The following is a 55,766-nucleotide window of genomic DNA, read 5'->3' as shown; positions in this document are numbered from 1 at the left end:
AATGAGGGCCGCGCTCATCGAAGCCCCCGGCAAGGTCACCGTCACCACCGTGCCCGACCCCGCCCCGGGGCCGCGCGAGGTCGTCGTGGACGTGGCCTCGTGCGGGCTGTGCGGCACCGATCTGCACATCCTGCAGGGCGAGTTCGCCCCCACCCTTCCGGTCGTCCCCGGACACGAGTTCGCCGGGGAGATCGTGGGCGTGGGTAGGGAGGTCACGGAGCTGGCCGTCGGCGACCGCGTGGCCGTGGACCCGTCCCTGTACTGCCACGAGTGCCGCTACTGCCGTACGGGCCACAACAACCTCTGCGACCGCTGGGCCGCCATCGGCGTGACCGTCTCGGGCGGCGCCGCGGAGTACGCCGTCGCGCCCGTGGCGAACTGCGTCCGCCTGCCCGATCACGTGGACGTGCGGGACGCCGCCCTCATCGAACCGCTCTCCTGCGCGGTCCGGGGCTACGACGTCCTGGGCTCCCGCCTGGGCGCCGAGGTGCTGATCTACGGCTCGGGGACCATGGGCCTGATGATGCTGGAGCTGGCCAAGCGCACGGGCGCCGCCCGGGTCGACATCGTCGACATCAATCCCGAACGGCTCGCCACCGCGCACAAGCTGGGCGTCTCGGCCGCCGCGCTGTCGGCCGACGAGCTGGACCGGCCGCGCGGCTGGGACGTGGTCGTCGACGCCACGGGCAACGCGGCGGCGATCCAGGACGGTCTGGGGCGCGTGGCGAAGGCCGGCACCTTCCTCCAGTTCGGTGTCTCGGACTACGCGACGACCGCCACCATCGAGCCGTACAAGATCTACAACCAGGAGATCACCATCACCGGCTCCATGGCCGTCCTGCACAGCTACGAGCGGGCCGCCGACCTGTTCGCGAACGGTGTCCTCGACCCGGCGCTGTTCATCAGCGACCGGCTGCCGCTGGAGCAGTACCCGCAGGCGCTGGACCGGTTCAAGGCCGGGCAGGGCCGCAAGATCGTGGTCGAGCCGTAGACGGACGGCCCCGGGAGAGGCCGGTGCCCGCCCATGGGGGGCGGGTGCCGGCCTCACGCCCGTGGAGGGGCGGCGGTCACGGCCGTGAGGTCTCCGGGAGGTCGGCGGGGCGGATGCGGTACACGTTCAGCCGCATGCCGTAGTACTTCGAGGTCTCGCCGACCCACTCCATGCCCATACGGCGGGCCGTCGCCGCGGCCTTCCGGTTGTTGGGACGGGCGACGGCGAACAACTCGTCCACGCCCTGCCGGAACGCCCACCGGGAGAGGGCGATCCCGGACTCGGTCGCATAGCCCTGCCCCCACGCGTCCGGGCTGAGCTGGAAGCCGATCTCCAGGTCCTCCTCGAACGGCGGCAGCATCCGGATCACCAGGCCGCCCACCACCCGGCCGTCCTCCAGGCGCTCCAGCGCCCACCGGCCGGACGGCACGACCAGATTGTGCTGGGCCTCCTCCCACGCCTGGAGCACCGCGCGCATCGCACCGACGTCCTCGACGCGGTGCATGGCGGGGGTGAGCCAGTGCGCGACCTCTTCGGCGCCGTAGATCCGCAGCGCCGCCTCGGCATCGGAGACAGCCCAGTCGCGCACCAGAAGGCGTTCCGTACGCAGGGGCGGTTGCATGCCCTTCACGCTAACCGCGCTCCCCCGGCGCGGCTCGTCGGCGAGTGACCCGATTCCACTCTTATCGGGGGTTTCACCAATTCGGCACATATTGCGTAACCCCTGTGATACTCGCGCGTTCTCGATGGCGTCACCGTCCGCAACCGGACGGGATGAGACTTCCTGCAGAAGGAGACGACTACATGTCGCGCATCACGAAGGCCGCCGCCGTCACCATCGCGGCCGGCGCGGTCCTCGCCGGTTCGGCCGGTATCGCCGCCGCCGACTCGGAGGCCAAGGGCGCCGCCATCGGTTCGCCCGGATTCCTCTCGGGCAACGTGCTCCAGGCCCCGATCCACATCCCGGTGAACCTCTGCGGCAACACGATCGACCTCGGTGCCGGCGCCCTCAACCCGGCGTTCGGCAACACCTGCGTCAACTCCAGCGAGGACACGCACGTCCACAAGCACGACAAGAAGAAGCACAAGCACGACAAGAAGAAGGACCACAAGAAGAAGGAGAAGAAGTCCGCCAAGAGCTGGTAATCACGCCGGTTCGCAGGACTTCTCCGTGGCCTCCCGGGCAACCCGGGAGGCCACGGTCATGCTCCGGGCCAGGGCCGCGATCGGGGGCCATGACCACTGCCCGCGCCGCGCGACCAGGAAGCTGCGGCGGACCCCCGCCACCGCGTCCAGCCGCCGGAACGACACGTCCTCGCGCCCGCGCTCGATACCCGACTCGGCGAGCATCGCGACCCCGAGGCCGGCCCCCACGAGCGTGTTGATGAAGTGCAGGCTGTCCAGGCGGTGGGCGATGCGCGGGGTGAAGCCGGCCAGTGCGCAGACCCGGCGCGCCAGTTCGTCGTCGTCCGTGCCGCGCGAGTTGGCGATCCACCCCGCCCCGGCCAGCCGGGCGATGTCCGCGAGGCCCGCCGTGGAGGCGCCTCCCGCGTCCGCGGCCGGGGTCACCAGATAGAGCGGCTCCTCGCCGATCCGGCGGGCGCTGAGTCCTTCGGGCACCTCGCGGGGTACGAGGCTGTAGTCGTAGACGACGCCGAGGTCGATCTCCCCCGCGAGCAGCAGCTCCAGGGTCTCCTGCGGCTCGTGCTCGTACAGCCGGACCTCGACGCGCGGCGCGTCGGCGCGCAGCCGCGTCAGGGCCGGCAGGACGACCGTGCCGGCGACCGTGAAGTAGCTCGCCATGCGGACCCGGCCCTCCGGCTCCGACTGTCCGCGGAGTTCCGCGCGAGCCTCCTCCACCGACGCGAGGATGGCGACGGCGTGCTCCACCAGACGCTCCCCCGCCGGGGTGAGCCGGACCCTCCGGCCCGCCGGGCGCAGCAACTTCACGCCCATCTCCTCCTCCAGGACGGCGAGGTGCTTGGAGACGGCCGAGGTGCCGTAGCCGGTGCGCTCGGCGACCGCGGCCATGGTGCCGAGCCTGCTCAGCTCGACCAGGAGCCGCAGCCGTCCGAGGTCGGGCAGCCGGTCGTCGATCATCCACTCATCGTAAACAATGTGTCCGCCATCGGCCCGTGGACAGCAAGGAAGACGGAGCGGTGCAATGGGGCGGTGATCTCCTCCGCACCGTTCTCCCTGTTCCGCCGTGCCCGTACGCACCAGGTCCCCGGTGCCGTACTCGTGCTGGTGGCGATGACACTGCTGCACACCGGCAGCGCTCTCGCGACCGAGGTGTTCGACACCGTCGGGCCTGCGGGGACGACCTGGCTGCGGCTGAGCTTCGCGGCACTGGTGCTGCTCGCCTGCACCGGCCGCCCGCTGTGGCGGGTCGTACGGACCGCGCCGCGCGCCGACCTCGCCGCGACCGCGCTGCTCGGTGCGGTGAGCGCGGGGATGATGCTGCTCTTCTCCGAGGCGGCCGCCCGGCTGCCGCTCGGTACGGCGGTCGCGCTGGAGTTCTTGGGGCCGCTGACCGTGGCAGTCGTCTCCCTCCGGCACCGCACGGAGCTGGCCTGGCTGATCCTCGCCGCGGGCGGTGTGCTGATGCTGACCTCGCCGTGGAGCGGCGGAGCGGACGCGGTGGGCGTGCTGTTCGGCCTCGGCTCCGGCGCGTGCTGGGGCCTGTACGTCATCGGGACGCGGCACGTGGGCAGCCGCTTCCCGGCCCACCTCGGGCTGGCGCTCTCCCTGGCCGTGGCCGCGGTCGTCACGGCGCCGTTCGGGGTGCCCGGTGTTCTGGCGGAGCCACGGTGGGAGGTGTTCGCGGCGGTCGCCGGGATCGCGCTGCTGATGCCGCTCGTGCCGTTCCTGCTGGAGATGACGGCGCTGCAGCGGATGGGGACGACTGCGTACGGGACGCTGGTGGGGCTGGAGCCGGCGGTCGGTCTGCTGGCGGGTCTGGTGCTGATCTCCCAGACGCCGACGGTCCTTCAGGCGGCCGGTACGGCCCTGGTGGTGGTCGCGGGGATCGGGGCGGCGCGCGCGGAGAGCCGTGGCCGGAGCGACCGCGTCGTCGCCCGCGGGACGGAAGGGGCCGCTTCTGCCGGGCGGCCGACGGAGGACGGCGGAGCCGCGTATCCGGGGAGCACCGGGCCGGGCCTGTCGGGGAGCCCGGCTTCGGAGGGGCTGGGCGGGCAGGCGCCCGTCAGCTCTCCTCCGGCCGGTCGGCCCGGGGCGCCGTGACGGTGAACAGCCCGCCGTGCGGGTCGCGCAGGGTCGCCTCCCGCCCGATCCGGGAATCGGCCGGCCGGGAGGTGACCGTGCCTCCCGCGACGACCGCCGCATCGGTGGCGGCGTCGACGTCCTCCACGACGAAGTAGACGTGCCAGCGGGGCCGCACCTGCGGGTCGGGATCCGCCTCGACGCCTCCGCCGCGCAGGAAGGCGACGGTGTGGCCGCCGGCCTTGACCCGTACCGCGTCCTGCTCGTACTCGACCTCGGGGGCGCCGGGCCGATCGGAGGCCCAGTCGAAGACCTGGCCGTAGAAGATGGCTGCGGCGAACGCGTCGCGGGTGCGCAGTTCCAGCCAGGCCGGTGCCTTGCCGCGTCCCACCTCCCAACCAGGGACGCCGCCGCCCTCCCAGAAGCCGAAGACCGCCCCGCCGGGGTCGGCCGCCAGCGCGGCCCGGCCCTTGCCGATGCTGAGGGGGCCGACCGCGACGGTGGCGCTGCGCTCCCGGATCCGGGAGGCGGTGAGGTCGGCGGACTCGACGGCGAAGTACGCGGTCCAGGAGACCGGGACGCCCATGGTGTGCGCGAGGGCGCCGATGCCCGCGACGGGTACGCCGTCGGCGACCGCCACGGAGAACTCCGACCCGAGCGACGTCTCGCGGAACGACCAGCCCAGCACCGCCCCATAGAAGCTCTGCGCGGCCTCCAGGTCGCGCGTCATCAAGCTCACCCAGCACGGCGCGCCGGGCACCGTGTGTGTAGAGGCCGGCATGTTCGCCACTGTGCCACCGCCGGAGCGACGCCGCCCGCCGCGCACGACCGTATGGCGGCCCGCGGCGCACGACCGTATGGCGGGGCGGCGGCGGGGCCGCGGCGCGACGCGACGCGACGCGGGCGAACGGTGGCGCGGCCGCGATGGTAGGTCCCCGCTCGCCGTGGCATAGATGGGAACGTGCCAGGACTCGCGCAGCAAGTCGCCGACGTCGCCCGGAAAGCCCGGCGGCGGAGCGATGATCCGGTCGTGGTCCAGACCGTCCGGTGCACGGTCGGCGCGACCCTCGCCTACGCGGCCGCCGAGTGGATCATCCAGGGCGGTCCGCCGCCGCTGCTGGCCCCGCTGACCGCGCTGCTGGTCGTCCAGGTCAGCTTGTACGCGACCCTCACCATGGGCTTCCGGCGGGTCAACAGCGTCATCGCGGGCGTGCTCGTCGCCTCCGCGTTCAGCGCCGTGGTGGGCCTGAGCTGGTGGAGCCTGGGCCTGCTCATCCTCGCCTCGCTCGTCACCGGACACCTCGTACGGGTCCATGAGTTCGTGCCCGAGGTGGCGATCAGCGCCATGCTCGTCCTCGGCGTCAGCCACACGGCCCAGATGGCGTGGAGCAGGGTGGCCGAGACCCTCATCGGCGCCGCGTGCGGGATTCTGCTCAACGCGCTGATCGCCCCTCCGGTGTACGTGGAGCCCGCGGGCCAGGCCATCGCCGATCTGGCCCGCCGGATGCGGTCGTTGCTGCTGCGGATGAGCCGGGCCCTGGAGCGCGGGGCGACCGGAGAGGACGCGGTGGCCTGGCTGCACGAGGCGCGCCAGGTCGACAACGGGATCTCCGACGTCGACGCCCAGCTCAACCGCGCCGACGAGAGCATGCGGTTCAACCCGCGGGTGCGCGAGGGCCTGCTCGCCCGTCTCGTCCTGCGCAGCGGCCTGGACACCCTGGAGATCTGCGCCGTGGTGCTGCGCACCCTGTCCCGGTCGCTTGCGGACCTCACCCGCGAGCGCCGCTCGGAGCTCGTCTACGAGGGCGAGGTGGCCGGTGTCATGAGCGAGCTGTTCGCGCACATCGCGGACGCCGTGGACAGCTTCGGCCGCCTCATCACCGCCCAGGTCAGCTCCAACGCCGAGATGGCGGAGGAGCAGCTCGGCGAGGCGCTGGCCGAGGGGCGGCGCACCCGTCGCCGCATCGACGACCTGCTGTGGGCCGAGATGAAGAAGGAGCCCGCCAAGTGGGAGCTGCACGGGGCGCTGCTGGCCAATGTCGACCGGCTGCTCAACGAGCTCGACGTCGAGCGGCGCTCCCAGTGGCTCGCCGAGGAGCTCGACCGCCACCGCCAGGAACCCAGCCACCCCACGACGGGCTACCGGATGCGCCGTTCGCTCCGCCGGCTGCACCGGAAGCTGCAGAATCTCCTGTCGCGCGGCTGATCACCCATGACGGGAGCCGGTACGCCCCGGGCCCCTCATCCGTACGGGAGCCGCAGCGCGACGGACTCGCCGGGGGCGACCATGACGGACCGGCCCGCGAGCACCACCCGGATCGGGGGCTCGGGCGATGCCGGGACCTCGATGCGCAGCCGCCCGTGGCGCAGCCGCAGGTCCACGCCCCAGTGCCCGCGGTAGCGCAGCGAGAAGCCGTACTCGGAGAGCTCCGGGAGGGGTACGGGGTCGAGCCACAGCGCGTCGTCCCGGGTCTCCAGGCCGGTGAGGCCGCGCTGCACCAGGTCGAGCGTCCCGGCCATGGCACCGAGGTGGATGCCCTCGCCGGTCGTACCGCCCTGCAGGTCGGCGACGTCGCCCTCCAGCGCCTCCCGGCAGAAGCGCCATGCCTCGGCGCGGCGGACGCGGGCCAGCACCAGGCCGTGGACGAGGCCGCTGAGGGTGGAGCCGTGCGAGGTGCGGTGCAGGTAGTAGTCGACGGTGCGGCGCCACAGCTCGTCGCCGAACTCGTAGCCCAGCCGGCGGAAGAGACCGGTCAGTTCGGCCGGTGAGAAGAGGTAGCCGAGCATGAGGACGTCGGCCTGTTTGGAGGCCTGGTAGCGGTTGACCGTGTCGTTCTCGGCCTCCAGGATCCGGTCGAGCCGCCGGATGTCGCCGTACCGCTCGCGGTAGCCCTCCCAGTCGAGCTCCTCCAGCTCGCCGAAGCCGTCGAACTGGCTGATGACGTCGCGGTGGAAGGGCACCCGCAGGCGACGCGAGACGTCCTCCCAGCGCTCGATTTCCCCCTCGCCCAGGCCGATGTGCTCGTACAGCTCCCGCCGCCGCGGCTCGGGCAGGTCGCGGACGAGGTCGAGGGCGCGGCCGAGCACCCAGGCGGCGGTGACGTTGGTGTACGCGTTGTCGTCCAGCCCGGGCTCGACCGCGTCCGGGTACGCGTCGTGGTACTCGTCCGGGCCGACCACTCCGCGGATGCGGTAGCGCCCGGACTCCGGGTCGTGGACCGCGCTGTCCGCCCAGAAGCGCGCGATCTGCAGCATCATCTCGGCGCCCTTGGTCTGCAGGAAGTGGGTGTCGCCGGTCGCCTCGCAGTACTGCCACACGTTGTAGGCGACGGCCGAGCCGACGTGGTGCTGGAGGCGGGAGTGGTCGGGCAGCCAGCGCCCCGAGCGGGGGTTGAGGTGCAGGACCTGGGTCTCCTCGCGGCCGTCGCTGCCGCTCTGCCACGGGTACATGGCGCCGGTCCTGCCCACGTCGGCCGCCATCTTGCAGGCTTGCGGCAGCCGCCGGTGCCGGTAGTCGAGGAGAGCGTGGGAGACGCCGGGGAAGTGCAGGTTGAGGTAGGGCAGGACGAACAGCTCGTCCCAGAAGACGTGTCCCCGGTACGACTCGCCGTGCAGACCGCGGGCCGGCACCCCCACGTCGAGGTCGGCGGTGTGCGGCGACAGCGTCTGCAGCACATGGAAGAGGTGGAGCCGCAGGATGGCCCCCGCCTCGCCGGGGACGTCCAACTCGGCGCGTCGCCAGAGCTGTTCCCACGCCGCGCGCTGGGAGTCGCGGAGTTCGGCGAAGCCCTGGGCCGCGGCGACGTCGCCCAGGGCGGCGTCCAGCGGATCGCTGATCGCCGGGTCGTGGGAGGTGTGCAGGGCGACGACCTTGTCCACGGTGGCGGATTCACCGGGGGCGACGGGGACGTGCAGCAGGTGCGCGACGTGGCGGGGGGCGATGTGCAGCCGGGAGGCGGCGGGTGCGGTCCCCGTGACGGTGGTACGCGCCGCCATGCCGATCCCGATGTCGGAGGCGGAGGTGTGGCATCGCAGCCAGACGGTGTCGGGCTCGACGGCGCCGGTGTGCAGATGAGCCAGATGGTGCGAGGCGAGGTCCCGGTACCGGTGCACGCCCGCGTTCGTCACGTCGCCGTCGAGGGACGACTCCACCTCTACCTCGCCCGACCAGCCCTCGGGGGTGAACTCGGTGCGCAGCGCGGCCAGATGGGGGTCTCCCATGTGGACGAGGCGGCACTGGTCGACGCGCATCCGCCGGCCCTCCGCGTCCTCGTAGCGCAGGTGCCGGGTGAGGTTTCCTGCCCGGAGGTCGAGGACGAGCCGGTGGTCGAGCAGGGTGTCGGCGTCGGTCGAGAACCAGGCGGCGGAACCGTCCTCGGTGCGGACGCGGAAGCGCAGCGGCAGCCAGTTGGGCAGATTGACCATGTCCTCGTTCTCGATGTGCCGGCCCGACACCCGCGAGACGAGGCGGTTGTAGCAGCCCGCCGCATACGTGCCCGGGTAGTGCACGTCGTCGGCGACGCTCTCGGGGGCGGCTCCGCGGGTGGCGAAGTAGCCGTTCCCGAGGGTCAGCAGGGACTCCCGGAGCCGCTCCTCCGTGGGAACGTAACCGGCGTACTCCCAGGTCCACTCCGGCATCGTCCTCCCTCCGCGGAACGGCACGGAGCCTCACCCCTCTCCACTGCACCACGGGTGGGCGGAACCGGGCCACCGGGGCGTACGGGCGGGAAGGGGCCCGGTGTGGGCCGGGAGCGGCGCCGGGCAGTGCCGCCGGGCGGTGGTGCGGGGCGGGTCCCCGGCCGTGGCGGTGGTGCGCGGTCGCCGTCGCGGGAGAGCGAGAGCGGTCACGGCCGTGCCGCTCCGGTTCCGGTGCGTGCGGCGGCCGCGCCCGTCCGCCCGCCCCGAAGGACCGTCAGGAGCAGCAGCGCGCCGAGGAAGGCCAGGCCCGCGGTGCCGCGGAGCACGGCCTCGATCGCCGGGCCGTCCGCCGCCGCTGTCGCGGCCGAGCCACTGACGGCCTCCAGCACCGATGCGGACACGTCGACCCCGACGGCCGCCATCAGGACGAGCGCGGTCAGGACGAGTCCGGAGGCCGCACCGCTGCGGCCCTCGGGGACGTACGACTGTGTGGCGACGTTCGTCAGCGCCCATCCGAGCCCGACGCCCACGCCCAGGACGGCGAAGACCACCGCGTACCAGCCGAGCGGGGTCACCCAGGTGAGCACGAGCAGCGCCGCTCCGCTGGTGACCATGCCCGCGGCCATGAGCCGCTCCGCCGGCCATCTCTGTGCGAGGTGCCCAGCCCGGTAACTGGCCGAGGCCGAACCCGCGGAGAGCGCGAGGAAGACCACGCCGGAGAGCAGCGGGGACAGCCCGCGGGCCTCCTGGAGGTAGAGCGCGGACAACACGGCGACCAGGGCGTAGACGACGTTGGACAGCGACCCGGCGACCGTGACGACGTCGAACCGCGCATCGCGGAAGAGCGAGAGGTCCAGCAACGGCTCCCGGGCCCGCCGCTCCACGGCCACGAACAGCGCCAGCAGCGCCACCCCGGCGCCCAGCAGCCCGAGGACACCCGCCGACGTCCAGCCCCAGCTTCCGCCCCGGTCGGTGGCGAGCATGACGCACACCAGCCCGCCGGCGACGGTGAGGATGCCGGGGATGTCGATGCCGCGCGACGCCCGGGTGTCCCGGGTCTCGGGGACGAAGCGCAGCAGCAGCGCGATGGCGATCAGACAGAGCGGGACGTTGATGAGGAACACCGCGCGCCAGCTGACGTGTTCGGCGAAGGCGCCGCCGACGAACGGGCCCAGTGCCGTACCGACCGCGCTGAAGGCCAGGACCGTGCTGACGGCGCGCCCCTGGCGGCTGTCCCGGAAGTGGGCGGAGACCAGGGCCACGGCGACGGGGAAGATCAGCGCGGCGGCGGTGCCCTGGACCACGCGCGCGGTCACGAGCCAGGGCGTGTTCTGCGCCGCACCGCACACCACGGAGACGGCGGCGAATCCGGCGAGGCCGGTGACGATGACCCGGCGTCTGCCGTGCAGGTCGGCGAAGCGGCCGCCGGCGATCATCAGCGCGCCCAGGGCGAGCATGTAGCCGCTGACCAGCCACTGCAGATCGGTCGACGAGGTGCCGAAGTCGCGGGCGATGACGGGGATCGTGAGATTGAGGGCGAACCAGTCCATCTGCACGATGAGCATCGAGATCGCGGCCGCGGCGATGACCGCCCGCTCGCGCGGCGAGAAACCGCTCGGAGCGGACTCGCCCGCCCCCGACCCGGCCTGCGATGGCATGCGCACACCGCCCTCCGTCGGCTCGTTCCAGCGTGGCACGGAGGGAGTGCACCGGCGATTCCGGACAGCCGGGGCGCGGCAACGAGCGTCTGCCCGGCTCGGGGGGAGCGGGCGAACGGGTCCGCGGGGCGGAGAGGGCGTGCGCGATCGGCGCGGGAGCGGGTGCGAGCGCGGGAGCGGGTGCGAGCGCGGGAGCGGTGCGGGTGCGGGTGCGAGCGCGGGAGTCGGCGCGGTGCCCCGGTCCGGTACGCGCGGGCCGTCCGCGGAGCGGTCGGTCGCGCTACTCAGGCGGGGCGGCACCCCTCCTTGAGTAGTTTACGTTTCACCTTTCCTCGCCCCACACTCTTGTCGTGACCGCGCCCGGTGTGGTTCAGTGGCTCATCCACTCAGCCACGAAGGTCAGCTGCGAGAGGCGAACCCGTGACGACGCTGCCACGCGAGACGATCGTCGACGTACTGGAGAATCGATTGCGCGAGGACATCTTCTCCGGACGTCACCCCACCGGGACCCTTCTCCCACCGGAGCGGCAGCTCGCCGAGGGATACGGCGTCACGCGCACCACCCTCAAGCACGCCTTCGGCCGCCTCGTGCAGGCCGGGCTCCTGGAGACCCGGCACGGAGTCGGCACCCGCGTCCGCGACTTCGCCCGCTTCGGCGGCGCGGACCTGCTGCCGATGCTGGTCCGCCACAGCCCGGACTGGCTCGACGAGGTCTTCGAGGTCCGCCGCACCGTCGGAACGCTCATCGCGGAACGCGCCGCGCAGACGGTCACCCCCGACCAGCGCATCGAACTCACCGATCTGCTGGCCGAGATCGCGGACGCCGAGGACGGGGACGCGGCCCAGCTCGCCGACGTCGAGGTGCACCGGGCGCTGGCCCGAGCGACGGGCAACCGGGTCTACAGCCTGCTGACCAACACGCTCTTCAACGCGTATCTGCCGGTCCGCTCCCACCTCGTCGCCCCCTTCCTGGACGTGGCCGTCGCCCATGCCCGCCTCGCCCCGGTCGTGCAAGCGGTGCTGGAGGGCGACGCCCCGGCCGCGAGAACCGCGGCGGAGGAGTACCTCGAAGAAACGGAACAGATCATGCTCGAGAACCTGGGGGTGAACGCATGAGCCGCGGCACCACGTTCGCGGAGACGATGCTCGGCACGGTGCGGCTGGTGGGCGAAAGCGCGCCGCGCCCGATGCGCATGGACCTCGACGTGCGCGCCGACGAGCTGATGCTCCTTCACCGGACCACGGACGCACGGGTGACGGGGCGGATGCGCATCACGGGCATCGCCGACGACCCTTACGCGACCGGCGAGTTGGAGATCTCTCCGCTGGCCCGGCGGCGCATCCGCTATCACATACGCTTCACCGCCGACGGCCGCAAGTACACCCTCGACGGGTGGAAGTCCATCACGCCGTCACGGCCGTTGAAGTCGATGACCGTGCTGCCGTTCACGCTCTTCGCGGACGGGGAGGAGGCCGGGCACGGCACGCTGCGCTTCCCGGTCACCACCGGGATGCTGCCGTTCCTCGGCAGCTTCCGCTTCCCGAAGCCGGAGAAGGCCGACCGCCATCTCGCTCCGCGCTGGGACGGCTCACCGGGCCGCACCGAGGTCTGGTACACCACGATCACCGACCCCGAGACCCGTACCGGCGTCTGGCTGCACCACGAACTCGTGGCTCCCAGCGACGGATCCGCGGCGTACGCGCACGGGTGGGTCGCGCTCTACCCGCCGGACGGACCGGTCCGGCACGCCCGCTTCGGGCCCGAGCCGTGGGAGCCGAACACCCGCGGCTTCGCCGCCGACGGCATCACGGCGGGACCGGGTGAACTCAACGGCAGCGCGGGCGAGTTCGCCTGGAAGCTGACCGAGCGTCATGAGGACCGCACGACGCTCTACACCTTCCCCCGCTGGTCATGGCGGCGCGAACTGCTGCCCGCCGCGCAGATGCTGCCCGCCCCCCGCTCGTCGTACTCCGGCACCCTCGCGTACGACGGCGGGGAGTTGACGCTGGACGGCGCGCCCGGTGCGACCGCGCGCATCTACGGGCACGGCAACGCGCGCCGCTGGTCCTGGCTCCACGCCGACCTCGGTGACGGCGACGTCCTCGAAGTGGTGGCCGCCGTCTCGACCCGCCCCGGTCTGCGGCGTCTGCCCCCGCTGGTCTTCCTCCGGCTGCGCAAGGACGGCCGGACCTGGCCGCGGCGTGCGGAGCGCGGCGCGATCGGCTGGGCGGGCCTCGGCCGGTTCCGCGCCGACATCGCTCTGCCCGAGTGGACGGTGACGGGCACGGCCGGGGGACGCCGCATCCGCGTCACCGTCACCCAGCCCGAGGACCGCACCCTCGCCCTCGACTACACCGACCCCGACGGGAGTCCCGCCGTGTGCCGCAACAGCGAGTCGGCCGACGCGCACATCGTCCTGGAACGCCGGCAGCAAGGGCGCTGGCAGACGGAAGCGGAATGGTCCCTGGCGGGCACCGCGCACGCGGAAGTGGGCACCCGGTGAGCCGCCGGCTCGGCGGCCTGGTCGCCGCCCTGCTCGCGGACGACGGGAGTGCGCCCTGGGTGGGCGCGGTCACGCAGCGACTGGAGGACGTTCTCGCGTCGATGCCGGGCCCCGCCGCGGCCGGTGTCCGCAGCGCGGCCACGGCCCTGGACACGTACGCCCGCGTGCGCACCGGGCACGGGCTGCACACCCTGAGCCCGGAGCGCCGTGAGGAACTGCTCACCTCGCTGGCCGGCAACAAGGCACTGCTGCAACTGCTCGACGTGGTGAAGGTGCCGGTGATCCTCGCGGCGGGCACCGAACGGATGCTCCACACCGAGCCGATGCCCCTGACCCGGAACGCGGCCGCCGACCGGCCGCTGGACTGCGTCCCCTCGACCGAGTGGCCGGACCGTGCGACCGTCGACGCGGTCGTCATCGGCTCGGGTGCGGGCGGCGCGACGGCGGCCCGCACCCTGGCGCGCGCCGGGATGAGCGTCGTCGTACTGGAGCAGGGACGGCACCACACGACCGAGGAGTTCGGGCGGCGGGTGCCGCTGGACCGGTTCGCCGAGATGTACCGGGACGGCGGGGCGACCGTGGCGCTCGGCAATCCGCCCGTGGTCATCCCGACCGGCCGGGCCGTCGGCGGCACCACGATCGTCAACTCCGGTACGTGCTACCGCACTCCTGACCATGTCCTGTCCCGCTGGCGCGACGAGTTCGGCCTGGCGATGGCCGACGACGCCACCTTCGGGACCCACATGGACGAGGTCGAACGCACCCTTCAGGTCGGCACGCAGCCACTGGACGTCCTCGGCAACAACGGCCGCACCGCCCTCCTCGGCGCCGAGAAGCTGGGCTGGGAGGCCGGCCCGCTGCGCCGCAACGCGAGCGGCTGCAAGGGCTCGTGCCAGTGCATCGTCGGCTGCCCCACGGGAGCCAAGCAGAGCGTCCAGCTCTCGGTCCTGCCCGACGCGTGCGCGGCGGGGGCCAGGATCGTCACCGGAGCCTCCGTGCAGCGCATTCTGGTCGAGCGGGACCGCCCGGGCGGGCCGCGGGCGGGCGGTGTGGCCGTACGGCGGCCGGACGGCTCGACGTTCGAGATCCTCAGCCCGCTCGTCGTCGTCGCGGCGGGGGCCCTTCAGTCCCCGCAGCTGCTGCGGCGCTCCGGACTCGGCCGGCACCCCCGGCTCGGGAAGAACCTCGCCGTCCATCCGGCGATCAGCGCCGCCGGACGGTTCTCCGAGCCGGTCACGATGTGGCGCGGAGTGCTGCAGAGCGTCGGCGTGGAGAAGTTCCACGACGACGGCATCCTCATCGAGGCCACGTCCGGGCCGCCCGGTATGACCTCGTTCGTGCTGCCCGGCGTGGGCCGGGCCCTGCGGGCGGAACTGGAGGACGTGGGCTCGCTCGCCACGGTGGGCGCCATGATCGCCGACCGGCCCTCCGGCCAGGTCCTCGGATCGGGCCGCGGCGTACTCCGCTACGACCTGCACCGCGACGACGCCCGCAAGCTGCTGCGCGCCCTGGAGGCGGAGGGCAGGATCCTGTTCGCCGCGGGCGCCGAGGAGGTCCTCACCGGTATCGCGACCGCCCCGAGGGCGCGCTCGATGGCGGAACTGGAGGAGCTGTTGAGCGGCGTGTCGGCCAGTCAGCTGCATGTGACCGCCTTCCACCCGACCGGGACGGTCGCCATGGGCACGGACCCGGAGGTCAGCCCGGCGGACACGGAGGGCCGGCTGCGGGGCGTGGACGGCGTACTGATCGCGGACGGCTCGCTGCTGCCGAGCTGTCCTGAGGTGAACCCCCAGGTCACCATCATGGCGGCCGTTCTGGCGGTGACCGAAGCCGCCACCTGACGTCGGCGTCGCCCCTCGGGCGACGGCCGGCGGCGCCCCGTGAGGGCGGGCACCATTTCGCGAGAGGGGCGGGGTGGGTGCTCGCCCTCCGGGGCTTCGTCCGTGTCAGGGGCGGGTTCACGTTCCGCGCGGATGCTCTCCGGTCAACACCGGTGCGGATCACGGTGGTTGGAGGATCCACTGCTCATGAGGGCCCGTACGAGGGTGAGTTGCGGTCCGCACATGGAAGACGCGGTGCCCGTACACGGACGGCGTGCGCGTGAGGGCGCGGGCATCGCCAGGCACCGGGATGCGGCCCCGCAGCCGCACCGGCCGGACCCACGGCCACCGACGGGTCCGAACCCCCGCAGAGCCACGCGTTCCGCACCGGCGGGTCACCCGGGCGGCGGGCATCGCCGAAATCCGGCGGCGTCCGACGGAGACGACGCTCAACCTGCACAGAGGCACCCTCCGCCGCGGAGCCGCGTCCTCCATCGGAGTGACCCCAACCCTCCGCCCCCCATCGCGACATGAGTGCTTCGCGTGCTTAATCCAAGTACGCCGGAATTCCCTCGAAGCGGCTGGGCCAAAGGCCGCGCCGGCGCAGGAGATCCGACATGCGAGCTGGACGAATATTCGCCGTTGCCCTCGTGACAGGTGCCACCCTCGGCCTCGGGGCCCCGGCCGCCCTCGCCGAGCCCTCCCCCGGGCACGAGAACTCGAGGCCGACCCACCGCCCGACGCACCACCCGACGTCGAAGCCGACCGAGCGCCCCACCGAGCGCCCGACGCACCGGCCCACCGAGCGCCCCACCGAACGCCCCACGGCGCGGCCCAGCACGCCCAGCAAGGGCACTGAGGGCGGCGTCGGCGGCAGCATCGACCAGACGACCTCCCTGCAGATCGCCGGTGGCACCGCGCTGCTGGCCCTCGCGGGCGCGGGGACCGTGGTCACGCTGCGCCGCCGCGCGAACCGGTAGGCCGGTCTCCCCAAGAGATCCCTGAGCTGCTGACGAGTGTGCTTCCGGCGCACTCGTCAGCGCCTTTCCGGGTCTCCCGGGCTCGCTCCGGTGCCGTACGAAGCCCGGCCCCCGTTCCGTCGCCTCTGCCCCTCCGGGAGCCCCGCCCGCCCCCGTCACCGCCCGGGGGCGGGCGCGGACGCCCGGGGGCCGCCCCCATCGGGTCCTGCCACTGCGGTTGTGGAGGCCTTGATCAGGATCGAAGCTGTAGGTAATGAACCCGGGCTGGGTCTGATGCCATGAGCATGTGGAACACGTCCAACAGCGCCGATGACTTCCGTGGTCCCCTGGACGTCACGAGGGCGGCCACCGCGGTGCTGGACGCCGAGGACGTGATCATCGGCTGGTCCCCCGCCGCCGAGGAGCTGCTCGGATACACCGCCGAGGAGATCATCGGGCACCGTGTGGACACCCTGCTCGTGGGCCGCCCGACCCCCGAGCCGGCGTTCCCCGGGTTCGTCGAGCCCCCCGCCGGGCCCCTGCCGCCCAGCGAGCCCCGTATCGCGCGCCACCGCGACGGCCACGTGCTGCAGGTGGCGACGACCGTGTGCGAGCTGGAGAACGGCGGATCCGGCCCCGCCCGCGTCCTCGTCGCCGCCGAGCTGGAGGTGCTGCGGCGCTGGGAGTCCCATCAGGCGATGCGCCAGGGTCTGGCCACCCAGTCGCCCATCGCCCTGTGCATCTACGACCGCGACCTCCATGTGGCGTGGGCCAACGCCAAGTACGAGGAGGAGATCGGGGTCCCGCTCGAAGACTTCACCGGCCGGCACATCGAAGAGCTCTATCCGGCCGGGGAGTTCCTCACAGAGACGTACCCGGTCACGCTGGCCGAGGTCATGCGCTACGTGCTCGCGACCGGCGAACCCGTCGTCGACCTGCACTTCCACGGCCGTCCCCCGGTCGACCCGCACAACGACCACTTCTGGTCCTGCTCGTACTACCGGCTCCAGGACGCACGCGGCCATGTGCTCGGCGTCTGCGAGGACGCCTTCGACATCACCGACCGGTACCGGACGCAGCAGCGGCTGGAACTCCTGGTCCGGGCCGGCGGCAACATCGGGACGACGCTGGACATGGAGCTGCTGGCGCGGGAGATCACGGACGTGGTCGTCCCGCGGTTCGCCGACACCGTCACCGTCGACGTCATGGAAGCGGTCCTGGAAGGGGAGGAGCCGGACCCGGCCCGGGAATCCCCGGCTCCGCTCCTACGGATGGCGCGCCGCTCCGGCCGCAAGGACGGGGAACACGCGGTCGGTACGGCGGGCGGCGACCCGGTGGCCACCAGGGAGGCGGAGGACAGGAAACCCACGGAGGACGCCGAGGACTTGAGGGCACCGGACGAGCCCGGGACCTCGGGGGCGGGCGACGGGAGCGGCGACGAGGAGCGGACTCCGCACCCCATCAGCTACCCCCCGGCCTCGCCGCAGGGCCGCGGCCTGTCCTCGGGCCGGACCATCCTCGAAGAGGGCACGCTCGTCGTCCCGTTGCGGGCGCGCGGAACCACGATGGGCCTGGTGACGTTCCTGCGCACACGCAACCCCACGCCCTTCGACAGCGGCGAACTGGCCCTCGCCGACGAGCTGGTGGCGCGTACGGCCGTGAGCCTGGACAACGCCCGCCGCTACACCCGAGAACGCACCGCCGCCCTCACCCTCCAGCGCAGCCTGCTCCCCCAGCATCTGCCGCCGCAGACCGCCCTCGACGTGGCCCACCGCTATCTGCCGACGGACAGCAGGGCGGGCGTCGGCGGCGACTGGTTCGACGTCATCGCCCTCTCGGGCACGCGCGTCGGGCTCGTCGTCGGCGATGTCGTGGGGCACGGCCTCAACGCCGCGGCGACCATGGGGCGTCTGCGCACGACCGTACGCGCACTGGCCCGCCTCGACCTCGCGCCGGACGAGCTGCTCTTCCGCCTGGACGACCTGGTGGGGCAGTCGGCGGAGGAAGGCGCGGCGGCGTCCGCCGGGGGCCGCCCCGCACCCGAGGACGACGTGGCCACCGGGGTGACGTGCCTGTACGCCGTGTACGACCCGGTGTCGCGGCTGTGCACCATGGCACGGGCCGGCCATCTGCCCCCGGTGATCGTCGAGCCCGACGGGGCCCTGTCCTTCCCCGAACTCCCGCCGGGCCCGCCGCTGGGCCTCGGCGGCCTGCCCTTCGAGTCCCTGGAGATCGAACTCCCCGAGGGGAGCCTGCTCGCCCTCTTCACGGACGGGCTCGTCGGTTCGCGCACCCGGGATCTCGACGCGGGTCTGGAGAAGCTGGGCCGCGTGCTCACCGAGCCCGGTCGGTCCCTGGAGGACACCTGCGACCAGGCTCTCGCCGAGCTGCTGCCCGGCGGACCGGCCGCCGACGACGCCGCCCTGCTGCTCGTCCGTACCCGCCGGATGGGGGCCGACCAGGTCGCGGTCTGGGAGCTGCCGCCGGAGCCCGCCGGGGTGGCGAAGGCGCGCGAGCTGGCGTCCGCGCGGCTGCGCGAATGGGGCCTGGAGGAGCTGGCGTTCACGACCGAACTCGTCGTCAGCGAGCTGGTGACGAACGCGATCCGGCACGCGGCACCGCCCGTACTGCTCCGGCTCATCCGCGACCGGACACTGCTGTGCGAGGTGTCGGACGGCGGGCACACCTCGCCCCACCTGCGGCACAGCGCGAGCGACGACGAGGGCGGGCGCGGGCTGTTCATCGTCGCGCAGATGGTCCGGAGGTGGGGCACGCGCTACACCCCGTCGGGCAAGACGATCTGGACGGAGCAGGTGTTCCCGGACGGGGACGCGCCGCTCCCGTACACCGTGCCCTGACCGCGGTCCCGGCCGCGGCCGGGACCTGGCGATTCGGCTCGGATCCACCGGTGCGGCTCGGGCCGTGCGGCTCAGACCTTCCGGTGCGGTTCGACGACCGTGACGCCGCGACCCGTCGCCGTCCCCATCGCGGCCAGCGCCGCGGGCGCCTCGTCCAGACCGATGGCGGCGGTGACGAGCCGGTCCGGGCGGAGGATCCCGGAGCCGACCATGTCCATCATGGCCGGGTAGGCGTGCGCGGCCATGCCGTGGCTGCCCAGCACTTCGAGTTCCAGGCCAACGACGCGCGACATCGGCAGCGCCGGATCGCCCGTCACCGCGGGCAGCAGTCCCACCTGCACATGGCGGCCACGGCGGCGCAGGCCCGCGATGGAGGCGGCGCACGTCTGCGGGCTGCCGAGTGCGTCGAGCGAGAGGTGGGCGCCGCCGCCCGTGGTCTCCAGCACGGCGTCCGCCGCGGAGCCGGGACCGGAGCCCGGCCGCGCCGAAGCGTCGACGCACACGGCGGCGCCGCAGCTCTCCGCCAGCTCCAGCGCTTCGGCCGAGACGTCGACCGCGACGACGCGCGCCCCGCACGCGGCCGCGATCATGACGGCGGACAAGCCCACCCCGCCGCACCCGTGCACCGCGACCCACTCCCCCGGCGCCACCCGCCCCTGGGCCACGACGGCACGGAACGCCGTGGCGAAGCGGCAGCCGAGGCCGGCCGCCGTGCCGAACGCGAGGTCGTCCGGCAGCCCGACGAGATTGACGTCCGCGTGCTCGACACGGACGTACTCGGCGAAGGATCCCCAGTGGGTGAAGCCCGGCTGGGTCTGGCGCTCGCACACCTGCTGGTCGCCCGCGGCGCACGAAGGGCAGCGGCCGCAGGCGCAGACGAACGGGACGGTGACGCGGTCACCCGCCCGCCAGTTGGCGACCCGGGGCCCCACCGCCTCGACGATCCCGGCCAGTTCGTGCCCGGGCACGTGCGGCAGCCGTACGTCGGGATCATGGCCCATCCAGCCGTGCCAGTCGCTCCGGCACAGCCCGGTCGCCTCGACCCGGATCACGGCACCGTCCTCGGAGGCCGCCGGCTCCGGCACCTCCCGCACCTCCGGCACCCGGCCGAACTCCTCGAACACCACAGCGCGCATCGGTCGGCTCCTCCCTCGCTTCCCCCGTGCTTCTCGTTCTCCCCGCAGTCTCGTCCTCTCGTCCTCATGCTCGGCGCACCCGGCCGGGCGATCAAGGGCGCCCCCGCGGCCGTCGAGCCGCTTCCGGCCGTCGCGCCGTTTCCGGCCGCCCCACCCCGCTTCCGCCCGCTCCGGACGCGCGGCCCGCGCCGATGCCCGCGCGCGTCGGCCGGTGCGAGAAGCCGGGGTCCTGCGGCACCATGACCCCATGGGTGATCGGATGGCGTGGGAACGGGTTCATGGGCGTGCCGGGCCCGGAACGGCGCCGGGCGCGACCCGTCGCCCGGAGGAGCCGTCATGCGCGTAGCCCTCTTCGTGACCTGCCTCAACGACACGCTCTTTCCACGGACGGGCCGGGCCGTCGTCACCCTGCTCGAGCGCCTGGGCGTCGAGGTGGACTTCCCCGCCGCCCAGAGCTGCTGCGGCCAGCCGCAGTTCAACACCGGCTACCGCCACGAGACCGAGCCGCTGGTCCTCCGCTACGCCGCCGCCTTCCGCGACCACGACTACGTCGTCACCCCGTCCGGTTCGTGCGCGGCGATGGTGCGCGACAACTACCCGCGGATCGCCGCGCGTGCGGCCGCGGAAGGCCGGGGCGACGCGCTCGCCGAGGCCGCCGCCGTCGCGGTGCCCCGGACGTACGAGCTGACGGAGTTCCTGGTGGACGTGTTGAAGGTGACGGACGTCGGGGCGTCCTACCCGCACACCGTCACGTACCACCCCACCTGCCACGGGCTGCGCGTTCTCGGTCTTGGCGACCGGCCGCGCCGGCTGCTGGAACGGGTGAAGGGGCTCGACCTGCGCGAGCTGCCGGGGGCGGAGGAGTGCTGCGGCTTCGGCGGCACGTTCGCCGTCAAGAACGCGGCGGTGTCGGCCGCGATGGGCGCCGACAAGGCTCGCGCCGTCACGGAGACCGGAGCCGGGACCGTGTGCGCGGCGGACAACTCCTGCCTGATGCACATCGGCGGCACGCTGACCCGGCTCGGCTCACCGGTCCGCCCGGTCCACATCGCCGAGATCCTGGCGAGCACGGAAGGGGACCCGCGATGAGCGGCACCTACCTGGGCATGCCCTCCTTCCCGCAGGCCGCCGCCCGTTCCACGCAGGACGGGACGCTGCGCGGCAATCTGCGCCACGCCACGCACACCATCCGCGACAAGCGCGCCGGGGCGGTCGGCGAACTGGAGGACTGGGCGCGGCTGCGGGCCGCGGGAGCCGCGATCAAGAACCGTACGCTGCGCCATCTCGACCACTACCTGGAGCAGGCCGAAGCCGCGGTGACGGCCGCCGGCGGTCAGGTGCACTGGGCGGCGGACGCGGACGAGGCCAACCGGATCGTCACGGATCTCGTACGCGCCACGGGCGAGACCGAGGTCGTGAAGGTCAAGTCGATGGCCACCCAGGAGACCGGGCTCAACGACGCCCTGGCGCACGCGGGGATCACGGCCTGCGAGACCGATCTGGCCGAGCTCATCGTGCAGTTGGGCGACGACCTGCCCTCCCACATCCTCGTCCCGGCGATCCACCGCAACCGCTCGGAGATCCGCGACATCTTCCGGGAGCGGATGGGCGCGTGGGGCCGTCCCGCGCCCGACGGTCTCACCGACGAGCCCGCGGCGCTGGCCGAGGCCGCCCGGCTGCATCTGCGGGAGAAGTTCCTCCGCGCCAAGGTCGGTGTCTCCGGGGCGAACTTCGTCGTGGCCGAGACCGGGACCCTGGTCGTGGTGGAGTCCGAGGGCAACGGCCGGATGTGCCTGACCCTCCCCGAGACGCTCATCTCGGTCGTCGGCATCGAGAAGCTCGTGCCGACCTGGCGCGACCTGGAGGTCTTCCTCCAGCTGCTGCCCCGCTCCTCCACGGCGGAGCGCATGAACCCGTACACCTCGATGTGGACCGGGACGCGGGAGGACGACGGACCGCACACCTTCCACCTCGTCCTGCTCGACAACGGCCGCACCGACACCCTGGCCGACACGGTGGGGCGTCAGGCGCTGCGCTGCATCCGCTGCTCGGCGTGCCTCAATGTGTGCCCGGTGTACGAGCGGGCGGGCGGGCACGCGTACGGCTCTCCGTACCCTGGCCCGATCGGCGCGATCCTCACCCCCCAACTCCGCGGGATGGCAGGCCCGTTGGAGCAGTCCCTGCCGTACGCCTCGTCGCTGTGCGGCGCCTGCTACGAGGTGTGCCCGGTCGCCATCGACATCCCCGAGGTGCTGGTGCACCTGCGGGAACGGGTCGTCGAGGGCGGCGAGGTGACCCGGCAGGGCACTCGGGTGACGATCAGGCCGGCGAAGGGCCACGCGGCCGAGCGGGCGGCGATGCGTGCGGCGCGCTGGACGCTGGACCACCCGGCGGTACTGCGCGCGGGACAGCGCCTGGCGTCCCGTACGCGGCGGCTGCATCCGAGGCGGCTGCCGGGCCCGGGACGCGCCTGGACGCGCACGCGCGACCTGCCCGAGGTGCCGTCCGAGCCCTTCCGCGACTGGTGGGACCGCACGCGCGGTGAGGCACGGCAACAGGGCGGCGACGGGAGCGGGAAACGGGACGGCGGCGGGGAGCGGACGCGCGGCGAGGGAGGGGACGGCCGGTGAGCAGCAGGGAACGCGTCCTGGGGCGGGTGCGCCGCGCCCTGGCAGACGTGCCGCGCGAGGAACGGCCCGAGGACGTCCCGGTCGCGCGGGACTATCTGCGGGTGCACGGCGAACGGACGCCCGCACAGACGGCGGACCTGCTCGCCGGGAACCTCACCGACTACCGCGCCGTGGTGCACCGCGCCACCGCCGGCGAACTGCCCCTGCTCATCGCCCGCCTGCTGGCGGAGCGCGGCGCCGGCTCCGTCCTCGTACCGCCGGGGCTGCCGCCGGAGTGGACGGACGCCGCGGGCCCGGCCCGGATCCCGGACCGGCAGGCGAGCACCCCGCATCAACTCGACGCGGTCGACAGCGTCGTCACGGGGTGCGCGGTGGCCGTCGCCGAGACGGGCACGATCGTCCTCGACGGGGGACCGGGCCAAGGGCGGCGCCGGATCACCCTGGTGCCCGACCATCACATCTGCGTCGTACGGGTCCCCGGGCAGGTGGTGGACTCGGTGCCGGAAGCGCTGGAACGGCTGGATCCGGCACGCCCGTTGACCTGGATCAGCGGCCCGTCGGCGACGAGCGACATCGAACTCGACCGGGTGGAGGGCGTCCACGGCCCGCGCGCTCTCGAGGTCGTCCTGCTGGAGGACTGAGACCGGGCCCGGATGGCCTGGCCCGGATGGGCGGGCACGATCGCCGGAGCCGGACGGGCAGGCCTGAGGCGCGGGGCCGGGTCGGGCCGGATTGTCGGACCCTGCTGCCAGACTGCGCCCATGATGGATCACGTGGCGATTCAGGTCGGGGACGTACCGGCGGCAGCGGCCTTCTACGACACGGTGCTGACCCCGCTCGGGGGCCGGCGGCTGATGGATTTCGGAGCGGTGATCGGGTACGGCACGGACCGGCCCGACTTCTGGCTCGGACCGGTGGCGACGGGCGGCGAGGCACGCGAGGCGCACCTCGCGTTCGCGGCCCCCGACCGCGCGGCCGTGCGCGCCTTCCATGAGGCGGCGACGGGGGCGGGCGCGGAGAGCTTGCACGAACCGCGGGTGTTCCCGGAGTACCACGAGCACTACTTCGGCGCCTTCGTCCGTGACCCGGACGGGAACAACGTGGAGGCGGTCTGCCACCGGCCGGAGTGAGACGGCGCGGGAATCGTGGCCCCTCGGGAGGCGGGGAGGCCCGTCGGCGGGGAGACCCGCGGCGGACGGCCCTCTCCCGTCCACCGCGGGCCGCGCAACGGGTACGGCTCCCTCTCGCTCCCCCGCGTCAGCCGATGTTCACGTCGATGCACGCGTAGAAGGCATTGGCCGTGTCCGCGATGTTCCAGACCGCGAGCACCTTCTGCTTGCCGCTCAGTCCGCCGAAGTCGACCTGGTGGGTGACCGTTTCGCCTGGCTGCGCACCCCCGTCGTCGAATTCGGCGATCTTCGAGCCGCCGACGAAGTACTGCCAGGTGCTCGTGGAGTGACGTGCCGTCAGCTTCCAGCTGAAGCCGGTCGTGCGGCCGACGGGCGTGACCGTCCAGCCCTTGCTGTCGTCGTCGAGCTCGGCGAACGGCTCGTTGCCGCCACTGCAGCTCGTCAGGCCCTTCGGGCCCTCCACGCTCTGCGGTTCGTACGTGATGGGACCGCACGGAAGGGTCCCGGCGGCGCACTGGGCCTGGCGGCTGGGCGGCGACGAGACGTAGCCGTGGGCCTGGGCGCTGCCGGCCGGGAGGCTCAGCGCGAGAAGCGGGGCGACTCCCGCGCCGATCACGACGGCCAGCTTTCTTTTCTTGTGCATGTCAACTCCTTCTCGGCCGGGAGTCGCCGCCAGGGAAGGACGGAGGGGCGCCGGCCGATAGTGGGGGGACGTCGCGACGGAGCGGTCCGCCGCCGGGCCGGTGGGTACGGCTGCCCGCGCGGCGCGCGGCAACTGCCAACGGGGCGGCCCGAGTTCACGCCCTGAGTATTGGTCTGGACTTTACCGCTCACCGGATCGCGGTCAAGAGTGCTGTCGTACATCGCCGCACTCGCACCGGCGTGCATCGCCGCACTCGTACCCGCCGGACCCCCTCCACGCCGCTGGACCTCCGCCCCCGACGGGCCATCGGCGCCCGCCAACCTCCAGGGCGCGCAGAAACCTTCCTGCCTCAGACTGGTCCCCATGGAGCTCCAGATCACCGCGACCTCGCCCGAGCATCCGGCGGCCCTGCTCGACCTGCCCTGGAGCATCCCGCTGGAGGAGTGGCCGGACGAGTGCCTCGTCGCACTGCCCCGCGGCATCTCCCGCCACATCGTCCGGTTCGCCCGCGCCGGGGACGAGGTCGTCGCGGTGAAGGAGGTCGGCGAGTGGGCCGCCACCCGCGAGTACGGACTGCTGCGCGACCTCGACCGCCTCGCCGTCCCCGCCGTCGACGCCGTCGCCGTGGTGACAGGACGCACGGACGAGCACGGCGACCCCCTCGAACCCGCCCTGGTGACCCGCCACCTCAAGGGCTCCCTGCCGTACCGCTCGATGTTCGAGACGACGATGCGACCGAGCACCATCAAGCGGCTCCTCGACGCCCTCGCCGTCCTGCTCGTACGCCTGCACCTGATCGGCTTCGCCTGGGGCGACTGCTCCCTCTCCAACACCCTCTTCCGCCGCGACGCCGGCGCGTACGCCGCCTACCTCGTGGACGCGGAGACAGGGCAGATCCAGCCCCGCCTCACCGACGGGCAGCGGGAGTACGACGTCGAGGTGGCGCGGGTGAACATCGCCGGCGAGCTGATGGACCTCGAAGCGGGCGGATCACTGCACCCGTCCGTCGACCCCGTGCTCTTCGGCCAGGCCATCGCCGAGCGCTACGGCGAGCTGTGGCACGAACTGACCCGCCAGTCGGTCTACCCGCTCACCAAGCGCCACTACATCGACCGCCGCATCCGGCGCCTCAACGACCTCGGCTTCGACGTGGCGGAGATGCAGATCCAGCGCTCCCCGGACGGCGACGCCGTCACCTTCCTCCCCAAGGTCGTCGACGCCGGGCACCACCAGCGCCAGCTCCTGCGGCTCACCGGCATGGACGCGGAGGAGAACCAGGCGCGCAGCCTGCTCAACGACCTGGAGACCTGGATGGTCTCGCAGGAGGACTACGCCCCCGGCGACCCTCTCGGCGCCCGCCCCGAGGTCCTGGCCCACCGCTGGGTCCGCGACGTCTTCCGCCCGGCCGTGCGCGCCGTCCCGCAGGAGCTGCGCGGCGCGGCAGACGTGGCGCAGATCTACCACGAACTGCTCGAGCACCGCTGGCAGTTGTCCGAGCAGGCGCAGCGCGACGTCGGCATGGAGGCCGCGGTGGAGGACTACGTGCGGACGGTCCTCCCGCCCCGCCCGCCCGCGTGAACACGCCGCGCCACGAGGGCCGTTGAGCAGAGCAGCTACGGGTTACGGGTTACGGGTTACGGTTCAGCGTCGTACGGCGAACACCGCGCCCGCGTCGTTGCCCACATAGACGGCCGAATCCGCCACGGCCGGGGAGGACTTGACGTCGGCGCCGGTCGCGTACCGCCACCTGCGGGCGCCCGTCCCCGCGTCCAGGGCGTACAGGCTTCCGTCCTTCGCCCCCACGTAGACGATCCCGCCCGCGACCACGGGCGAGGAGTAGACGACGTTGCCGACGGTGAACGTCCACCGCGGCGAGCCGGACCGGGCGTCCAGCGCGTACACGCGGCCGTCGTCGCTGCCCACGTAGACCATGCCGCCCGAGACGGCCGGGGACGAACCCACCCCGCCGTCGGTGGCGAACGACCAGCGCCGCTCGCCGTTGTCGCAATCCACGGCGTACAGCGTGCCGTCGTAGGAGCCCGCGTACACGATGCGGTCCGCGATCGCGGGTGACGACTTCACCTCGCCACCGGTCCCGAATCTCCAGCGCTGCGCGCCCGTTCGGGCCTCCACGGCGTACAGGCTGCCGTCCCTGCTGCCCACGTAGACCGCGCCCCAGGCGACGACCGGGGAGGAGCGGATCCAGCCGTCGGCGCGGAACGCCCACCGCCGTGCGTGGGTCCGTGCGTCCACGGCGTACAGATGGTGGTCGTCGCTGCCGACGTACACGACACCGCCCGCGACCGTGGGAGAGGAGTTGACCTCGTCGCCGGTGGGAACTCCCAGCGTTTGGCACCGGTCGCGGCGTCCAGGGCGTAGAGGTTGTAGTCGGCGCTGCCGACGTAGACCACTCCCCCGGCCACGGCCGGTCCCGAGTAGACGCCGTTCCCCGCGGTGAACTGCCAGCGCTGCGCGCCGGTCCGGGCATCCAGGGCGTACAAACTCCGGTCCTTGCTGCCCGCGAAGACCGTGCCGCCCGTCGCGGTCAGCGCCCCGGTCACCGGGCCCCCGGTCGCGAACTCCCAGCGCCTGCGCGACGTCCGCCGTCCGCGGGAGGAGGGGGAACCCGACGGGTGGTCCTCGCGGAACAGGAACAGGCCGCCGCCGCCGAGGGCCGTCGCGGCCCCCGCCCCCGCGAGCACCGTGAGCACGCGGCGTCTGCCCGGACCGGTAGTGGTCCGGGCGGTCGGGCGCGCCGCCCCGTTCCCGGGCGCCGAGCCCTGCCCCGCAAGCACCGGCCCGTGCCCCGTCGGCACCGTGCTGACGCCCGTACGCCCGGGACGCGCCGCGTCCTCAGCCGTACGATCCGTGAGCCCCGAGCCCTCAACCGTACGATCCGTACGCCCCGAGCCCTCAACCGCACGATCCGTACGCGCCACGTCCTCAGCTGTACGCCCCGTACGCGCCGCGTCCTCAGGCGCACGATCCATGACCTCGTCCGTCGTCCCCACCCGGTCGACGGCGCGGGCCAGCGGCGCGGGGAGCCACTGGCTGCCCCTGAGGCCCAGTGTCACCGTGTCCGTGCCCCCGGCCGCCGCGCGGCCCGTCGCCGGCGCGAGCCTCCCCGCCAGTTCATCCAGCAGATCGGGGACCGCGGGCCGCGCCGCCGGGTCCTTGGCCAGACAGCGCGCCACGAGCGGCCGCAACCCCGGCGGTACGGCGTCGAGACCGGGCTCCTCGTACACGACGCGATAGCCGAGCGCGTGCAACGACCCTGAGCCGAAAGGCCCTTGGCCGGTCGCGGCGAAGGCCAGCACCGCGCCGAGCGCGAAGACGTCCGAGAGGGGGCCCGCCCGACCGCCGGTCACCTGCTCGGGCGCCATGTAGCCGGGCGTACCCAGGACGACGCCGCTGCGCGTGAGCGCACTGGACTCCGCCGCGACGGCGATGCCGAAGTCGATCACCTTCGGGCCGTCGGACGCCAGCAGGACATTCGACGGCTTGAGGTCACGATGCACCAGACCCGCCGCGTGGATCGCCTGCACCGCCTCGGCCAGCCCCGCACCGAGCGCGAGCAACGACGGTTCCGGGAGAACGCCGTGGCGCGCGACCGCGTCCGTCAGGGAGACGCCCGGCACGTGGACCGTGGCCAGCCACGGAGGCTCTCCGTACGGGTCGGCCCCGACGACCGCGGCCGTGAACGCTCCGCTCACCGCACCCGCCGCCTCCGCCTCGCGCGCGAATCGGGTCCGGAACTGCGGATCCGCCGCCAGGTCCGGCCTGATGACCTTCACGGCGACGGCACGGCCGCCCGGGGAGCGCCCCAGGTACACGCGGCCCATGCCGCCGGAGCCGAGCCGCGCCACGATGTCGTACGGCCCCACCCGGCGTGGATCGCCGCTCTCCAGCACCCCGCTCATCGCAAGCTCCCCCCGCCCCTGGTGCGCGACCCCCCACGGACGCGTACTGAGCCTCATCATGGCGGCAATCCCGACCCCGGCACAGCGGCGGTTCGCAACCGTGGCGAAGCCGTGGCCGGGGCCGCCGCGGCAGGCCCCGTCCCGTGCCACGCCGGGCACGGGGCTCTGGGCCAGGGCCGGGCTCCGCGCCGAGTGGCGGGGGCGGCCGGACTCCGGGAGTGTGGGCCGTAGGCGGGGGTGTTCGCCGGCCCCGCGGCCGGACAGCGGCCCGGGGGCGTGATTCGTGTCAGCGGGAGGCAGCCCATGCCCGAGATCACCACTCCGTACGCGCCCGGGACTCCGTGCTGGATCGATCTCAGCGCTCCCGACCAGCAGGCCGCACTGGACTTCTACCGCGATCTGTTCGGCTGGCAGGGCGAGATCGGACCGCCCGAGTTCGGCGGCTACGCGAATTGCGAACTGCACGGCAAGTCGGTCGCCGGCATCATGTCCGCTCAGCCGATGGGCGACCAACCGCCGCCCCCGACGGCCTGGACGACCTACTTCGCGACCCCGGACGCCGACGCCACGGCGCGGGCGATCACGGAGAACGGCGGCACCGTGCTGTTCCCGCCGGACGACGTCGCCACCCTCGGCCGTATGGCGATCGCCGCCGACCCCGACGGTGCCGTCTTCGGCATCTGGCAGGCGAAGGACTTCCCCGGTGCCGGGATCGCCAACGAGCACGGGGCCTTGATCTGGAGCGAGTTGGCCACACGGGACCCCGCCCGCGCCCGCGCCTTCTACCCGGCGGCCCTGCGCATCGACATCGCCCCGATGGAGATCGAGGGTGTCGAGGGCATGGACGACTACTACGGGATCAACGCGGGCGGCCGTACGGTCGGCGGCATGTCCGTCCAGGGCGAGGACACCCCCAAGGAGGTCCCCGCACACTGGCTCACCTACTTCGCCGCCGACGACACCGACTCCACGGTGGACGCCCTGATCAAGGCCGGAGGCAATGTGATCCAGCCGCCGTTCGACATGCCGGCGGGGCGCATGTCTGTGGTCCAGGATCCGCAGGGCGCGGTCTTCGCCGTGATCACCCCGCGGCCCGTGTAGGAGAGCGGGCGGCCACCGCGCGGCCCGTGCAGGAGCGGACCGGGTACCGGCATCACCAATTCTCCGCGGCGGGCGATGAGTTCTGCACCGCCGAGGGAGCCTGCGGAGGGTGCGGGGTGGGCGGCGGCCGAAGCCACCGCGAGACGGTCAGGCGGCGGGCTGCCGGTTCTGGTTGTCGAGGTGGCAGCGGACGGTCAGGCGTCAGGGTCGACTTCGGGGTGCGTGAACCGCACGGGCTTGCCCAGCGACCGGGCGTAGGCGATCTCGGCTCGGGTGCTGTCTCCGATGTAGTCGCCGACCACGAGCACTTCATCAGCGAGCCGGATCTTCGCCCTGTGCAGATCGTCGAGTCGAACCTTCAGCGCCTCGGCCTCGACAGGATCGGACCAGAGTTGGTGCGGCGACTTCAGGTCACAGCCCGGTTTGACGACGATCCTTCCGGCTTTGGTCTCCCGCAGATCGGCCTCGTTCATCTCAGCCATGAAGCGGGTGGAGCCGCAGATCACGACGATACGCGGGAGGCTCAACAGCTTCTTCGCGGCGGCGAGCTTCCCCTCGGGGGTGAGCAGGTGCGGGTACGACACTGGTTCCTCCTGGTGGTGCGGTCCAAGGGGTGCTGGACGAACCCCGGCCCGACGCGCCCGGCCACAACCGGCCGGCTCACCTCGTACGACTCGCACCCGGCGACGGCTCAGGCGCGGGCCGCGTCGAAGGTCTCGCGCGCCTGGAGCACGTCCGCCAGGTGCTGCTCGGTCCACCGGGCCAGCGCCCACACCTGACGAGCCGCCTCCTCGCCGAGCGGCGTGAGGGAGTAGTCGACGCGGGGCGGGATGACGGGATGCGCGTCGCGGTGCACGAAACCGTCGCGCTCCAGATTCTGCAGCGTCTGGGCGAGCATCTTCTCGCTGACGCCGCCCACCGTCCGGCGCAGCTCGCTGAACCGGTGCGTGCCGGAGAGCAGGACGGCCAGCACGAGCACGCCCCAGCGGCTGGTGACGTGCTCGAGCACGCCGCGGGACGGGCACATCGCCGCGTTCACATCCGGCTTGGCGCGCAGCTTTGCCGTGACATCGATGGGTTCCTCGCCCCTTACGTCCATGCCCGTACCTTACTTCAAAGTGGGTACTAACGAGAAGTTAGCAACTCTCCTAGGGTAAGGCCGAGTCCGATATCAGAAGGAGAACTCAGACCATGATCGTCGTCACCGGAGCCACCGGAAAGCTCGGCCGCCATGTCATCGACGGCCTGCTCGAGAAGGTCCCCGGCTCCGAAATCGCCGCCGTAGTCCGGGACAAGGAAAAGGCCGCCGAACTCGCGGCACGCGGCGTCGAGCTGCGCATCGCCGACTACAACCGGCCGGAAACCTTGAAGGGAGTCTTCCGGTCCGGCGACAAGGTGCTGCTGATCTCCGGCAGCGAGGTGGGGCGCCGAGTACCGCAGCACCAGGCCGTCGTGGACGAGGCGGCGGAGGCCGGCGTCGCCCTGCTCGTCTACACCAGCATTCTCGGCGGGCCCGAGGCCGACTTCGAACTCGCCGCCGAGCATCGCGTGACCGAGCAGACGATTCTCGGCTCCGGCCTGCCCTACGTTCTGCTGCGCAACGGCTGGTACCACGAGAACTACACCGAACGCCTCGCTGCCGTACTGGAGCACGGCGCCGTCGTCGCCGGTGCGGGCGGGGGCCGCGTGGCCTCCGCGTCGCGCGCCGACTACGCCGCCGCGGCCGTCGCCGTCCTGACGGGCGACGGACATCAGGCCAGGGCCTACGAGTTGAGCGGCGACACGGCATGGAGCTTCGCCGAGTACGCCGCCGAGGTCGGCAGGCAGTCCGGAAAGGAGATCGCGTACCGCGACGTCCCCGCCGCCACCCACCGCGAGATCCTGACCGGCGCAGGCCTACCCGGACCGCTCGCCGACCTCTATGTCGACGTGGACAGGGCGATCGAGCGGGGGCTGCTGGCCCGTACCACGGGTGACCTGTCCCGGCTCATCGGCCGTCCCACCACACCGGTCTCCGAGGCGATCACAGCCGCACTGCGAAGCTGACGATCCATCAACTCATGCGGGTTCGTGGTACGGGCAGCCGCACCAGCCCGCGACCAGGCGCACTGCCGCCCCACGCACGCTCAAGGCCCCTGACCGGCCGACGTCACTCCACGGTCGGAGTCGTTCTCCCGAACTCCACGGTCGGAGCCGTTCTCCTGAGCGGAAGTCCCACGCGATGGAGTGCACGCGGAACGGCGCCCGGCTTCGCTCCTGGGCCCGTCGGGCGGACCCGGATCGCAACCGGGGTGGGAGTCGCGCTAACGGGAGGCCTGGCTCCGCCTGCTCTCCGAGGTGCGCGGGATTCAGCCGCCGCGGAGGCGGGGCCGGGCAGCGCCGCACCCGGGCGGGCTCGCCCGTGTTCCGCCCGTCCCGAATCAGCAGCAGCCGCCAGGACGAGACCATGGGCTGTCGGCGCAGCAGAGCCCGCCGTTCGCGTTCGGTCCGGGGCAGGACTTGCGGCCTGTGCTGCGCGAGGAGCGGTGGGCGTGCCCACGCTCGTCATCGACGGCGGCGACAGCCCGCCGTGGCTGCGCGAGGCGTCGCGGGCGATCGCCGCCGCGACCCCCGGGCGGGCGGCACCGCACGTCGGAGGGCCGGACGCACGACGTGTCGCCCGAGGCGCCGGCCCGGTGCTGCGGGACTACTTCGCCTGAGGCGACAGCATTAGCTCACATGTTCTAATCCCAGGCGTAGACTGCACGCATGGCTGTTCACCTTCAGGGCTCTCTCTTCGACGAGACCGACGAGGTCGGCCTGCGCGCGCTGGCGCCCGTCCGCCGTACCGAGCTGGGCCTGGGCGCCTGGATCGACGTCCTGCCCGGCTGGCTGACCGGGGCCGACGAGTTGTTCGAGGCACTCGTGGGCTCCGTGCCCTGGCACGCCGAGCGGCGCCGGATGTACGAGCGCGTGGTCGACGTCCCCCGGCTGCTGGCGTTCTACGGGGCTGACGACCCGCTCCCCCACCCGGTGCTCACCCGGGCCCGTACCGCACTGAGCAAGCACTACGCGGAGGAGCTGGGCGAGCCGTTCACCACCGCCGGCCTGTGCTACTACCGCGACGGGCACGACAGCGTCGCCTGGCACGGCGACAGGATCGGGCGCGGCGACACGGAGGACACGATGGTCGCCATCGTGTCCGTCGGCGAGCCGCGCTCCCTGCTCCTGCGGCCACGGGAGGGCGGCGGCGCGGCCGTGCGGCGCTCGCTGGGGCACGGCGATCTGATCGTCATGGGCGGCTCGTGCCAGCGGACGTGGGAGCACGCGATTCCCAAGACGAACAAGGCCGTCGGCCCCAGGATCAGCATCCAGTACCGGCCGCACGACGTCGCCTGAGCGCGGACGTACCCCTGCGACAGCGGGCCGGGAGGGCCCGGTCACGGACGCAGATACGCCAGACCCGGATGCTCCTCCGCGTACGCGTCCAGCAGCCGCCCGGCCACCCGTACCGAGTCGACCAGCGGATGCAGCGCGAACGCCTTGAGCGCGGCGGCCCGCGAGCCGCTGTCCGCCGCGGCCATGACCTCGCGCTCGACCGCCTTGACCTGGCAGACCAGCCCGGCGGCGTGGCCGGGCAGCGGCGAGACCGGCAGCGGGTGGGCGCCGCCCGCGTCCACCAGGCACGGCACCTCCACGACGGCGTCGGCGTCGGGCACGGGGAGCGTGGAGCCGTTGCGGACGTTGAGGATGAGCGTGGCCCGCTCGTTCCGGGCGATGGCACGCATCAGGGCGAGCGCCACGTGCTCGTACCCTCCGGACTCCAGGTCGTCGGCGGCGCGTTCCCCGGCGCCCGCGGTCTCGCGGTTCTCCGCCATGTAGGTGGCTTCGCGCTCCGCCCGCGTGCGCTCCCACGCCTCCAGCGCGGGCCCGTCGCCGGACTCCGTCCGCGCGTAGAAGCCGCGCTGCTGGTCGCGGAGGAAGGCGCCGCGGGTCTGCCGCGCCTCCCGTGCGGCGCGCACGGCCTCGCGGCCGAAGTAGTAGTAATGCAGGTACTCGTTGGGGATCGCGCCCAGCGCGCGCAGCCAGTCCGCGCCGAACAGCTTGCCCTCCTCGAACGAGGTGAGGGCGTCCGAGTCGGCCAGCAGGCGCGGCAGTTGGTCGCGTCCGCGGACGCGCAGACCGCGCAGCCATCCGAGGTGGTTGAGCCCGGCGTAGTCCATCCACGCCTCGGCCGGATCGGCTCCGAGGGCTCGGGCGACCCGGCGGCCGAGGCCGACGGGTGAGTCGCAGATGCCGATGACGCGGTCCCCGAGGTGACGGGACATCGCCTCCGTCACCATCCCGGCCGGATTGGTGAAGTTGATGACCCAGGCGTCCGGCGCGAGCGCGGCGACCCGCCGGGCGATCTCCACGGCGACGGGGACGGTCCGCAGGCCGTACGCGATGCCGCCCGCGCCCACCGTCTCCTGCCCGAGCACGCCCTCCTCCAGGGCGATGCGCTCGTCGGCGGCGCGCCCCTCCAGGCCGCCGACACGGATCGCGGAGAAGACGAAGTCGGCTCCCCTCAGGGCCGCGTCGAGGTCGGTGGTGACGGTGATGCGGGGAGCGTCGGCGATGCCATCGGCCTGCTCCGCGAGGACGCGCCCGATGGCCGAGAGCCGCCCGGCGTCCAGGTCGTGGAGCGTCACCTGCGTGACCCGGCCCTCGGCCCGGTCGCCCAGCAGGGCCCGGTGGACGAGCGGCACACGGAATCCGCCGCCGCCCAGAATCGTCAGCCTCACGCCCTGGCCACCTGCTTCCACGCCCGCCTCGGGGATCCGGCGGCACCGGCCGCGGGACGCGCCGAGGGATCGGTCATCCGTGGACCGACGGTATCCCGCCCGCCCCGGCCCCGTGCGCGTACGGGCGGCACGGGCGCCGACCGGCGGACGGCAGGTGGGACCGGATCCTCGGCGCTGCCCCTCCGGGGCGGTTGCCACCACGTTCGGCGAACGCGCCAACGTCTCCCGCGGCAAGCGTCACCGTGACAGCGATCCGGCTCCGAATCCGCACAGCCATCGTGGCACCATCAATGGCACCACGTGACACCATCAGGCGCATCAAGATCCCCGCGGCACACCGTTGGCACAAACCCGACAGCGACACGTTTCCGCAGGTCCGCCCCACCCGCCAGGCACCTGCCGGAAGCGACGCACACGACGGGCTTGCACATGGCGCCACAGTGGTGCCATCATGGCGCCATGGACCTCACGCCGTACGTCGACAACCTCCGCCGCGAACTCGCGGTGGCCGCCGAAGCCGGCGGAGACGAAGCCCGCGAGCTGGCCGAGCGGCTGACCGCTCCCCTGGAGTCGGCGACCCGCTTGACGATGCTCCACGTGCTCTCCGCCGCCATGGACGAGATCACCCGTGAACTCGCCCCGGGGTCGGTCGACGTACGGCTGCGCGGGCTCGACCCCGACTTCGTGGTGACGCGGCCGGCGGGCGACGAGGCCTACGAGGACGAGAGCGGGCCCACCGAGCCGCTCAGGGCCCCGGCACCCGCCGACGGCGACGACGGCGGCACCGCCCGCGTCAATCTGCGCCTGCCCGCCCACCTCAAGGCGCGCGCCGAGGAGGCCGCGGGCCGCGAGGGCCTGTCGGTCAACGCATGGCTGGTACGAGCCGTGTCGGCCGCGGTCGACGGCGGCACCCCGTCACGTACGACGGAGCAGACCCGCACCACCCGCACCACCCGCACGGTCGGACAGAGTTTCACCGGCTGGGTGCGCTAGCCGCCCCCGCCCCCGCCCGCGCCCACTTCACCCACACCACGTCCCACCAGCAGGGACGCCACGAAGACCCAAGAGGACGGGACAGCCATGCCTTCTTTCGACACTCCCGCAACGATCTCGGCCACCGCCCACGTGGAAGCCGGTTCCATCCGGTTCGTCGCCGCCGACCGGCTCGACACGCTCGTCGAGGTGCAGCCGCGCGACCCGAAGAAGGACCAGGACGTACGGGCGGCAGAGCGGACCGAAGTCGCGTACGCGGGCGGCCTGTTGACCATCAGGACGCCCAAGCAGCGCTCTCTCGTCGGGCGCACGGGCACCGTCGACGTGACGGTCGAACTGCCCACGGGCTCGCGGGTGGAGATGACCGGCGCCTGGGCGCAGGTGTACGGCGAGGGTCGGCTCGGCGAGGTCCGTGTGAAGACCTCGTCGGGCGACGTACGCCTCGAGACCACCGGGCCGCTGCACCTGACCGCCTCCCACGGAACCATCACCGTGGATCGCGTCGAGGGTGCTGCCGAGATCACGACCAGCTCCGGCAGCCTGCGCGTCGGCGCCGTCGACGGCACCGCCGTGCTGAAGAACTCGCACGGCACCACGACCGTCGGCGACGCCCTGGGCGATCTGCGGGTGAGTGGCGCCAACGGCGACATCTCCGTCAAGCGCGCCGAAGGCTCGGTCGCCGCAACCACCGCCCATGGCACCCTGCGCATCGCCGATGTAGCCCGGGGCACCGTGCAGCTGGAGACCGCCTACGGCGCCATCGAGGTCGGCATCCGCGAGGGCGCGGCCGCCTGGCTCGACGTCAGCTCGGGCGCCGGCCAGGTGCACAACGCACTCACCGCGTCCGAGAGCCCGGAGAAGACCGAGGACACGGTCGAGGTCAGGGCCCGTACCCGCTACGGCAACATCGACATCCGCCGCGCCCGGGCCTGACCCGCCCGAACTCCTCGCCTACCAGAGTCACTTCACCGCTCACCACGCCTCCGAAGGGGAGGGCCCCATGCGCTCATCTGTCATGCCCACGCCCAGACACGGGGACGGCCCGCAGCCGCCCGCCGCCGTCTCCGCCGCCGATCTGCGCAAGTCGTACGGCGACAAGACCGTCCTCGACGGCATCGATCTGCGGATCCCGTCCGGCACCGTGTTCGCGCTGCTGGGGCCGAACGGCGCCGGCAAGACCACCACGGTGCAGATCCTGTCCACACTCATCTCCGCCGACGGCGGACAGGCCCAGGTCGCCGGCCACGACGTCGCCACGGCGCCGGACGCCGTGCGCGCCGCGATCGGCGTCACCGGGCAGTTCGCCGCGCTCGACGACCTGCTCACCGCCGAGGAGAACCTGCTCCTCATGGCCGACCTGCTCCGCCTCGGCAAACGGGAAGGACACAACCGGACCAGGGAGTTGCTGGAACGGTTCACGATCGCGGACGTCGCGCACAAGCGCGCCGCGTTCTTCTCCGGTGGGATGCGGCGCCGGCTCGACCTCGCCATGACACTGGTCGGCGACCCGCAGGTGATCTTTCTCGACGAGCCGACGACCGGGCTGGACCCGCGCAGCCGCCGCACCATGTGGGAGATCGTGCGTTCGCTGGTCGCCGGCGGCACCACCGTCTTCCTCACCACGCAATACCTGGAGGAGGCCGACCAGTTGGCGGACCGGATCGCGGTGCTCGACGGCGGACGGATCGTCGCCGAAGGCACCGCCGACGAGCTCAAGGCGCAGATCCCCGGCAGCCACGTACGCCTGCGGTTCACCGACCCCGACGCGTACGAGCGTGCGGCCGCCGCCTTCCCCGGCGCGGCCCGGGACGACGAGGAGCTCGCCCTGCGCATCGCGGGCGACGGCGGGCTCGACGCGCTGCGCGCCCTGCTCGACCGGCTCGACGCCACGGGCATCCGCGCCGCCGACCTCTCCGTGCACACCCCCGACCTCGACGACGTGTTCCTCGCCCTGACCGGCGACGGCAGCACCGACACGGCGCTCCACCTGAAGGAGACCCTGCGATGAGCACCCTCACCTACGCCGTGCACGACTCGACGACCATGCTGCGGCGCAACCTGAAGCACGCGATCCGCTATCCGGCCGTGGGGTTCGGCACCGCCATGACGCCGATCCTGATGCTGCTGTTGTTCGTGTACGCCTTCGGCGACTCGATCGGCGCCGCCATGGGCGGCGGCCGGGACGCGTATCTGAACTATCTGACGCCCGGCATCATCATCATGGGGGTGGCCGCGGGCTCGATGTCGACCTCGATCGCGGTCTGCACGGACATGACCGAGGGCATCATCAACCGCTTCCGCACCATGAACATCACGCGTGCGTCGTTCATGACGGGGCATGTCATCGGCAGCGTCATCCAGACGATGCTGAGCACCGTACTGGTCATCGGCGTCGCGCTCGCCGTCGGCTTCCGGTCCGGGGCGACCCCGCTGGAGTGGCTGGCCGCGACCGGCCTCCTCATGGCCATCGCCATCGCGGTGACCTGGCTGTCCGCTGCCCTCGGCCTGATCTCCAAGACCGTCGAGTCGGCAAGCAACAAGCCGTTGCTCGTCCAGTTCCTGCCGTTCCTCGGCTCGGCGTTCGTGCCGGCGGAGTCGATGTCGCCGGGCCTGCGCTGGTTCGCCGAGCACCAGCCGTTCACACCGATGACCGAGACACTGCGAGGCCTGCTCTCGGGCTCGGAGATCGGCAGCAACGGCTGGATCTCGCTCGCCTGGTGCGCCGGGATCGCCCTGGTCGGCTACGTCTGGTCGCGGTCGCTCTTCAACAGCAGCACCACGCGCTGAGCGCCGGGGCGCACAGAGGCGGGGTGCTCACTCACCGGCAGGGAGTGGGCGCCCCGCACGTGCCTGTCCGCCCGTCAGGCCGGTCCACGGACACGGACCCGCTACGACTCCGACTCGGGCTCCGGCTGGGGCGCGGCCTCCTCCGTCTGTTCCGCTTCGCCGAACCGCGCCAGGGCCAGCGCCCCCGCGATCGAGAGCACGAACCCGGCGACGGCGAGCGGGGCGAGACCGTGCCGCGTGCTGTCGCCGAGCCAGGCGACCCCGAACACCGCGGGCCAGATCGTCTCCCCGATCACCATGGCCGCCGTGGCGGAGGTGACCGAGCCCGACTGGAGCGCGTCGATGAGGAACATGAAGCCGGTGATCCCGGAGATGACCACCGCGTACGTCGTCGGTTCGGAGAGCAGCCCGGGGAGGCCGAAGCCCGGCAGCATGCGCACGCTGATCGCGACCAGGCCGAAGCTGAGCCCCGCGATCATCCCGAGGACGGGCGCCCGGCGGTGCGTCAGGACGCGTCCGGTGACGAAGCCGACGACCGCGAGCCCGCAGGACGCGAGGAGCGTGGCGAGGCGCAGCAGTTCGTCCCCGTCGCCTTCGCCCTCGCGGCCCGCGGAGAGGGCGAGGACGAGAAGGCCCGCGCAGACGGCGACCACGGCCGTCCACTCGATCCGGCGGAGTCGGATGTGCAGCACGAAGGCCGCCACGACGGCGGTGACGGCGAGGGCGGAGGCGAGCGCGGCCTCGACCACGAAGATCGGGAGCGTGCGCAGCGCGAGCAGTTCGGCCGCGAACCCCAGCATGTCGAGGCCGACCCCGGCGATGAACGGCCAGCGGCGGAGGGCCAGCAGAAAGGTGCCGACGCCCTGTGTCTCCGGGGACTCCTCGGCGGCCATGCGCGCGCCCATGGCCTGCATGACGGTCGCGGTGCCCGTGGTGACGGCGGCGGCGAGTGCGAAGACGATGCCCAGTCCCATAGACGGACCGTAGCCGCGGGTGGTGGGCTGATCGCGGATTGAGGGGCCCGGCCCGGTTGCGCTCGTCCGCGCTGACGGACGGCCCGTACCCGTACCGCGGGGACGCCCCCGCGGATCGCCCGCTCACACCCCGCGTACGTCGTCCCCTCACGCCCCGCGTACGTCGTCCCCTCACGCCCCGTGTACGTCGTCCCCCTCACGCGCGCAGGCCGCACGCGCGCCCGTTTTCCGTACGAGCACCTCGCACTCGTACGTCGGACCTACGTCAGACCAGCGCCTCGTCCACGAAGCACCAGCGCCAGTCCTCGCCCGGTTCGATCGAGGCGACGATGGGGTGACCGGCTTCGTCCGCGTGGCTGCGCGCGTGGCGGTTGGGCGAGGAGTCGCAGCAGCCCACCCGGCCGCAGGTGAGGCACAGGCGCAGATGGACCCACGTCGTACCGAGCCGCAAGCACTCCTCGCACCCTTCGGGCGTGCGCGGTTCGACCGGCCGGATCATCGACAGGTGAGGGTCGGGCGCGGCGCCGTTCATCGGCACCGCCGCCCGCCGCCGGGCTTCGGCAGACCGTCGATCAGCAGGGAGACACCCATGCCGAGCATCCAGGCGTCCTTGGCCAGCGGCAGGCCCTGCTCCGTCCAGCGGAGGCTGCCCTCCCGGCGCATGCCGGGCGTCTTCAGATACAGGCCCAGCGTGCCGACGGAGAACGCGGTCAGGGCGGCACCCGCCACGGCGGCCGGGACGACGGGCAGCAGCAGCGCCGCGCCGATCGTGACCTCGGCCTTGGAGAGCAGCCCGAGGAACGACCGTGCGTCCAGCTTGCCGAGGAACGGGTAGGTGCCCGCCGCGAAGCCCTGGAGCTGCTGGGCTGTCTCCTCGTCCGCGGACGACTTCGAGAGCCCGGAGTTGAGCAGGAACGCTCCGGCACTCAGGCGGAGCGGGAGCTGTCTCGCCAGGGACGACCCGTTCATGGACATCACCTCCCGTTCCCACCCACGCTAGCGGGGTGGGGCAGGTGCCGCACGAGGGACGTCGATCATGCGGTGACCTGCGAGAACACAACGGCCGACGGACGGGAATAGGAGCGCCCTCAGGGCCGTTGCACGCATTAGTTGAATGCGCAACTACAGAGGACGGGTGAGCATGATGCAGTTCGGGATCTTCACCGTCGGTGATGTCACCCCCGATCCCACCACCGGCAGGACCCCCACCGAGCACGAGCGGATCCGGTCCATGGTCACCATCGCGCTCAAGGCGGAGGAGGTCGGCCTCGACGTCTTCGCCACGGGCGAGCACCACAACCCGCCCTTCGTGCCCTCCTCCCCCACCACGCTGCTCGGATGGATCGCCGCCCGGACCGAACGTCTGGTCCTGTCCACCTCGACGACCCTGATCACGACCAACGACCCGGTCAAGATCGCCGAGGACTACGCGATGCTCCAGCACCTCGCCGAGGGCCGCGTCGACGTGATGATGGGCCGCGGCAACACCGGCCCGGTGTATCCGTGGTTCGGCCAGGACATCCGCCAGGGCATTCCGCTGGCCATCGAGAACTACGCGCTGCTGCACCGGCTGTGGCGCGAGGACGTCGTGGACTGGGAGGGCCGGTTCCGGACGCCGCTGCAGGGGTTCACCTCGACACCGCGCCCGCTGGACGGCGTCCCGCCCTTCGTCTGGCACGGCTCCATCCGCAGCCCGGAGATCGCCGAACAGGCCGCGTACTACGGCGACGGGTTCTTCGCGAACAACATCTTCTGGCCCAAGGAGCACTTCCAGAACCTGATCCGCCTCTACCGCGAGCGGTATGCGAAGTACGGCCACGGCACGCCCGAGCAGGCCGTGGTCGGACTCGGCGGCCAGGTGTTCATGCGCAGGAACTCCCAGGACGCCGTACGGGAGTTCCGCCCGTACTTCGACAACGCTCCCGTCTACGGGCACGGGCCGTCGCTGGAGGAGTTCACGCGGGAGACGCCGCTGACCGTCGGCAGCCCGCAGGAGGTCATCGAGAAGACCCTGACCTTCCGCGAGTCCTTCGGCGACTACCAGCGGCAGTTGTTCCTGATGGACCACGCCGGGCTGCCGCTGAAGACCGTCCTGGAACAGCTCGACCTGCTCGGCGAAGAGGTCGTGCCGGTGCTCCGCAAGGAGTTCGCGGCGGGCAGGCCGCCCGAGGTGCCGGACGCACCCACGCACGCGGCGCGCGTCGCCCGGCGGGACGCCGAAAAGGCCTCCGGCGACCCGGCCGCCTGAGCGTCGGACCCGGGACCGCGCCGGCGCCCGCCCGGAGCCCGAAGGCCCAAACCCGAAGGCCCAAGCCCGAAGGCCCAAGCCCGAAGGCCGAAGGCCGTGACGACGGACCACGCGACGCCGCCGTATCCCCCTCACACCCCCCGACCCCCGCAGGAAACCGAGAGGAAGGACGCCATGCAGCAGACCGAGGACGTCAGGGAACCGCTGCGGCTCGTGGTCGTCTCGGCCGGCCTCAGCCGGCCCTCGTCCACCCGCCTGCTCGCGGACCGGCTGACCGAGGCGACGGCGAAGCACCTGGACGACACCGGCCGCACGGCGGACGTCAGGGTCGTCGAACTGCGCGATCTGGCAACGGAGATCGCCAACCACTTCGTGACCGGATTCGCCGGGGGCACGCTGCGCGAGGTGATCGACGCGGTGACGGAGGCGGACGGCGTCATCGCCGTCACGCCGATCTTCACCGCCTCCTACAGCGGTCTCTTCAAGTCCTTCTTCGACCTCGTCGACCCCGCCGCGCTCGAAGGGAAGCCGGTCCTGATCGCGGCGACGGGCGGGACGGCGCGCCACTCGCTTGCCCTCGAACACGCCCTGCGCCCGCTCTTCGTCCACCTGCGCGCCCTCGTCGTACCGACCGCGGTCTTCGCCGCGTCCGAGGACTGGGGTGCCGGGGACGCGCAGACCGAGGGGCTGCCCGCCCGCATCGACCGTGCGGCCGGTCAGCTGGCGGCGCTGCTGACGAACCTGCCGCGTACCGCCGAACCGGCTGTCGCCGTCAGCCCGTTCGAGCAGCAGCTCGCGTCGCTCGGACTCGACTGACGCCCTCCCGCCTCAGGGCGCTCTGCGGAGACCAGCGACCACTTCGTTTCCGGCCGGGTGCCAGGCGGAGGTGCTGACCTGGGTTCGCAGCGGCGGGCCTGTTCGGGCCCTCTCGGAGCGCCACAACGAGATCATGCACCGGCCGGAGGGCAATCCGGGCGGCCGCGTCGTCGCCGTGGAGGAGCCCAGGCCGTCCGGCCCCCGGCATCCGGGCGTTCTTCTCCCCGGTCGCCGGGGGCCGGGGGCCGGGGCCACGGGTCGGCGGCGCCGGGATCCCCCCGCCGCCGGGCACCGGAGCGGGCGCGGAAGGCGTGGACGGCACCCCCACCGGACACCCGCCGGACCTCCACCTGCCCCGACAACTTGACAACTGCCCGTTTTGGATCCTTTTCTGAAGTTGAGGGGCTATCTCCATAGCTGCAGGTCACGGCCCTTCACGGTAGGTGGACCGGCGCACGGGCGGCGTGCGCCGGCAAGGCCGTGTGGATGGGAGAGCTGACATGGCACGCTCGGTCGGTATCGACCTCGGTACGACGAACTCGGTGGTCAGCGTCCTGGAGGGCGGTGAGCCCACCGTCATCCCCAACACCGAGGGGGCACGTACGACCCCGTCCGTGGTCGCCTTCGCCAAGAACGGCGACGTGCTCGTCGGCGAAGTCGCCAAGCGCCAGGCCGTGACCAACGTCGACCGCACGGCGCGGTCGGTCAAGCGCCACGTCGGCGACCCGGACTGGCGGTTCCCGGAGACCGGGGACGTGGACGGCAAGCAGTACACGGCCCAGGAGATCTCGGCGCGGGTGCTGCAGAAGCTGAAGCGGGACGCGGAGGCGTACCTCGGCGAGGACGTCACCGACGCCGTCGTGACGGTGCCCGCGTACTTCAACGACGCACAGCGCACCGCCACCAAGGAGGCCGGCGAGATCGCGGGCCTGAACGTGCTGCGGATCATCAACGAGCCCACCTCGGCCGCGCTCGCCTACGGCCTGGACAAGGAGAACGACCAGACCGTTCTCGTCTTCGACCTGGGCGGCGGCACCTTCGACGTCTCACTGCTCGACATCGGCGAGGGCCTGGTCGAGGTGAAGGCCACCAACGGCGACACCCTCCTGGGTGGCGACGACTGGGACCAGCGGATCGTCGATCACCTGGTCAAGCAGTTCAAGAACGCGTACGGGGTGGACCTCTCCAAGGACAAGATGGCGGTGCAGCGGCTGCGCGAGGCTGCCGAGAAGGCCAAGATCGAGCTGTCCGCCGCCACCGAGACGACGATCAACCTGCCCTACATCACGGCGTCCGCCGAGGGCCCGCTGCACCTGGACGAGAAGCTCACCCGCGCCCAGTTCGAGCAGCTCACCGAGGATCTGCTGGAGCGCTGCAAGGGGCCGTTCCACCAGGCGATCAAGGACGCGAAGATCAAGGTCTCCGACATCGACCATGTGATCCTGGTGGGCGGCTCGACCCGGATGCCCGCCGTGACCGAGCTGGTCAAGGAGCTGACCGGCAAGGACCCGCACAAGGGCGTCAACCCGGACGAGGTCGTGGCCATCGGAGCCGCGCTCCAGGCCGGTGTCCTCAAGGGCGAGGTCAAGGACGTCCTCCTGCTGGACGTCACCCCGCTGTCCCTCGGCATCGAGACCAAGGGCGGCATCATGACCAAGCTCATCGAGCGCAACACCACGATCCCGACCAAGCGCGCCGAGACGTTCACGACGGCGGACGACAACCAGCCCTCGGTTTCGGTGCAGGTGTACCAGGGCGAGCGCGAGATCGCGGCGTACAACAAGAAGCTCGGGATGTTCGAGCTGACCGGCCTTCCGCCGTCACCGCGCGGCGTCCCGCAGATCGAGGTGACCTTCGACATCGACGCCAACGGCATCATGCATGTCTCCGCCAAGGACCTGGGCACCGGCAGGGAGCAGAAGATGACCGTCACCGGCGGCTCCGCGCTGCCGAAGGACGACATCGACCGCATGGTGCGGGAGGCCGAGCAGTACGCGGAGGAGGACCGCACCCGGCGCGAGGCTGCCGAGGCCAGGAACAACGGCGAGGGGCTCGTCTACTCGACGGAGAAGTTCCTCGCCGACAACCCGGAGCGGATCCCGGACGAGGTGAAGTCGGAGGTCGAGGCAGCGGTCGCCGAGGTGAAGCAGCAGCTCGAGGGCGACGACACCGCCGCGATCCGTACGGCGACCGAGAAGCTGGCCGCCGTCAGCCAGAAGATGGGCCAGGCGATCTACGCCGACACCCAGGGCCAGGCCACCGCCGCGGGCGGTGCCGGAGCTGCCGGCGCCGACGCGGGCGAGGCCGGGAGTGCCGAGGGCGAGAGCGGCAAGGCCGAGGACGAGGTCGTGGACGCCGAGATCGTCGACGAGGACAAGGGAGACACGGCATGAGCACAGCGTCCGGCTCCCGTTCCGGGCCGCGGCGACCGGCACCCGTATCCGTCCGCGGCGGGCAGCGTACGGACCCGGCGGGCCTGCCCGCGCGGACGCCGCGCGGACAGAATCCCGCGGGAACGGCCAGGCCGCGGCCGCCCGAGGCGCCGCCGGCCACGCCGTCCGACGAGTCCGCCGCTGCGCCCCGGGCGAAGGAGCTTCTGGATCAACTCACCGAACGTACGGCGGACTTGCAGCGCGTCAAGGCCGAGTACGACAACTACCGGAAGCAGGTGCGCCGGGACCGTCTCGCGGTCCGCGAGGTCGCGGTGGCCAATGTGCTGCGCGGACTCCTCCCCGTCCTCGACGCCCTCGCCCAGGCCCGCGCGCAAGGCGAGGTCACGGGCGGATTCGGCGCCGTTGCCGGTGAGTTGGAGTCCCGTCTGGCCGAACTCGGGCTGGAGGGCTTCGGGGAGCCGGGCGAGCCGTTCGACCCGACGCGGCACGAGGCGATCTCCCGCACGGTCCCGTCCGAACCGACGAGCGCGACCGGGGCAACCGGCATGACGTGCACGGAGATCGTCCGCCGCGGCTACCGCGTGGGCGGTCAGCTGCTGCGCCCCGCCGAGGTGGTCGTCGCCGACCCGCCGACGCCAGCACCGACCTGATCCCCGCTTCTCGTACGGTCGTTGGCGCTTCTCGTACCGTCGTTGGCGGCACCGGCACTCGAGCCCGCGCCGGCACCGCCCGTACCCGCACCGGGGCCCGTACGCACGCCTTGGCCCGCGCCCGTCCCGGTCCGGCGGGACGGGGCGAACACCCAGTCCAGGCGCGGCTCCACCAGCGGCCGGAAGACCGCGCGCACCGGCGGCGAGCTGAGGAACAGGGCGAGACCGACCCCGAGCACGGTGACCGTCAGCCGGCCCGTCGGCGAGTGCCAGAAGGCCCCGTCGTACCAGCCCTCCCAGGCCGCCGTGCGAATGGCCAGCCCGTGCAGCAGATACGCGTAGAGCGTCCCTGCCCCGAGCGCGGTGTACCAGGTCCGACGGCGCGGCACCCAGGCCAGGAAGGCGGCCACCAGCAGCAGTGAACAGAGCAGCAGCGCAAGGGACATGGCGGCCCCGACCGGCCACGGCACGGCCAGCTCGTCCCAGCTCTTGCTGCGGACGGCCCACTCTGAGGTCATCCGCCCCTTCGCCAGGTACGCGACGCCCGCCGCCGCCACCATCACCGGCACCGCGGCGATCCGCACCCACCGGGCGCGCAGCATCTCCCAGTGCTCGGGACGCATGAGCAGACCGACCACGAAGAACGGCAGGAACTGCAGGATCCGGTCCAGATTGAGGACGGCGCCGATCTCGTTCGCGGCACCGGTCAGGGCGATGGCCACCGACAGTCCCAGCGCGACCCACCAGCGCATCACCAGCCACAGGGGCGCGGTGAGCCGCCAGACGAAGAGGGCGACGAGGAACCAGGTGAGATACCAGGGCGTCAGCAGGCTGATGTCGTTGCCGCGGTCGTCCACGAGATTGCCGTAGAGCGTGTAGATCGTCTCGAAGACGGCGTACGGGATGGCGATCCCCGTCACCAGTCGTTTGACCTGGCCCGGCTTGGAAGCAAAGGTCCGCGAGAAGTAGCCGGAGAGCACGATGAACACCGGCATGTGGAAGCTGTAGATGAAGAGATACCCCGCCCAGACCGCCCGGCTGTCCTTGAGAGGCTGCCAGGCATGGCCCACGACGACCAGGACCATCGCCAGCAGCTTCGCATTGTCGAAGAACGGGTCGCGTCCGCTTCCCTGTTCCCGCGCCGCGCTGTCCGTCACACAACCGCCTCCCCGGAATCGAGCTGGATTTCGCACCATACCTGCCATCGCGACTCATCCAGGTACGTACCGCGGAGGCGTGGCGTTCACCTCGGGCGGCGACCGGGACCGGGCAGGAAGGACGGCCCGGCTTTGCAAACGCTCACTCAACAGCGCTGCTGGCGGCCGGAGTTGGCCGTGGCGCCGCGCGGGCGGAACGGACGACGGCGGCTCCCCCGGTGAGCCGTCCCACACTGTGGGCCGGTCCTCGCCGGGGGAGCCGCCGTCGTGGAGCGGGGCCGGTCCGGCCCCGAGGGTCAGCGCCGTCCGGAGGGACGGAAGACCAACTCCAGCACCTCCTGCAGCGTGCGCTCCGGATCGCGGTCCGGACCGTCGGCGCGCCAGGCCACGAATCCGTCCGGGCGCACGAGAACCGCGCCGTCGGGCTTGGTGCCGTGGACCTCGGCCCAGTCGGCTCCGTCCTCGGGCGCGAGATCGTCGTCCGCGCCGTCTCCCACGCGGAAGCACCGCAGTGGCATGTCGAGCCGGTCGGCGAGCGCGAGCCCGGCCGCGTGCCACGCGGAACCCTCGGGGCCGGTGAGCAGAACGGGCGACTCCTCGTAGAGGTCGAGGGTTGACACCCTCTCCCCTGACCTGCGCAGCCACATGTGCGGGGCACGGGTGCCCGGGGCGCCGTCGATCTGCATGCGGTCCGGTACGACCGGCTGGTCGCGGTCCGCGCCGTGGAGCGCACCGTGGAGGTAGCGGTATCCGAGGGCGACGGTGAGGACGCCGCTCTGCTTGCCGGCTCCTGCCCCGGGCGCCGGGGAGTAGCCGGGGTGGCTGTGCTCGGCGGACCGGGCGGATGCGCGTGCGCTGGTCGCCTCCGCGACGGGGCGGCGCTCGGCCTCGTAGCTGTCCAGGAGCCCGGGGCCGGCCCAGCCGTTCAGCACGGCCGCGAGCTTCCAGGCCAGGTTGTGCGCGTCCTGGATGCCGGTGTTGGAGCCGAACGCGCCGGTCGGGGACATCTCGTGGGCGGAGTCGCCGGCGAGGAAGACCCTGCCGGCCCCGTACCGCTCGGCCACCCGCTCCGCGGCGTGCCACGGGGCCTTGCCGGTGATCTCGATGTCGAGGTCCTGGGTGCCGACCGCGGTACGGATGTGCCGCGCGCACCGCTCGTCGGTGAAGTCCTCCAGGGTCTCGCCCGTCTCAGGGTGCCAGGGCGCGTGGAAGACCCAGTGCTCGCGGTTGTCCACGGGGAGCAACGCACCGTCGGCCTCGGGATTGGTCAGGTAGCAGGCGATGAAACGGCGGTCACCCACCACGTCGGCGAGGCCGGGGGCGCGGAAGGTGATGCTCACGTTGTGGAAGAGGTCGCCCGGGCCGGACTGGCCGATGCCGAGCTTTTCGCGTACGGGGCTGCGCGGTCCGTCCGCGGCGATGAGGTAGTCGGCGCGCACGGTGTGGTGCTCCCCGGTCTCCCGGTCCTTGACCACCGCGGTCACGCCGTCCTCGTCCTGGTCGAACGAGAGCATCTCGCTGGAGAAGCGCAGGTCGCCGCCGAGCTTGCGCGCGCAGCGCACCAGGACCGGCTCCAGGTCGTTCTGGCTGCACAGGCACCAGCCGCTCGGGCTGAAGCGGGCCAGCCCGCCGCCCGGATCGATCTCCTTGAACAGCCATTCCTGGTCGTCGCCGGTCAGTGATCCCGCCTGGAGGATGCCGTGGTTCTCCGCCAGGATCGAGGCGGCCTCACGGATCTGGTCCTCCGCACGGGCGACGCGGAACAACTCCATCGTGCGAACGTTGTTGCCCCGTCCGCGGGGGTGTCTCGAGGTGTCCGAGTGCTTCTCGACCAGCATGTGCCCGATGCCGAGACGCCCCAGGAAGAGCGAGGCGGACAGGCCCACGAGGGAGCCGCCCACGATGAGGACCGGCACGCGGTCTTCGACCTTGTGATTCATGTGCTCAAGCTCCAGCCGCCGGGGTTGGCAATGGATTGGCAATGAAATCTCCATGCCCGACGGGAGATGTTTCGTTCACCCGTTTCACCCGCTTGGACCACACCATTCGCGCCGCCTGTAGGACCGGCACATGATCGATTCCGTTACCAGGATTTCGATGCCCCTCATCCGCGCGGGGAGCAGGGGGCCGCTTCGCTCGCGAAGGAGTTGCCAAGATGACAACGCTGTCGGAACGGGTGTCCCAGTCGGCCTTCGACGGTTCAAGGCTCCGGGTCATTCTGCTGCTGGACCTTCAGGACGGTGCGCAGCAGCGCTTCCTGGAGGCGTACGAGCACCTGTGCAGCCAGGTGGCGAGCGTCCCCGGGCACATCAGCGACCAGCTGTGCCAGTCGATCGAGAACCCCTCGCAGTGGCTCATCACGAGCGAGTGGGAGAGCGCACCGCCGTTCCTGGAGTGGGTCAACAGCGAGGATCACGTGCAGATGGTGCGGCCGCTGCACAGCTGCGTCCGCGACACCCGCTCGCTGCGGTTCAGCGTGCTGCGCGAGACGCCCGAACTCCCCTCCCTCGCCTCCGACCCGGCCAAGTTCGGGCGGCTCCAGCGCGAGCCCCGTATCGGCGACGGCATCGTCCGGCACGCCCTCACCTTCACCGTCAAGCCGGGGAGCGAGGACAAGGTCGCGGAGATCCTGTCCGGATACGTCTCCCCGCCCGCGTACGTCGACGACTCCACGCGTCTGCTGCGCACCACCCTCTTCATGCACGGCAACCTCGTGGTCCGGGCCATCGAGGTGCAGGGCGACCTCGTCGCCGCGCTCGGTCATGTGGCCCGGCAGCCCGAGGTGCAGGCGGTCGAGGAGGCCATCAACCCGTTCCTGGAGCTCCCCCGCGATCTCCACGACCCCGACTCCGCGCGGGTGTTCTTCACCCGGGCCGCCCTTCCCGCGGTGCACCACGTGGGCTACTCCGGGAGCCCGTCGGAGGGCGGGGAGCGTCACGCGCTCTACTACGCGGCCCGGGAGGGCTGCGGTATGGCGGTGGCCCGGCTGCTGGCCCGTCAGGACGAGCTGGCCGCGGACGACCCCACCAGTCCCGTGATGGGCAGCACGGTCTACCAGCGCGATGACATCGTTGTCCGGCAGATCGACCTGCGGGTTCCGCTCGAGAAGGACCCCGTACGGGCGCTCGGTATCAGCGGCACCCGCAAGGGCCCCGTCCTGGGCCGTCTCGTCGACACGGGCGGCGACGGCGAGCTGTCGACCGACCGCGAGATCGCACGGTTCCTCGCACGCGCCGACATGAAGCTGATCACCGACCGCCCCGCTCCCACTTCCTGAGCCGGGAGTCCCGTACGCGGGACCGCTCCCCGGTTCCCCGGCGACCCCGGCTCCCGCGGGCGCCGCCGCCCCTCACGTCGTCAGCCCAACGCCACCTTGGAGGTAGGCCATCATGACCAAGCCCGACCCACGCATCGTGGACCTCAGCGAGACCCAGCCCAACCGCCGGCGCGGTGGCGACCTGCGCGCCATGCTCACCCCCACGGCGGTCGGCGCCACGAGCGGCTTCATGGGCCTGGCCATCATGGAGCCGGGTGAGCGCATCGGCGAGCACTACCACCCGTACTCCGAGGAGTTCGTGTACGTCGTCTGCGGCAAGCTCGAAGTGGACCTGGACGGCGAGCCGCACCCGCTCAAGCCCGACCAGGGGCTGCTGATCCCCCCTCACATGCGCCACCGGTTCCGCAACATCGGTGACACCGAGGCCCGCATGGTGTTCCACCTCGGCCCGCTTGCCCCGCGGCCGGAACTCGGCCACGTGGACACCGAGGGGACCGAGGACACGGGTCAGGCCGGTCCGCCCGAACGAGCGGAGAAGGTTTCGTGACCCGCCGCGTGGCGGTCACCGGCGTCGGCGTCGTCGCCCCGGGCGGCGTGGGGATACCGGCGTTCTGGGACATGCTCGCGGCCGGGCGTACGGCGACACGGGGCATCACCCTCTTCAACCCGGAGGGCTTCCGCTCCCGTATCGCCGCCGAGTGCGACTTCGATCCCACGGCGCACGGCCTGGACGAGGAGACGATCCGACGCGCCGACCGGTACGTCCAGTTCGCGATGGTGGCCGCGGACGAGGCCCTGCGCGACTCCGGCCTGGAGCCCGAGGCGGAGAACCCCTGGCGCATCGGGGTGTCCCTGGGCACCGCGGTCGGTGGCACCACGCGGCTCGAGCACGACTACGTCGCCGTCAGCGCGTCGGGGCAGCGCTGGGACGTGGACCACCGGCAGGCGGGCGACCATCTGCACCGGGCGTTCTCGCCCAGCGCGCTGGCCTCCGAGGTCGCCGAGCGGATCGGCGCCCGCGGTCCGGTGCAGACGGTCTCCACCGGCTGCACCTCCGGGCTGGACGCGATCGGGTACGCCTTCCAGGCCATCGAGGAGGGCACGATGGACGTCTGCGTCGCGGGCGCCTCGGACTCCCCGATCTCCCCCATCACGGTGGCCTGCTTCGACGCGATCAAGGCGACGTCGCCGAACAACGACGACCCGGAGCACGCCTCCCGTCCCTTCGACGCCCACCGCGACGGTTTCGTCATGGGCGAGGGCGGCGCCGTGCTGATCCTGGAGGAGATGGAACACGCCCGTGCACGGGGGGCGACCGTCTACTGCGAACTCCGCGGCTACGCCACGTTCGGCAACGCGTACCACATGACCGGACTGACGCGTGAGGGCCTGGAGATGGCCGAGGCGATCAACGTCGCCCTCGACCACGCACGGATCAACAGCTCGGACGTCGACTACGTCAACGCCCACGGTTCCGGCACCCAGCAGAACGACCGCCACGAGACGGCGGCGGTGAAGCGGTCGCTGAAGGACCACGCCTACGAGGTGCCCATGAGCTCCATCAAGTCGATGGTGGGCCACTCGCTGGGCGCGATCGGCGCGATCGAGGTCGTGGCCTGCACCCTGGCCCTCGACCGGCAGGTCGTGCCGCCGACCGCCAACTACGAGACGCCCGACCCGGAGTGCGATCTGGACTACGTACCCCGGACGGCGCGTCCGCTCTCGCTGCGCACCGTGCTCTCGGTGGGCAGCGGATTCGGCGGCTTCCAGTCCGCCGTGGTCATGACGCGAGAAGGCGGGAGGACACGATGAGTCCCCAGCACAAGCGCCGTTCGGTCGTCACGGGCATCGGCGTCGTCGCCCCCAACGGGGTCGGCACCGACGCCTTCTGGAAGGCGACGCGGGAAGGCGTGAGCATCCTCGACCGGGTCACGCGCGAGGGGTGCGAGGACATGCCCCTGCGGATCGCGGGCGAGGTCCGCGGGTTCGACCCGGCGCTGCTGATCGAGGAGCGCTTCCTCGTGCAGACGGACCGGTTCACGCACTTCGCCATGGCCGCGGCCAATCTCGCCCTGGAGGACTCCGAGCTCCACCGGGCCGACCACGGCGGCTCCCCGTTCGCCGTCGGGGTCGTGACCGCCGCCGGTTCGGGCGGTGGCGAGTTCGGCCAGCGGGAGCTGCAGCGTCTGTGGGGCAAGGGGTCGACGTACGTCGGCCCGTACCAGTCCATCGCCTGGTTCTACGCGGCCAGCACCGGCCAGGTGTCGATCCGCGGCGGGTTCAAGGGGCCGTGCGGTGTGGTGTGCAGCGACGAGGCCGGTGGTCTCGACGCGTTCGCGCACGCGGGCAGGATCATCCGCAACGGCACCCAGGCGGTCGTCGTGGGCTCGGCCGAGGCGCCGCTCGCCCCGTACTCGATGGTCTGCCAGCTCGGCTACAACGATCTGAGCCGGGCCGGTGACCCGGCGCGGGCGTATCTGCCGTTCACGGCCGACGCCTGCGGGTTCGTCCCGGCCGAGGGCGGCGCCATGGTCGTGGTCGAGGAGGAGTCGGTGGCCCGCGGGCGCGGCGCGCGCGTGCGGGGTGTCGTCGCGGGGCACGCCGCGACCTTCACCGGCGCGTCCCGGTGGGAGCAGTCCCGCGAGGGGCTGGCCCAGGCGATCCGGCTGGCGCTGGAGGACGCGGGGCTGGCTCCCGAGGACGTCGACGTGGTCTTCGCGGACGCGCTCGGCGTGCCGGAGGCGGACCGCGCCGAGGCACTGGCGATCGCCGACGCGCTGGGCGCGCATGCGCGGCGCGTACCGGTGACCGCCCCCAAGACCGGTACCGGCAGGGCCTATTGCGGCGCTCCGGTGCTGGACACGGTCGCCGCGGCCCTGTCGATGGAGCACGGCGTCGTGCCGCCCACCCCCAATGTCGTCGAGGTGTGCCACGACCTCGATCTGGTCACCGGCGTCGCACGCGTCGCGGAACTCCGTACGGCGCTGGTGCTCAGTCGCGGGCTCATGGGCAGCAACTCCGCCCTGGTGATTCGGCACGCCGCCGACACCCCTGCGTGAGAACCGTCGCGACTCGCGAAGAAGGAGACACGTCATGAACGCACAACTGACCTTCGACGAGCTGGCCGCGCTCATGAAGTCCGGCGCGGGCCTCACCGTCGACCCGAGGGAGCTGGAGAACGAGCCGGACGCGACCTTCGCCGGATACGGCCTGGACTCGCTCGGCCTCCTCGGCATCGTCGGCGAACTGGAGAACCGGTACGGCGTATCGATGCCCCAGGACGCCGAGAAGAGCAAGACCCCGCGGGACTTCATCGACCTCGTCAACAGTGCACTGACCTCAGGAGCTTGAGATGCCCGGACACACCGAGAACGAGATCACGATTGCCGCTCCCCTGGACCTCGTCTGGGACATGACCAACGACCTGGAGAACTGGCCGCAGCTGTTCAGCGAATACGCGTCGGTCGAGGTGATCAAGCGCGAGGGCCAGAAGACGACCTTCCGCCTCACCATGCACCCCGACGAGAACGGCAAGGTCTGGTCCTGGGTCTCCGAGCGGACGACCAACCGCAAGGGCCTCCACGTCAAGGCCCGCCGCGTGGAGCCGGGTCCGTTCAAGCACATGGACATCAAGTGGGAGTACGCGGAGGTGCCCGGCGGCACGCGGATGCACTGGACGCAGGACTTCGCGATGCGCCCCGAGGCGCCGGTCGACGACGCCGGGATGACGGAGATGATCAACCGGAACTCCAAGATCCAGATGGAGCTGATCCGGGACAAGATCGAGCAGCGCGCCCGCGAACGCGGTGTGCAGGGCGCGCCCGTCCTTCCCAACTGAAGCCGGCGGGACCGGCCGGCCGCCGCACCCCTTCCGCGCGGCGTCACCGGCCGGTCCCGCTGCCCCGGGGCCTGTCGGGGTCCCGGGCCCGTGCTCGTACCAGCCCTACCAGGCCCGTACAGACAAGGACTCTCCATGCAGCACCGTGCACTGATCGTCGCCCGGATGTCGGAGCACTCGGCGACGGACATCGCCGAGATCTTCGCGGACTCCGACCGGGGCGAGCTGCCGCATCTGATCGGCGTCACCGGGCGCAGCCTGTTCCAGTTCGGCGATGTGTACCTGCATCTGATCGAGGCCGACCGTGAACCCGGCCCGGCCGTCGCCAAGATGACGGACCACCCGGAGTTCCGGGGCATCAGCGACCGGCTGTCGGCCTTCATCAACCCCTACGACCCGGCGACCTGGCGCAGCCCCAAGGACGCCATGGCCCGTGAGTTCTACCGCTGGGAGCGCGACGGAACCGGGTGAGGCACAGCCGGAGAGCTTGGAGGTACGCCCGACATGGTGCTTTACGACGACCGACCGGCCGACCCGCCGGCCGAGCGACCGCAGGAGTGGGTGCGGTGCACGCGCTGCGCCGGGCTGGTGTACGGCAAGCGATTCGGCAGGACCCTGAGCGTGTGTCCGGACTGCGGCTGGCACGCCCAGTTGACGGCCCCTCAGCGCCTGGACCAGCTGCTGGACCCGGGCTCCGCGTCACCGGTGGACCATGTGGAGCCGGTGCACGACCCGTTGGGGTTCCACGACACCCGCCCGTACGCGGAACGGCTGGAGGACGCGCGGGCCACCACGGGTCTGCGTGAGGCCATGATCTGCGTACGGGGCCGGATCGAGAGCCGTCCGGTGGTCGCCGCCGTGATGGACTTCCGCTTCCTGGGCGGCAGCCTGGGGTGCGGAGTCGGCGCGCTGATCGCCGAGGCCGCCCGCACATGCGTGCGCGAGCGCACCCCGCTCCTGCTGGTGACCGCGTCGGGCGGCGCACGCATGCAGGAGGGCGTGCTGTCGCTGATGCAGATGGCCAAGACGTCCCAGGCGATGGCGGAGCTGGACGAGGCGGGCATCCTCACGATCTCGCTGATCACCGACCCCACGTACGGCGGTGTGGCCGCCTCCTTCGCCACGCTCTCCGACGTGATCATCGCCGAGCCGGGGGCCCGGCTGGGCTTCGCGGGGCCGCGGGTGATCGAGCAGACGACGGGAGAGCGTCTGCCGGAAGGTTTCCAGACCGCTGAATTCCTGCTCGAACACGGCATGGTGGACGACGTCGTACCGCGGTCCGCCCTGCGCCCGACGCTGGGGCGCCTGCTGTCGCTGGGGTCCCCCGCCCGCCCGGACGCGGAGGCTCAGGGAGCCTCGCCCGCCGGTGCGGGCGCGATCGTGCGCGGCACGGACGAGGTGCGGCCGCGGGAGGCGTGGGACGCGGTCCGCCTCGCCCGGCACCCCAACCGTCCCACCGCGGCCGACTACGCGGACCACCTGCTCGACGACTTCCATGTGCTGCACGGCGACCGGCTCGCCGCGGACTGCACCGCGATCGTCGGCGGCCTCGGCCGCCTCGGCGGGCGCCCGGTGATGCTGATCGGACATCACAAGGGCGGTCCGGGGCTGGCCGAGCGGCAGCGCCACCAGTTCGGCATGGCGACCCCAGCCGGCTACCGCAAGGCGGCCCGGCTGATGCGGATGGCCGACAAACTCGGGCTGCCGGTCGTCACGTTGATCGACACGCCCGGTGCCAACCCCGGCCCGGAGTCCGAGCGGAGCGGCCAGGCGATCGCCATCGCGGAGAATCTGCGGCTCATGTCCCAGCTGCGTGTGCCGGTCGTCGCCGCGCTCATCGGCGAAGGCGGCAGCGGCGGGGCACTCGCGCTCGCCGTCGCGGACCGGGTGCTCGTCCTGGAGAACGGCGTGTACTCGGTGATCAGTCCCGAAGGGTGCGCGGCCATCCTGTGGAAGCAGGCGGACGCGGCCCCCACGGCGGCGGCGGCACTGCGCCTGGACGCACGGGAGTTGCTGCGTATGGGCATCGTGGACGGTGTCGTACCGGAACCGGAGGGCGGCGCCCACCAGGACCACGCGAAGGCGGCCGCACTGCTCGGCGCCGCGCTGCACACCGCCATGGACGAACTCACCCCCTGGGAGCCCGGCCGGCTGATCCGCGAGCGGAGAAGCCGGTTCGACCGCTTCGGTGTCGAGGCGACCATTCCCGTCGGAACCGGAGGAGGTTCATCATGACGCTGGACGCCAAGAAGGAGCACCATGAGAACGGTCAGCGCCTGTCGTTCACCGGGAACGGCTTCACCGGCGCCGATCTCACGCCGCTCGGCCACGCCAATCTGGAGTCCGTCTGCCGGAGCGTGATGGAGCTGGCGAAGGCCGCGCCGCGGCCGCCCCTGAAGATCAAGCTGCAGCACGGGCACATGACCGTCGAGATGGAGTGGCCCGACCCCGCCGCGCCTGCTTCGGCCGTGACGGTGGACGGAGCGGGCCCGGACGCGGCACTTCCGCAGGCGCCCGGGGCTCCCGCGGCCGCCCTGCGGTCCGCGTCCGGCGCCGCGGCCGCTGCCGCCGTGGACGCCGCGGCCGCCGCCCAGATCCCGCCGGCCGACGAGGGGCTGATGTACCTCCTGGCGCCGACGGTCGGCACCTTCTACCACGCA

At 72.3% G+C, this 55,766-nt stretch carries 51 protein-coding genes and 4 pseudogenes (2 of these 55 cut by a window edge); 36 read left to right on the top strand and 19 right to left on the bottom strand.

The features are described 5' to 3' along the window. Window positions 1-5 carry the 3' end of a carbohydrate ABC transporter permease gene (locus ABZ822_RS18405; RefSeq protein WP_360854531.1) on the top strand. It extends 868 nt beyond the left edge of the window, so 5 of the gene's 873 nt are visible here — the last part of the coding sequence; its start codon lies beyond the left edge, outside the window; it ends in the stop codon at window positions 3-5. Continuing rightward, entirely contained in the window at window positions 2-991 is a 990-nt protein-coding gene (locus tag ABZ822_RS18400) for a zinc-dependent alcohol dehydrogenase family protein (RefSeq protein ID WP_360854528.1), read from the top strand. The genes ABZ822_RS18405 and ABZ822_RS18400 overlap by 4 nt, the downstream gene beginning before the upstream one ends. Before the next feature lie 76 nt (window positions 992-1,067). Here the strand turns inward: ABZ822_RS18400 and ABZ822_RS18395 are convergent, their stop codons facing one another. Then, window positions 1,068-1,613: a GNAT family N-acetyltransferase gene (locus tag ABZ822_RS18395; RefSeq protein ID WP_360854525.1), complete on the bottom strand. Its 546-nt coding sequence runs from the start codon at window positions 1,611-1,613 to the stop codon at window positions 1,068-1,070. 182 nt (window positions 1,614-1,795) lie between these two features. Here ABZ822_RS18395 and ABZ822_RS18390 point away from each other — a divergent pair, with 182 nt between their 5' ends. Next, window positions 1,796-2,137: a chaplin gene (locus tag ABZ822_RS18390; RefSeq protein ID WP_360854523.1), complete on the top strand. Its 342-nt coding sequence runs from the start codon at window positions 1,796-1,798 to the stop codon at window positions 2,135-2,137. Here ABZ822_RS18390 and ABZ822_RS18385 read toward each other — a convergent pair whose 3' ends face one another. Next, complete coding sequence (locus ABZ822_RS18385; RefSeq protein ID WP_360854520.1) at window positions 2,138-3,091, bottom strand: LysR substrate-binding domain-containing protein; 954 nt, start codon at window positions 3,089-3,091, stop codon at window positions 2,138-2,140. It lies immediately after the preceding gene. 72 nt (window positions 3,092-3,163) lie between these two features. On the opposite strand from ABZ822_RS18385, the gene ABZ822_RS18380 reads away from it, so the two are divergent. Beyond that, window positions 3,164-4,234, top strand: a complete 1,071-nt coding sequence (locus ABZ822_RS18380) for an EamA family transporter (protein ID WP_360854517.1) — start codon at window positions 3,164-3,166, stop codon at window positions 4,232-4,234. Here ABZ822_RS18380 and ABZ822_RS18375 read toward each other — a convergent pair. Then, window positions 4,197-4,994, bottom strand: a complete 798-nt coding sequence (locus ABZ822_RS18375) for a VOC family protein (protein WP_360854514.1) — start codon at window positions 4,992-4,994, stop codon at window positions 4,197-4,199. The genes ABZ822_RS18380 and ABZ822_RS18375 overlap by 38 nt on opposite strands. A gap of 249 nt (window positions 4,995-5,243) precedes the next feature. Between ABZ822_RS18375 and ABZ822_RS18370 the strand changes: the two genes are divergently transcribed. Then, window positions 5,244-6,419, top strand: a complete 1,176-nt coding sequence (locus tag ABZ822_RS18370; RefSeq protein WP_360854511.1) for an aromatic acid exporter family protein — start codon at window positions 5,244-5,246, stop codon at window positions 6,417-6,419. Between the two features lie 35 nt (window positions 6,420-6,454). Here ABZ822_RS18370 and ABZ822_RS18365 read toward each other — a convergent pair whose 3' ends face one another. Together ABZ822_RS18365 and ABZ822_RS18360 are read right to left on the bottom strand one after the other, a co-directional pair. After that, the gene (locus ABZ822_RS18365) at window positions 6,455-8,851 is read right to left on the bottom strand and encodes a glycosyl hydrolase family 65 protein (RefSeq protein WP_360854508.1); all 2,397 of its coding nucleotides are present in this window, start codon (window positions 8,849-8,851) and stop codon (window positions 6,455-6,457) included. A gap of 206 nt (window positions 8,852-9,057) precedes the next feature. After that, window positions 9,058-10,509 (bottom strand): MFS transporter, encoded by a 1,452-nt coding sequence (locus ABZ822_RS18360; RefSeq protein ID WP_360855074.1) that lies wholly within the window; start codon window positions 10,507-10,509, stop codon window positions 9,058-9,060. A gap of 420 nt (window positions 10,510-10,929) precedes the next feature. On the opposite strand from ABZ822_RS18360, the gene ABZ822_RS18355 reads away from it, so the two are divergent. The 5 genes from ABZ822_RS18355 to ABZ822_RS18335 all read left to right on the top strand — a co-directional run bounded on the left by ABZ822_RS18355 (window position 10,930) and on the right by ABZ822_RS18335 (window position 18,650). Further along, complete coding sequence (locus ABZ822_RS18355) at window positions 10,930-11,625, top strand: GntR family transcriptional regulator (RefSeq protein WP_360854505.1); 696 nt, start codon at window positions 10,930-10,932, stop codon at window positions 11,623-11,625. Then, window positions 11,622-13,013 carry a hypothetical protein gene (locus ABZ822_RS18350; RefSeq protein WP_360854502.1) on the top strand — a complete coding sequence of 464 codons (1,392 nt, stop codon included), beginning with the start codon at window positions 11,622-11,624 and terminating at the stop codon, window positions 13,011-13,013. The genes ABZ822_RS18355 and ABZ822_RS18350 overlap by 4 nt, the downstream gene beginning before the upstream one ends. Then, window positions 13,010-14,854 carry a GMC family oxidoreductase gene (locus tag ABZ822_RS18345; RefSeq protein ID WP_360854499.1) on the top strand — a complete coding sequence of 615 codons (1,845 nt, stop codon included), beginning with the start codon at window positions 13,010-13,012 and terminating at the stop codon, window positions 14,852-14,854. The genes ABZ822_RS18350 and ABZ822_RS18345 overlap by 4 nt, the downstream gene beginning before the upstream one ends. 596 nt (window positions 14,855-15,450) lie before the next feature. Further along, complete coding sequence (locus ABZ822_RS18340) at window positions 15,451-15,813, top strand: PT domain-containing protein (protein ID WP_360854496.1); 363 nt, start codon at window positions 15,451-15,453, stop codon at window positions 15,811-15,813. Between the two features lie 278 nt (window positions 15,814-16,091). Then, window positions 16,092-18,650, top strand: coding sequence for a SpoIIE family protein phosphatase (locus tag ABZ822_RS18335; protein ID WP_360854493.1), 2,559 nt, complete (start codon window positions 16,092-16,094; stop codon window positions 18,648-18,650). Between the two features lie 71 nt (window positions 18,651-18,721). Here the strand turns inward: ABZ822_RS18335 and ABZ822_RS18330 are convergent, their stop codons facing one another. Continuing rightward, window positions 18,722-19,786 (bottom strand): zinc-dependent alcohol dehydrogenase family protein, encoded by a 1,065-nt coding sequence (locus tag ABZ822_RS18330; protein WP_360854490.1) that lies wholly within the window; start codon window positions 19,784-19,786, stop codon window positions 18,722-18,724. A gap of 336 nt (window positions 19,787-20,122) precedes the next feature. Here ABZ822_RS18330 and ABZ822_RS18325 point away from each other — a divergent pair, with 336 nt between their 5' ends. The 4 genes from ABZ822_RS18325 to ABZ822_RS18310 all read left to right on the top strand — a co-directional run bounded on the left by ABZ822_RS18325 (window position 20,123) and on the right by ABZ822_RS18310 (window position 23,546). Further along, the gene (locus tag ABZ822_RS18325) at window positions 20,123-20,875 is read left to right on the top strand and encodes a (Fe-S)-binding protein (RefSeq protein WP_360854487.1); all 753 of its coding nucleotides are present in this window, start codon (window positions 20,123-20,125) and stop codon (window positions 20,873-20,875) included. Further along, window positions 20,872-22,416, top strand: a complete 1,545-nt coding sequence (locus ABZ822_RS18320) for a lactate utilization protein B (RefSeq protein ID WP_360854484.1) — start codon at window positions 20,872-20,874, stop codon at window positions 22,414-22,416. The genes ABZ822_RS18325 and ABZ822_RS18320 overlap by 4 nt, the downstream gene beginning before the upstream one ends. After that, complete coding sequence (locus tag ABZ822_RS18315) at window positions 22,413-23,057, top strand: LUD domain-containing protein (protein ID WP_360854481.1); 645 nt, start codon at window positions 22,413-22,415, stop codon at window positions 23,055-23,057. Before ABZ822_RS18320 ends, ABZ822_RS18315 begins: the two co-directional genes overlap by 4 nt. 123 nt (window positions 23,058-23,180) lie before the next feature. Beyond that, window positions 23,181-23,546, top strand: a complete 366-nt coding sequence (locus ABZ822_RS18310; protein WP_360855071.1) for a VOC family protein — start codon at window positions 23,181-23,183, stop codon at window positions 23,544-23,546. 127 nt (window positions 23,547-23,673) lie between these two features. Here ABZ822_RS18310 and ABZ822_RS18305 read toward each other — a convergent pair whose 3' ends face one another. Continuing rightward, window positions 23,674-24,189 (bottom strand): lytic polysaccharide monooxygenase auxiliary activity family 9 protein, encoded by a 516-nt coding sequence (locus tag ABZ822_RS18305; protein ID WP_360854478.1) that lies wholly within the window; start codon window positions 24,187-24,189, stop codon window positions 23,674-23,676. 363 nt (window positions 24,190-24,552) lie between these two features. Between ABZ822_RS18305 and ABZ822_RS18300 the strand changes: the two genes are divergently transcribed. Then, on the top strand, window positions 24,553-25,767 hold the full coding sequence (locus ABZ822_RS18300) for a DUF4032 domain-containing protein (protein WP_360854475.1): 1,215 nt from the start codon (window positions 24,553-24,555) through the stop codon (window positions 25,765-25,767). 63 nt (window positions 25,768-25,830) lie between these two features. Here the strand turns inward: ABZ822_RS18300 and ABZ822_RS18295 are convergent. The 3 pseudogenes from ABZ822_RS18295 to ABZ822_RS18285 form a co-directional block, all read right to left on the bottom strand. Further along, window positions 25,831-26,229: pseudogene (locus ABZ822_RS18295) on the bottom strand (PQQ-binding-like beta-propeller repeat protein); the annotation flags it as partial. After that, window positions 26,230-26,535, bottom strand: a pseudogene (locus tag ABZ822_RS18290) (PQQ-binding-like beta-propeller repeat protein); the annotation flags it as partial. After that, window positions 26,499-28,109: pseudogene (locus ABZ822_RS18285) on the bottom strand (serine/threonine-protein kinase); the annotation flags it as partial. The pseudogenes ABZ822_RS18285 and ABZ822_RS18290, both read right to left, overlap by 37 nt. Before the next feature lie 303 nt (window positions 28,110-28,412). Here ABZ822_RS18285 and ABZ822_RS18280 point away from each other — a divergent pair. Further along, on the top strand, window positions 28,413-29,210 hold the full coding sequence (locus ABZ822_RS18280; protein ID WP_360854472.1) for a VOC family protein: 798 nt from the start codon (window positions 28,413-28,415) through the stop codon (window positions 29,208-29,210). A 194-nt stretch (window positions 29,211-29,404) separates the two neighbouring features. Here the strand turns inward: ABZ822_RS18280 and ABZ822_RS18275 are convergent, their stop codons facing one another. Both ABZ822_RS18275 and ABZ822_RS18270 read right to left on the bottom strand, forming a co-directional pair. Further along, the gene (locus ABZ822_RS18275; RefSeq protein WP_360854469.1) at window positions 29,405-29,794 is read right to left on the bottom strand and encodes a hypothetical protein; all 390 of its coding nucleotides are present in this window, start codon (window positions 29,792-29,794) and stop codon (window positions 29,405-29,407) included. Between the two features lie 107 nt (window positions 29,795-29,901). Beyond that, complete coding sequence (locus ABZ822_RS18270) at window positions 29,902-30,309, bottom strand: helix-turn-helix domain-containing protein (RefSeq protein ID WP_360854466.1); 408 nt, start codon at window positions 30,307-30,309, stop codon at window positions 29,902-29,904. A 92-nt stretch (window positions 30,310-30,401) separates the two neighbouring features. On the opposite strand from ABZ822_RS18270, the gene ABZ822_RS18265 reads away from it, so the two are divergent. Beyond that, a complete protein-coding gene (locus ABZ822_RS18265) occupies window positions 30,402-31,256 on the top strand; it encodes an NAD(P)H-binding protein (RefSeq protein ID WP_360854463.1) in 855 nt (284 codons plus the stop codon). Between the two features lie 346 nt (window positions 31,257-31,602). Here ABZ822_RS18265 and ABZ822_RS18260 read toward each other — a convergent pair. Beyond that, a pseudogene (locus ABZ822_RS18260) lies at window positions 31,603-31,697 on the bottom strand (WhiB family transcriptional regulator); the annotation flags it as partial. Between the two features lie 44 nt (window positions 31,698-31,741). Between ABZ822_RS18260 and ABZ822_RS18255 the strand changes: the two are divergent. Then, entirely contained in the window at window positions 31,742-31,909 is a 168-nt protein-coding gene (locus ABZ822_RS18255) for a hypothetical protein (RefSeq protein ID WP_360854460.1), read from the top strand. Window positions 31,910-31,958: 49 nt separating this feature from the next. Next, a complete protein-coding gene (locus ABZ822_RS18250) occupies window positions 31,959-32,588 on the top strand; it encodes an alpha-ketoglutarate-dependent dioxygenase AlkB (RefSeq protein WP_360854457.1) in 630 nt (209 codons plus the stop codon). Between the two features lie 41 nt (window positions 32,589-32,629). Here the strand turns inward: ABZ822_RS18250 and ABZ822_RS18245 are convergent, their stop codons facing one another. Continuing rightward, complete coding sequence (locus tag ABZ822_RS18245) at window positions 32,630-33,973, bottom strand: 6-phospho-beta-glucosidase (protein ID WP_360854454.1); 1,344 nt, start codon at window positions 33,971-33,973, stop codon at window positions 32,630-32,632. A gap of 459 nt (window positions 33,974-34,432) precedes the next feature. On the opposite strand from ABZ822_RS18245, the gene ABZ822_RS18240 reads away from it, so the two are divergent. From ABZ822_RS18240 to ABZ822_RS18225, 4 genes are all read left to right on the top strand, one after another. After that, window positions 34,433-34,966 (top strand): hypothetical protein, encoded by a 534-nt coding sequence (locus tag ABZ822_RS18240; RefSeq protein WP_360854451.1) that lies wholly within the window; start codon window positions 34,433-34,435, stop codon window positions 34,964-34,966. A gap of 87 nt (window positions 34,967-35,053) precedes the next feature. After that, window positions 35,054-35,899: a DUF4097 family beta strand repeat-containing protein gene (locus ABZ822_RS18235; RefSeq protein WP_360854448.1), complete on the top strand. Its 846-nt coding sequence runs from the start codon at window positions 35,054-35,056 to the stop codon at window positions 35,897-35,899. Window positions 35,900-35,981: 82 nt separating this feature from the next. Beyond that, complete coding sequence (locus ABZ822_RS18230) at window positions 35,982-36,974, top strand: ATP-binding cassette domain-containing protein (protein ID WP_360854445.1); 993 nt, start codon at window positions 35,982-35,984, stop codon at window positions 36,972-36,974. Then, a complete protein-coding gene (locus ABZ822_RS18225; RefSeq protein WP_360854442.1) occupies window positions 36,971-37,753 on the top strand; it encodes an ABC transporter permease in 783 nt (260 codons plus the stop codon). The genes ABZ822_RS18230 and ABZ822_RS18225 overlap by 4 nt, the downstream gene beginning before the upstream one ends. A gap of 101 nt (window positions 37,754-37,854) precedes the next feature. On the opposite strand, the gene ABZ822_RS18220 is transcribed toward ABZ822_RS18225, so the two are convergent. The 3 genes from ABZ822_RS18220 to ABZ822_RS18210 all read right to left on the bottom strand — a co-directional run bounded on the left by ABZ822_RS18220 (window position 37,855) and on the right by ABZ822_RS18210 (window position 39,696). Next, complete coding sequence (locus tag ABZ822_RS18220) at window positions 37,855-38,727, bottom strand: hypothetical protein (RefSeq protein WP_360854440.1); 873 nt, start codon at window positions 38,725-38,727, stop codon at window positions 37,855-37,857. Window positions 38,728-38,992: 265 nt separating this feature from the next. Beyond that, on the bottom strand, window positions 38,993-39,259 hold the full coding sequence (locus ABZ822_RS18215) for a UBP-type zinc finger domain-containing protein (protein ID WP_360854437.1): 267 nt from the start codon (window positions 39,257-39,259) through the stop codon (window positions 38,993-38,995). Next, window positions 39,256-39,696 carry a hypothetical protein gene (locus ABZ822_RS18210; RefSeq protein ID WP_360854434.1) on the bottom strand — a complete coding sequence of 147 codons (441 nt, stop codon included), beginning with the start codon at window positions 39,694-39,696 and terminating at the stop codon, window positions 39,256-39,258. Before ABZ822_RS18210 ends, ABZ822_RS18215 begins: the two co-directional genes overlap by 4 nt. A gap of 175 nt (window positions 39,697-39,871) precedes the next feature. On the opposite strand from ABZ822_RS18210, the gene ABZ822_RS18205 reads away from it, so the two are divergent. From ABZ822_RS18205 to grpE, 4 genes are all read left to right on the top strand, one after another. Further along, window positions 39,872-40,975 (top strand): LLM class flavin-dependent oxidoreductase, encoded by a 1,104-nt coding sequence (locus ABZ822_RS18205; protein WP_360855068.1) that lies wholly within the window; start codon window positions 39,872-39,874, stop codon window positions 40,973-40,975. Between the two features lie 174 nt (window positions 40,976-41,149). Next, entirely contained in the window at window positions 41,150-41,791 is a 642-nt protein-coding gene (locus ABZ822_RS18200) for an FMN reductase (RefSeq protein WP_360854431.1), read from the top strand. 500 nt (window positions 41,792-42,291) lie between these two features. Further along, entirely contained in the window at window positions 42,292-44,184 is a 1,893-nt protein-coding gene (dnaK, locus tag ABZ822_RS18195) for a molecular chaperone DnaK (RefSeq protein ID WP_360854428.1), read from the top strand. Continuing rightward, complete coding sequence (gene grpE / locus ABZ822_RS18190) at window positions 44,181-44,834, top strand: nucleotide exchange factor GrpE (protein ID WP_360854425.1); 654 nt, start codon at window positions 44,181-44,183, stop codon at window positions 44,832-44,834. Before dnaK ends, grpE begins: the two co-directional genes overlap by 4 nt. Here grpE and ABZ822_RS18185 read toward each other — a convergent pair. Together ABZ822_RS18185 and ABZ822_RS18180 are read right to left on the bottom strand one after the other, a co-directional pair. Then, a complete protein-coding gene (locus ABZ822_RS18185; protein WP_360854422.1) occupies window positions 44,774-45,991 on the bottom strand; it encodes an acyltransferase family protein in 1,218 nt (405 codons plus the stop codon). The genes grpE and ABZ822_RS18185 overlap by 61 nt on opposite strands. Window positions 45,992-46,287: 296 nt before the next feature. Next, the gene (locus tag ABZ822_RS18180; protein ID WP_360854420.1) at window positions 46,288-47,931 is read right to left on the bottom strand and encodes an FAD-dependent monooxygenase; all 1,644 of its coding nucleotides are present in this window, start codon (window positions 47,929-47,931) and stop codon (window positions 46,288-46,290) included. 215 nt (window positions 47,932-48,146) lie between these two features. Between ABZ822_RS18180 and ABZ822_RS18175 the strand changes: the two genes are divergently transcribed. The 9 genes from ABZ822_RS18175 to ABZ822_RS18135 form a co-directional block, all read left to right on the top strand. Continuing rightward, a complete protein-coding gene (locus tag ABZ822_RS18175; protein ID WP_360854417.1) occupies window positions 48,147-49,268 on the top strand; it encodes a SchA/CurD-like domain-containing protein in 1,122 nt (373 codons plus the stop codon). A 112-nt stretch (window positions 49,269-49,380) separates the two neighbouring features. Next, window positions 49,381-49,815 (top strand): cupin domain-containing protein, encoded by a 435-nt coding sequence (locus tag ABZ822_RS18170; protein ID WP_360854414.1) that lies wholly within the window; start codon window positions 49,381-49,383, stop codon window positions 49,813-49,815. Continuing rightward, window positions 49,812-51,080 (top strand): beta-ketoacyl-[acyl-carrier-protein] synthase family protein, encoded by a 1,269-nt coding sequence (locus ABZ822_RS18165; RefSeq protein WP_360854411.1) that lies wholly within the window; start codon window positions 49,812-49,814, stop codon window positions 51,078-51,080. The genes ABZ822_RS18170 and ABZ822_RS18165 overlap by 4 nt, the downstream gene beginning before the upstream one ends. Continuing rightward, a complete protein-coding gene (locus tag ABZ822_RS18160) occupies window positions 51,077-52,327 on the top strand; it encodes a ketosynthase chain-length factor (RefSeq protein WP_360854408.1) in 1,251 nt (416 codons plus the stop codon). Before ABZ822_RS18165 ends, ABZ822_RS18160 begins: the two co-directional genes overlap by 4 nt. Window positions 52,328-52,361: 34 nt before the next feature. After that, window positions 52,362-52,619, top strand: a complete 258-nt coding sequence (locus tag ABZ822_RS18155) for an acyl carrier protein (RefSeq protein ID WP_360854405.1) — start codon at window positions 52,362-52,364, stop codon at window positions 52,617-52,619. 1 nt (window position 52,620) lies between these two features. Continuing rightward, window positions 52,621-53,106, top strand: a complete 486-nt coding sequence (locus tag ABZ822_RS18150) for an SRPBCC family protein (protein WP_360854402.1) — start codon at window positions 52,621-52,623, stop codon at window positions 53,104-53,106. A gap of 135 nt (window positions 53,107-53,241) precedes the next feature. Beyond that, the gene (locus ABZ822_RS18145; RefSeq protein ID WP_360854399.1) at window positions 53,242-53,577 is read left to right on the top strand and encodes a TcmI family type II polyketide cyclase; all 336 of its coding nucleotides are present in this window, start codon (window positions 53,242-53,244) and stop codon (window positions 53,575-53,577) included. A gap of 33 nt (window positions 53,578-53,610) precedes the next feature. Next, complete coding sequence (gene accD, locus ABZ822_RS18140) at window positions 53,611-55,341, top strand: acetyl-CoA carboxylase, carboxyltransferase subunit beta (RefSeq protein ID WP_360854396.1); 1,731 nt, start codon at window positions 53,611-53,613, stop codon at window positions 55,339-55,341. Beyond that, a protein-coding gene (locus ABZ822_RS18135) for a biotin/lipoyl-containing protein (RefSeq protein WP_360854393.1) crosses the window boundary here: on the top strand, window positions 55,338-55,766 show its 5' portion. It continues 210 nt past the right edge of the window; 429 of the gene's 639 nt are visible here — the first part of the coding sequence; it begins with the start codon at window positions 55,338-55,340; its stop codon lies beyond the right edge, outside the window. Before accD ends, ABZ822_RS18135 begins: the two co-directional genes overlap by 4 nt.

Origin of the sequence: Streptomyces sp. NPDC047108, assembly GCF_040643575.1 — a bacterium.
Taxonomy (GTDB): Bacteria; Actinomycetota; Actinomycetes; order Streptomycetales; family Streptomycetaceae; genus Streptomyces.
This window is presented reverse-complemented; position numbering and strand designations above follow the sequence as displayed.

What these genes read in the sequence shown, in the direction of transcription:
- ABZ822_RS18170 (WP_360854414.1), top strand. Translation starts at nt 49,381, where the DNA reads ATGACCAAGCCCGACCCACGCATCGTGGACCTCAGCGAGACCCAGCCC.
- ABZ822_RS18230 (WP_360854445.1), top strand. Translation starts at nt 35,982, where the DNA reads ATGCCCACGCCCAGACACGGGGACGGCCCGCAGCCGCCCGCCGCCGTC.
- ABZ822_RS18390 (WP_360854523.1), top strand. Translation starts at nt 1,796, where the DNA reads ATGTCGCGCATCACGAAGGCCGCCGCCGTCACCATCGCGGCCGGCGCG.
- ABZ822_RS18205 (WP_360855068.1), top strand. Translation starts at nt 39,872, where the DNA reads ATGCAGTTCGGGATCTTCACCGTCGGTGATGTCACCCCCGATCCCACC.
- ABZ822_RS18180 (WP_360854420.1), bottom strand. Translation starts at nt 47,931, where the DNA reads ATGAATCACAAGGTCGAAGACCGCGTGCCGGTCCTCATCGTGGGCGGC.
- ABZ822_RS18270 (WP_360854466.1), bottom strand. Translation starts at nt 30,309, where the DNA reads ATGGACGTAAGGGGCGAGGAACCCATCGATGTCACGGCAAAGCTGCGC.
- ABZ822_RS18365 (WP_360854508.1), bottom strand. Translation starts at nt 8,851, where the DNA reads ATGCCGGAGTGGACCTGGGAGTACGCCGGTTACGTTCCCACGGAGGAG.
- ABZ822_RS18210 (WP_360854434.1), bottom strand. Translation starts at nt 39,696, where the DNA reads ATGAACGGGTCGTCCCTGGCGAGACAGCTCCCGCTCCGCCTGAGTGCC.
- accD (WP_360854396.1), top strand. Translation starts at nt 53,611, where the DNA reads ATGGTGCTTTACGACGACCGACCGGCCGACCCGCCGGCCGAGCGACCG.
- ABZ822_RS18265 (WP_360854463.1), top strand. Translation starts at nt 30,402, where the DNA reads ATGATCGTCGTCACCGGAGCCACCGGAAAGCTCGGCCGCCATGTCATC.
- ABZ822_RS18300 (WP_360854475.1), top strand. Translation starts at nt 24,553, where the DNA reads ATGGAGCTCCAGATCACCGCGACCTCGCCCGAGCATCCGGCGGCCCTG.
- ABZ822_RS18215 (WP_360854437.1), bottom strand. Translation starts at nt 39,259, where the DNA reads ATGAACGGCGCCGCGCCCGACCCTCACCTGTCGATGATCCGGCCGGTC.
- ABZ822_RS18145 (WP_360854399.1), top strand. Translation starts at nt 53,242, where the DNA reads ATGCAGCACCGTGCACTGATCGTCGCCCGGATGTCGGAGCACTCGGCG.
- ABZ822_RS18175 (WP_360854417.1), top strand. Translation starts at nt 48,147, where the DNA reads ATGACAACGCTGTCGGAACGGGTGTCCCAGTCGGCCTTCGACGGTTCA.
- ABZ822_RS18235 (WP_360854448.1), top strand. Translation starts at nt 35,054, where the DNA reads ATGCCTTCTTTCGACACTCCCGCAACGATCTCGGCCACCGCCCACGTG.
- ABZ822_RS18385 (WP_360854520.1), bottom strand. Translation starts at nt 3,091, where the DNA reads ATGATCGACGACCGGCTGCCCGACCTCGGACGGCTGCGGCTCCTGGTC.
- ABZ822_RS18325 (WP_360854487.1), top strand. Translation starts at nt 20,123, where the DNA reads ATGCGCGTAGCCCTCTTCGTGACCTGCCTCAACGACACGCTCTTTCCA.
- ABZ822_RS18240 (WP_360854451.1), top strand. Translation starts at nt 34,433, where the DNA reads ATGGACCTCACGCCGTACGTCGACAACCTCCGCCGCGAACTCGCGGTG.
- ABZ822_RS18335 (WP_360854493.1), top strand. Translation starts at nt 16,092, where the DNA reads ATGAGCATGTGGAACACGTCCAACAGCGCCGATGACTTCCGTGGTCCC.
- ABZ822_RS18340 (WP_360854496.1), top strand. Translation starts at nt 15,451, where the DNA reads ATGCGAGCTGGACGAATATTCGCCGTTGCCCTCGTGACAGGTGCCACC.
- ABZ822_RS18150 (WP_360854402.1), top strand. Translation starts at nt 52,621, where the DNA reads ATGCCCGGACACACCGAGAACGAGATCACGATTGCCGCTCCCCTGGAC.
- ABZ822_RS18350 (WP_360854502.1), top strand. Translation starts at nt 11,622, where the DNA reads ATGAGCCGCGGCACCACGTTCGCGGAGACGATGCTCGGCACGGTGCGG.
- ABZ822_RS18360 (WP_360855074.1), bottom strand. Translation starts at nt 10,509, where the DNA reads ATGCCATCGCAGGCCGGGTCGGGGGCGGGCGAGTCCGCTCCGAGCGGT.
- ABZ822_RS18250 (WP_360854457.1), top strand. Translation starts at nt 31,959, where the DNA reads ATGGCTGTTCACCTTCAGGGCTCTCTCTTCGACGAGACCGACGAGGTC.
- ABZ822_RS18220 (WP_360854440.1), bottom strand. Translation starts at nt 38,727, where the DNA reads ATGGGACTGGGCATCGTCTTCGCACTCGCCGCCGCCGTCACCACGGGC.
- dnaK (WP_360854428.1), top strand. Translation starts at nt 42,292, where the DNA reads ATGGCACGCTCGGTCGGTATCGACCTCGGTACGACGAACTCGGTGGTC.
- ABZ822_RS18330 (WP_360854490.1), bottom strand. Translation starts at nt 19,786, where the DNA reads ATGCGCGCTGTGGTGTTCGAGGAGTTCGGCCGGGTGCCGGAGGTGCGG.
- ABZ822_RS18320 (WP_360854484.1), top strand. Translation starts at nt 20,872, where the DNA reads ATGAGCGGCACCTACCTGGGCATGCCCTCCTTCCCGCAGGCCGCCGCC.
- ABZ822_RS18160 (WP_360854408.1), top strand. Translation starts at nt 51,077, where the DNA reads ATGAGTCCCCAGCACAAGCGCCGTTCGGTCGTCACGGGCATCGGCGTC.
- ABZ822_RS18310 (WP_360855071.1), top strand. Translation starts at nt 23,181, where the DNA reads ATGGATCACGTGGCGATTCAGGTCGGGGACGTACCGGCGGCAGCGGCC.
- ABZ822_RS18395 (WP_360854525.1), bottom strand. Translation starts at nt 1,613, where the DNA reads ATGCAACCGCCCCTGCGTACGGAACGCCTTCTGGTGCGCGACTGGGCT.
- ABZ822_RS18280 (WP_360854472.1), top strand. Translation starts at nt 28,413, where the DNA reads ATGCCCGAGATCACCACTCCGTACGCGCCCGGGACTCCGTGCTGGATC.
- ABZ822_RS18225 (WP_360854442.1), top strand. Translation starts at nt 36,971, where the DNA reads ATGAGCACCCTCACCTACGCCGTGCACGACTCGACGACCATGCTGCGG.
- ABZ822_RS18200 (WP_360854431.1), top strand. Translation starts at nt 41,150, where the DNA reads ATGCAGCAGACCGAGGACGTCAGGGAACCGCTGCGGCTCGTGGTCGTC.
- ABZ822_RS18400 (WP_360854528.1), top strand. Translation starts at nt 2, where the DNA reads ATGAGGGCCGCGCTCATCGAAGCCCCCGGCAAGGTCACCGTCACCACC.
- ABZ822_RS18155 (WP_360854405.1), top strand. Translation starts at nt 52,362, where the DNA reads ATGAACGCACAACTGACCTTCGACGAGCTGGCCGCGCTCATGAAGTCC.
- grpE (WP_360854425.1), top strand. Translation starts at nt 44,181, where the DNA reads ATGAGCACAGCGTCCGGCTCCCGTTCCGGGCCGCGGCGACCGGCACCC.
- ABZ822_RS18305 (WP_360854478.1), bottom strand. Translation starts at nt 24,189, where the DNA reads ATGCACAAGAAAAGAAAGCTGGCCGTCGTGATCGGCGCGGGAGTCGCC.
- ABZ822_RS18375 (WP_360854514.1), bottom strand. Translation starts at nt 4,994, where the DNA reads ATGCCGGCCTCTACACACACGGTGCCCGGCGCGCCGTGCTGGGTGAGC.